Annotated in this window: 47 protein-coding genes, 1 tRNA gene, 3 rRNA genes and 1 other annotated feature (1 of these 52 cut by a window edge); of the genes, 50 read left to right on the top strand and 1 reads right to left on the bottom strand. The window is 45.9% G+C overall.

The features are described from left to right. The first annotated feature begins 69 nt into the window (after positions 1 to 69). From MHI51_RS28050 to MHI51_RS28015, 8 genes are all read left to right on the top strand, one after another. Positions 70 to 939 (top strand): phosphatidylinositol-specific phospholipase C/glycerophosphodiester phosphodiesterase family protein, encoded by an 870-nt coding sequence (locus tag MHI51_RS28050; RefSeq protein ID WP_076276866.1) that lies wholly within the window; start codon positions 70 to 72, stop codon positions 937 to 939. A 226-nt stretch (positions 940 to 1,165) separates the two neighbouring features. Beyond that, complete coding sequence (locus tag MHI51_RS28045) at positions 1,166 to 1,885, top strand: heptaprenylglyceryl phosphate synthase (protein ID WP_139332125.1); 720 nt, start codon at positions 1,166 to 1,168, stop codon at positions 1,883 to 1,885. A gap of 61 nt (positions 1,886 to 1,946) precedes the next feature. Continuing rightward, a complete protein-coding gene (gene pcrA, locus MHI51_RS28040) occupies positions 1,947 to 4,286 on the top strand; it encodes a DNA helicase PcrA (RefSeq protein WP_076276865.1) in 2,340 nt (779 codons plus the stop codon). A 77-nt stretch (positions 4,287 to 4,363) separates the two neighbouring features. Then, entirely contained in the window at positions 4,364 to 6,376 is a 2,013-nt protein-coding gene (ligA, locus tag MHI51_RS28035) for an NAD-dependent DNA ligase LigA (RefSeq protein ID WP_076276864.1), read from the top strand. Between the two features lie 180 nt (positions 6,377 to 6,556). After that, entirely contained in the window at positions 6,557 to 7,264 is a 708-nt protein-coding gene (locus tag MHI51_RS28030) for a response regulator transcription factor (RefSeq protein ID WP_036678667.1), read from the top strand. A gap of 19 nt (positions 7,265 to 7,283) precedes the next feature. Continuing rightward, on the top strand, positions 7,284 to 8,396 hold the full coding sequence (locus MHI51_RS28025; RefSeq protein WP_405173410.1) for a sensor histidine kinase: 1,113 nt from the start codon (positions 7,284 to 7,286) through the stop codon (positions 8,394 to 8,396). A 62-nt stretch (positions 8,397 to 8,458) separates the two neighbouring features. Next, positions 8,459 to 9,043 (top strand): HAMP domain-containing protein, encoded by a 585-nt coding sequence (locus MHI51_RS28020; RefSeq protein ID WP_076276863.1) that lies wholly within the window; start codon positions 8,459 to 8,461, stop codon positions 9,041 to 9,043. Positions 9,044 to 9,096: 53 nt separating this feature from the next. Then, positions 9,097 to 10,899 (top strand): PBP1A family penicillin-binding protein, encoded by a 1,803-nt coding sequence (locus MHI51_RS28015; RefSeq protein ID WP_342410232.1) that lies wholly within the window; start codon positions 9,097 to 9,099, stop codon positions 10,897 to 10,899. 4 nt (positions 10,900 to 10,903) lie between these two features. Here the strand turns inward: MHI51_RS28015 and MHI51_RS28010 are convergent, their stop codons facing one another. Further along, the gene (locus MHI51_RS28010; protein ID WP_076220734.1) at positions 10,904 to 12,160 is read right to left on the bottom strand and encodes an MFS transporter; all 1,257 of its coding nucleotides are present in this window, start codon (positions 12,158 to 12,160) and stop codon (positions 10,904 to 10,906) included. Positions 12,161 to 12,564: 404 nt separating this feature from the next. On the opposite strand from MHI51_RS28010, the gene MHI51_RS28005 reads away from it, so the two are divergent. The 42 genes from MHI51_RS28005 to rplW all read left to right on the top strand — a co-directional run. Continuing rightward, a 16S ribosomal RNA gene (locus tag MHI51_RS28005) occupies positions 12,565 to 14,122 on the top strand. 101 nt (positions 14,123 to 14,223) lie between these two features. After that, positions 14,224 to 14,299: transfer RNA gene (locus MHI51_RS28000), tRNA-Ala, on the top strand. A 172-nt stretch (positions 14,300 to 14,471) separates the two neighbouring features. Beyond that, positions 14,472 to 17,398: ribosomal RNA gene (locus MHI51_RS27995) — 23S ribosomal RNA — on the top strand. Between the two features lie 128 nt (positions 17,399 to 17,526). Next, a 5S ribosomal RNA gene (gene rrf, locus MHI51_RS27990) occupies positions 17,527 to 17,643 on the top strand. The 16S, 23S and 5S rRNA genes sit together here with 1 tRNA gene alongside, the layout of an rRNA operon. A gap of 421 nt (positions 17,644 to 18,064) precedes the next feature. Then, positions 18,065 to 19,237, top strand: coding sequence for an enhanced intracellular survival protein Eis (eis, locus tag MHI51_RS27985; RefSeq protein WP_405173409.1), 1,173 nt, complete (start codon positions 18,065 to 18,067; stop codon positions 19,235 to 19,237). A 293-nt stretch (positions 19,238 to 19,530) separates the two neighbouring features. Continuing rightward, a complete protein-coding gene (locus tag MHI51_RS27980; protein WP_036680465.1) occupies positions 19,531 to 19,992 on the top strand; it encodes a CtsR family transcriptional regulator in 462 nt (153 codons plus the stop codon). A 30-nt stretch (positions 19,993 to 20,022) separates the two neighbouring features. Then, entirely contained in the window at positions 20,023 to 20,547 is a 525-nt protein-coding gene (locus tag MHI51_RS27975) for a UvrB/UvrC motif-containing protein (protein ID WP_036680467.1), read from the top strand. A 28-nt stretch (positions 20,548 to 20,575) separates the two neighbouring features. Next, positions 20,576 to 21,640: a protein arginine kinase gene (locus MHI51_RS27970; RefSeq protein ID WP_076218760.1), complete on the top strand. Its 1,065-nt coding sequence runs from the start codon at positions 20,576 to 20,578 to the stop codon at positions 21,638 to 21,640. Positions 21,641 to 21,675: 35 nt separating this feature from the next. Next, positions 21,676 to 24,144 carry an ATP-dependent protease ATP-binding subunit ClpC gene (gene clpC / locus MHI51_RS27965; RefSeq protein WP_036680471.1) on the top strand — a complete coding sequence of 823 codons (2,469 nt, stop codon included), beginning with the start codon at positions 21,676 to 21,678 and terminating at the stop codon, positions 24,142 to 24,144. Positions 24,145 to 24,330: 186 nt separating this feature from the next. Beyond that, complete coding sequence (radA, locus tag MHI51_RS27960; RefSeq protein WP_036680472.1) at positions 24,331 to 25,698, top strand: DNA repair protein RadA; 1,368 nt, start codon at positions 24,331 to 24,333, stop codon at positions 25,696 to 25,698. A gap of 13 nt (positions 25,699 to 25,711) precedes the next feature. Further along, positions 25,712 to 26,788: a DNA integrity scanning diadenylate cyclase DisA gene (gene disA, locus MHI51_RS27955; RefSeq protein WP_036680475.1), complete on the top strand. Its 1,077-nt coding sequence runs from the start codon at positions 25,712 to 25,714 to the stop codon at positions 26,786 to 26,788. Positions 26,789 to 26,852: 64 nt separating this feature from the next. After that, entirely contained in the window at positions 26,853 to 27,590 is a 738-nt protein-coding gene (pssA, locus tag MHI51_RS27950; RefSeq protein ID WP_036680477.1) for a CDP-diacylglycerol--serine O-phosphatidyltransferase, read from the top strand. A 177-nt stretch (positions 27,591 to 27,767) separates the two neighbouring features. Next, positions 27,768 to 28,856, top strand: a complete 1,089-nt coding sequence (locus tag MHI51_RS27945; protein ID WP_036680481.1) for a PIN/TRAM domain-containing protein — start codon at positions 27,768 to 27,770, stop codon at positions 28,854 to 28,856. A gap of 95 nt (positions 28,857 to 28,951) precedes the next feature. Next, complete coding sequence (gene ispD, locus MHI51_RS27940; protein WP_076218759.1) at positions 28,952 to 29,650, top strand: 2-C-methyl-D-erythritol 4-phosphate cytidylyltransferase; 699 nt, start codon at positions 28,952 to 28,954, stop codon at positions 29,648 to 29,650. Further along, a complete protein-coding gene (gene ispF, locus MHI51_RS27935) occupies positions 29,647 to 30,135 on the top strand; it encodes a 2-C-methyl-D-erythritol 2,4-cyclodiphosphate synthase (protein ID WP_036680486.1) in 489 nt (162 codons plus the stop codon). Before ispD ends, ispF begins: the two co-directional genes overlap by 4 nt. A 51-nt stretch (positions 30,136 to 30,186) precedes the next feature. Next, positions 30,187 to 31,650 carry a glutamate--tRNA ligase gene (gene gltX, locus MHI51_RS27930; protein WP_036680487.1) on the top strand — a complete coding sequence of 488 codons (1,464 nt, stop codon included), beginning with the start codon at positions 30,187 to 30,189 and terminating at the stop codon, positions 31,648 to 31,650. Between the two features lie 553 nt (positions 31,651 to 32,203). Continuing rightward, complete coding sequence (gene cysE / locus MHI51_RS27925) at positions 32,204 to 32,896, top strand: serine O-acetyltransferase (protein ID WP_036680489.1); 693 nt, start codon at positions 32,204 to 32,206, stop codon at positions 32,894 to 32,896. A gap of 49 nt (positions 32,897 to 32,945) precedes the next feature. After that, entirely contained in the window at positions 32,946 to 34,352 is a 1,407-nt protein-coding gene (gene cysS / locus MHI51_RS27920) for a cysteine--tRNA ligase (RefSeq protein WP_339245173.1), read from the top strand. Then, a complete protein-coding gene (locus MHI51_RS27915; RefSeq protein WP_339245169.1) occupies positions 34,349 to 34,783 on the top strand; it encodes a ribonuclease III domain-containing protein in 435 nt (144 codons plus the stop codon). The genes cysS and MHI51_RS27915 overlap by 4 nt, the downstream gene beginning before the upstream one ends. Positions 34,784 to 34,819: 36 nt before the next feature. After that, positions 34,820 to 35,584, top strand: coding sequence for a 23S rRNA (guanosine(2251)-2'-O)-methyltransferase RlmB (gene rlmB / locus MHI51_RS27910; RefSeq protein ID WP_076105935.1), 765 nt, complete (start codon positions 34,820 to 34,822; stop codon positions 35,582 to 35,584). 2 nt (positions 35,585 to 35,586) lie between these two features. Next, complete coding sequence (locus MHI51_RS27905; protein WP_036680494.1) at positions 35,587 to 36,108, top strand: NYN domain-containing protein; 522 nt, start codon at positions 35,587 to 35,589, stop codon at positions 36,106 to 36,108. A gap of 158 nt (positions 36,109 to 36,266) precedes the next feature. Continuing rightward, positions 36,267 to 36,911: an RNA polymerase sporulation sigma factor SigH gene (gene sigH, locus MHI51_RS27900; RefSeq protein WP_036680496.1), complete on the top strand. Its 645-nt coding sequence runs from the start codon at positions 36,267 to 36,269 to the stop codon at positions 36,909 to 36,911. Between the two features lie 391 nt (positions 36,912 to 37,302). Further along, complete coding sequence (gene rpmG / locus MHI51_RS27895; RefSeq protein ID WP_076099620.1) at positions 37,303 to 37,452, top strand: 50S ribosomal protein L33; 150 nt, start codon at positions 37,303 to 37,305, stop codon at positions 37,450 to 37,452. Positions 37,453 to 37,472: 20 nt separating this feature from the next. Beyond that, on the top strand, positions 37,473 to 37,664 hold the full coding sequence (gene secE, locus MHI51_RS27890; protein ID WP_036680497.1) for a preprotein translocase subunit SecE: 192 nt from the start codon (positions 37,473 to 37,475) through the stop codon (positions 37,662 to 37,664). Between the two features lie 21 nt (positions 37,665 to 37,685). Continuing rightward, entirely contained in the window at positions 37,686 to 38,219 is a 534-nt protein-coding gene (nusG, locus tag MHI51_RS27885; protein WP_036680499.1) for a transcription termination/antitermination protein NusG, read from the top strand. A 74-nt stretch (positions 38,220 to 38,293) separates the two neighbouring features. Next, positions 38,294 to 38,719: a 50S ribosomal protein L11 gene (gene rplK / locus MHI51_RS27880; protein WP_036680502.1), complete on the top strand. Its 426-nt coding sequence runs from the start codon at positions 38,294 to 38,296 to the stop codon at positions 38,717 to 38,719. A gap of 82 nt (positions 38,720 to 38,801) precedes the next feature. Then, complete coding sequence (gene rplA / locus MHI51_RS27875) at positions 38,802 to 39,494, top strand: 50S ribosomal protein L1 (RefSeq protein ID WP_036680504.1); 693 nt, start codon at positions 38,802 to 38,804, stop codon at positions 39,492 to 39,494. A 67-nt stretch (positions 39,495 to 39,561) separates the two neighbouring features. After that, positions 39,562 to 39,714 (top strand) — a sequence feature (ribosomal protein L10 leader region). Positions 39,715 to 39,778: 64 nt separating this feature from the next. Next, positions 39,779 to 40,282 carry a 50S ribosomal protein L10 gene (gene rplJ / locus MHI51_RS27870; RefSeq protein ID WP_076099619.1) on the top strand — a complete coding sequence of 168 codons (504 nt, stop codon included), beginning with the start codon at positions 39,779 to 39,781 and terminating at the stop codon, positions 40,280 to 40,282. Between the two features lie 65 nt (positions 40,283 to 40,347). Continuing rightward, entirely contained in the window at positions 40,348 to 40,707 is a 360-nt protein-coding gene (gene rplL / locus MHI51_RS27865) for a 50S ribosomal protein L7/L12 (protein ID WP_036680508.1), read from the top strand. A gap of 111 nt (positions 40,708 to 40,818) precedes the next feature. Then, on the top strand, positions 40,819 to 41,418 hold the full coding sequence (locus MHI51_RS27860; protein WP_076186625.1) for a class I SAM-dependent methyltransferase: 600 nt from the start codon (positions 40,819 to 40,821) through the stop codon (positions 41,416 to 41,418). Positions 41,419 to 41,840: 422 nt separating this feature from the next. Next, entirely contained in the window at positions 41,841 to 45,386 is a 3,546-nt protein-coding gene (gene rpoB / locus MHI51_RS27855; protein ID WP_038573461.1) for a DNA-directed RNA polymerase subunit beta, read from the top strand. A gap of 116 nt (positions 45,387 to 45,502) precedes the next feature. Next, positions 45,503 to 49,114 carry a DNA-directed RNA polymerase subunit beta' gene (rpoC, locus tag MHI51_RS27850; protein WP_076130019.1) on the top strand — a complete coding sequence of 1,204 codons (3,612 nt, stop codon included), beginning with the start codon at positions 45,503 to 45,505 and terminating at the stop codon, positions 49,112 to 49,114. Between the two features lie 180 nt (positions 49,115 to 49,294). After that, positions 49,295 to 49,546 carry a ribosomal L7Ae/L30e/S12e/Gadd45 family protein gene (locus MHI51_RS27845; RefSeq protein ID WP_038573459.1) on the top strand — a complete coding sequence of 84 codons (252 nt, stop codon included), beginning with the start codon at positions 49,295 to 49,297 and terminating at the stop codon, positions 49,544 to 49,546. A gap of 133 nt (positions 49,547 to 49,679) precedes the next feature. Continuing rightward, positions 49,680 to 50,099 carry a 30S ribosomal protein S12 gene (rpsL, locus tag MHI51_RS27840; protein ID WP_036680518.1) on the top strand — a complete coding sequence of 140 codons (420 nt, stop codon included), beginning with the start codon at positions 49,680 to 49,682 and terminating at the stop codon, positions 50,097 to 50,099. A 45-nt stretch (positions 50,100 to 50,144) separates the two neighbouring features. Further along, positions 50,145 to 50,615: a 30S ribosomal protein S7 gene (rpsG, locus tag MHI51_RS27835; protein WP_036680520.1), complete on the top strand. Its 471-nt coding sequence runs from the start codon at positions 50,145 to 50,147 to the stop codon at positions 50,613 to 50,615. A 47-nt stretch (positions 50,616 to 50,662) separates the two neighbouring features. Further along, positions 50,663 to 52,741 (top strand): elongation factor G, encoded by a 2,079-nt coding sequence (gene fusA, locus MHI51_RS27830; protein ID WP_036680521.1) that lies wholly within the window; start codon positions 50,663 to 50,665, stop codon positions 52,739 to 52,741. A 109-nt stretch (positions 52,742 to 52,850) separates the two neighbouring features. Beyond that, positions 52,851 to 54,041, top strand: a complete 1,191-nt coding sequence (tuf, locus tag MHI51_RS27825; RefSeq protein ID WP_036680523.1) for an elongation factor Tu — start codon at positions 52,851 to 52,853, stop codon at positions 54,039 to 54,041. 259 nt (positions 54,042 to 54,300) lie between these two features. Further along, positions 54,301 to 55,650 carry a globin-coupled sensor protein gene (locus tag MHI51_RS27820; RefSeq protein WP_076219199.1) on the top strand — a complete coding sequence of 450 codons (1,350 nt, stop codon included), beginning with the start codon at positions 54,301 to 54,303 and terminating at the stop codon, positions 55,648 to 55,650. A gap of 225 nt (positions 55,651 to 55,875) precedes the next feature. Then, positions 55,876 to 56,184: a 30S ribosomal protein S10 gene (gene rpsJ, locus MHI51_RS27815; RefSeq protein WP_017692074.1), complete on the top strand. Its 309-nt coding sequence runs from the start codon at positions 55,876 to 55,878 to the stop codon at positions 56,182 to 56,184. 42 nt (positions 56,185 to 56,226) lie between these two features. Next, positions 56,227 to 56,850: a 50S ribosomal protein L3 gene (rplC, locus tag MHI51_RS27810; RefSeq protein ID WP_036680532.1), complete on the top strand. Its 624-nt coding sequence runs from the start codon at positions 56,227 to 56,229 to the stop codon at positions 56,848 to 56,850. A 25-nt stretch (positions 56,851 to 56,875) separates the two neighbouring features. Further along, positions 56,876 to 57,499 carry a 50S ribosomal protein L4 gene (gene rplD / locus MHI51_RS27805; RefSeq protein ID WP_036680536.1) on the top strand — a complete coding sequence of 208 codons (624 nt, stop codon included), beginning with the start codon at positions 56,876 to 56,878 and terminating at the stop codon, positions 57,497 to 57,499. Further along, on the top strand, positions 57,499 to 57,671 hold the 5' portion of the coding sequence (gene rplW, locus MHI51_RS27800) for a 50S ribosomal protein L23 (RefSeq protein WP_036680537.1). It continues 121 nt past the right edge of the window; 173 of the gene's 294 nt are visible here — the first part of the coding sequence; its start codon is at positions 57,499 to 57,501; the stop codon falls past the right edge of the window. Before rplD ends, rplW begins: the two co-directional genes overlap by 1 nt.

Raw genomic sequence — 57,671 nt, 5'->3', positions numbered from 1 at the left:
CCCGTTTTGCCACTGGCAGAGCGGGGTATTAATTTTCTAATCTAAACTTTGCAAAGGAAACTCACAACTATGAATAAGAAAAAGATTATTGCAACCGTAGTAATGATTGTCGCACTAATAATAATTCTTGTAATAACGTTGAACAAAGAGGAAGAGCAACAACCCGCGAGCGGTTTTGAAACGCACAGAATCGTTGCACATGCCATGGGGGGAATTAACGGCTACACGTATACCAATGCTTGGGAGGCCTTTGTCGCTAACTATGAACGGGGAACTCGCGTATTTGAAGTTGATTTTTTGTTATCGAAGGATGATAAGTTGGTTGCTCGGCATGAATGGACAGGTAATATGAGCAAGCTTTTAGGTCAGTTGGAGGTTCTCCCTGCTAATAAACAGGGTGTGGCACTAGATTACGAGGAATTTATGGACAGCCCCATCCTGAATATATACTCTCCGCTTGATATTGAGAAGGTGCTTGATCTAATGCAGAATTATCCAGATGCTTATATCGTTACGGATACCAAAGAAATCCAACCGGAACTTATAGAGAAGCAATTTACATTGCTGACCGAAGCGGCGCAGCGTCGGGATCCAGCGTTGTTGGAGCGGATAGTTCCACAGATCTACAATCAGCCGATGCTTGATGAGATCAATAAGGTGTATTCTTTTCCAGAAGTGCTTTACACCCTGTACCAATCTAAGGATACGGATGAACAAGTTATTGAGTTTGTTAAAAAAACAGGTGTGGATATTACGATGCCAGTTAGCCGGGCCACCAAGAGTTTTGTCAAACAGTTAAAAAATATCGGAGCTCGTGTATACGTTCATACAGTGGATGAAGAGGATGAGATTAGAGAGCTATCTCGTATGGGTGTAGACGGATTTTATAGTGATTTTGTGCCTGAAAATGATTTGAATAACCTCAGAAGTATACGTTGAAATCTATCTCCACTCATTACAACTAATATATCCCCGTAAAGTGGTGCTTTCCTCAGATGCGTATTCAGGTACTTTGCGGGGACCTCAAATTTACATGCGAAAAAATGTTCGTATTTTTGTTCGCTTTAAATTGACACACCTCCTGTGCTGGCATAGACTAGATCTATATCTTTTGCGGCGGCAGGAGTGTTTTGTCTTGCCCAAATGACAATTAAGGATGATTCCCATGAAATCAGTACAGCAAATGATCAAACCTTGGCGGCATGTGTTTAAGTTGGACCCAGATCGTATGATTTCAGATGAGGATTTGGAAGCCGTTTGCTTGTCCGGCACGGATGCCATATTGATAGGAGGCTCTACAGGAGTTACTTATGAGAATACAGTAGATCTCTTATCAAGAGTAAGACGTTTTGAGCTGCCCTGTGCACTTGAGGTATCCGAACTTGAAGCTGCTGTACCCGGATTTGATCTTTATATGATTCCTATGGTGCTAAATACACCTGATCCAGCTTGGATTGTAGGCCATCATCGTCGAGCTATAGAGCGTTATGGATTTATGATCCCATGGGATCAGCTGCTAACGGAAGGTTACGTCGTTTTGAACAGTGATTCTTCAGTTGCGCGGATTACAGGGGCCGAGACAACCATTAATGCTGAAGAGGCGGCTGCATATGCCCAGGTTGCGGACAAGCTGATGTCACTGCCAATAGTCTATCTTGAATATAGTGGTAGATTTGGGGATATGGAGACAGTACGTATAGTGCGTGAGATGGTGGAGCAAGCCCAACTATTTTATGGAGGCGGCATTACTTGTGAGGCAGAGGCCGAGCAGGCAGCAGCTCTATGTGATACAGTAGTTGTCGGCAATATTATTTATCGGGATGTAGAGCAGGCAATTCGTACGGTATTAGCTGTCAAAAAGACGGTACAAGAGCAGTTCGAGTAGCGATTAGCTTATGGACTACTTATGATTTGTAATTTTATTTTTAGAAAGGAGCATGTTACACATGCAACTTATTAACATACAAGACGCGGTCAGCCGATTGAATCCTCCACAAAGGCAGGCTGTCGAAACTACTGAAGGACCCCTTTTGATTATGGCTGGTGCGGGCAGTGGGAAGACGAGAGTGCTGACTCACAGAATTGCCTGGCTGATTGCTAATCGAAAGGCGCCGCCTTGGGCGATTTTGGCGATTACATTTACGAATAAAGCTGCGAGGGAAATGCAGGAACGTGTATCTAAGCTCGTTGGACCTGAGGGAAGAGATATTTGGGTATCCACCTTTCACTCCATGTGTGTTCGGATCTTGCGGAAGGATATTGAGCGCATTGGATTTACTTCCAACTTCTCGATTCTGGACTCTACAGACCAGTTATCAGTCATTCGTAATTGCATGAAGGAACTGAATATTGATACGAAAAAATTCGAACCGAAAGCTGTACAAGCAATAATTAGCGCATCTAAGAATGAACTGATTACTCCGGCGCAGTATGAGCAAAAAGTCGGTGATTATTTCGAAGGTTTAGTTGCCAAGGTTTATAAAATGTACCAACGGCGTTTGAGAAGCAATAACTCGCTTGATTTTGATGATTTGATTATGAAGACTATCGAATTATTTAAGGAAGTTCCCGAGGTTCTGGATTTTTACCAAAAGAAGTTCAAATACATCCATGTGGATGAGTATCAGGATACGAACAGAGCACAATACATGTTGTGCCGCATGCTGGCAGACAGCCACCACCGCATTTGCGTGGTAGGGGATAGTGACCAGTCGATCTATCGCTGGCGTGGTGCGGATATTACGAATATTCTTAATTTTGAAGAGGATTATCCGGAAGCGAAGACGATTCTGCTAGAACAGAATTACCGTTCAACCGCTAATATCCTGAATGCAGCCAATGGGGTAATCGCGCTTAATAGTGGCCGTAAACCGAAAAAGCTGTGGACCGATTCCGAGGAAGGCGCCAAGATTAAGGTGTACCGGGCGGATTCCGAGCATGACGAAGGGTATTTTGTAACCGGAGAAATCAGCAAAAATGTGAAGCAAGGTCAAGCTTACCAGAATCACGCGATTCTGTATCGGACGAATGCTCAGTCACGGGTAATAGAGGAAATTTTGATCAAATCAGATATTCCATATCAAATCGTTGGCGGGATCAAGTTCTATGATCGTAAAGAAATCAAGGATCTGCTGGCGTATCTACGTTTACTGTCTAACCCTGATGATGATATCAGCCTGACGCGTATTATTAATGTTCCTAAGCGTGGATTAGGGGATACAACGGTTGGCAAGCTGGCAGCTGCTGCTGGTGAACGTGGTGTTTCTATTTTCCGAGTACTGCAAACGGTCGATGATTTGGGCTTTGCTGGACGGACGCGGAATATGCTAGTAGAGTTCTACGATATGATTGAAGCTCTGCACCGTATGGTGGAGTTCTTGTCTGTAACCGAATTGACGGAAAAAATACTGGAAATGTCGCAGTACCGTTTGGAGCTGCAAAATGAAAACACACTCGAATCACGCTCGAGGCTAGAGAATATCGATGAGTTCTTATCGGTGACGATGGAGTTTGAAAAGAACAACGAAGACAAGTCGCTGGTCTCCTTCCTCACGGATCTTGCACTTATCGCAGATATCGATAGTGTGAACGATGACGAAGAGGATCGTAGTGATGCGGTTGTGTTAATGACGATGCACAGCGCCAAAGGTCTGGAGTTCCCGACGGTATTTATCGTCGGAATGGAAGAAGGCGTGTTCCCACACAGCCGTGCCTTCCAGGACAACGACGAGCTGGAGGAGGAACGCCGGCTTGCGTATGTGGGGATCACCCGCGCGGAGAAACAACTGTTTCTCTCTTGTGCGCGGATGCGTACGCTCTTTGGCCGGACGACGGCGAACCAGCCGTCCCGCTTCTTAGAGGAGATTCCGGAGGAACTGAAGGAAGATACCGTTAAGACTCAAGACCGCTTCCAGCGCGGAGGCGCGGAGGCAGGCGGTGCTTACGGCGGACGCGGCTTCGGCAGCGGTGGCCGTGGGAACTTTGGCGGCCGGGGTGGCGCCGCCGGAGCTACGCCGGCAGGCGGCGGAAGCACGGCGTCAGCGGCGGCAAGCAAGAGCAGCGTGACCGTGACCTCCGGAGGCGCACAGCGTGCTACCGGAGCAGGGGCTGCTGCAGCTGGCGATTACAAGGCGGGTGACAAGGTCTCCCACGGCAAATGGGGCACGGGCACCGTTGTATCTGTTAAAGGCAGCGGGAATGACACGGAGCTGCAGATTGCTTTTCCGGCACCGGTGGGTGTGAAACGCCTGCTTGCGGGGTTTGCGCCGATTACCAAAGTGGAATAATAGCAGACAACGATTAACGAACGGATATTTAGACCACGCTAACTTTAGGAAACTTATTGACGGAGGGATGTACCTGCATGGATGCTATGCATGTGATGGAAGAGCTTGTTGCGGAATTAAATAACTATAATTACCACTACTACACGCTGGATGCACCGCTAGTCAGCGATAAGGAATACGATATTTTATACGACAAGCTTGTAGCACTGGAGGCTGAGAGTGGCTTCGTACTACCGGATTCGCCTACACAACGTGTAGGTGGAGAGCTGCTTAAGGGCTTCACGCCGCATCGGCATCTGGCACCGCTTTGGAGTCTGGATAAAGCACAGAATATTGAACAGCTGCGCAGCTGGAATACCCGGGTGCTCCGGTTAGTGAATGAATACAATCTCAAGAATCCAGACACCCCTCTTCCTGATCCTTGTTATGCAGTAGAACTGAAGTTCGATGGCTTGACGCTGAATTTAACCTATCGTAATGGTGTTCTCGAACAGGCATCAACGCGTGGCAATGGCGTAGTTGGCGAAGGAATACTTGCACAGGTGAAGACCATCAAATCCGTTCCATTGACGATTCCTTTCAAGGATGGGGTCATTGAGGTTCAGGGTGAAGGGATTATGAATCTGTCTGTGCTGGCTGATTATAATACACGGGCTGCAGAGCCGCTGAAGAATGCGCGTAATGCAGCAGCAGGTGCACTGCGTAATCTTAATCCGAAGACTACTGCGGACCGCCGTTTGAACGCTTTTTTCTATAATGTAGGCTTTGCAGAAGGCGCGGAGTTCGCTGACCATCAGGAAATGATGGATTTTCTGCGGAATAACAAATTTAAAGTGAACCCATACCTGACCTACTGCAATGATTTTGATGATGTAACTGAGCAGCTCGCTGGAATCGAGGAGAGTCGTTCGAGTCTTGATTACCTCATTGATGGGGCTGTAATTAAGGTCACGGATTTCAGAATCCGTGAGGTGCTTGGATACACTGACAAGTTCCCGCGTTGGGCAGTAGCTTATAAATTTGAAGCCGAAGAAACGACGACCGTGCTGGAGTCCGTTAGCTGGAATGTAGGTCGTACAGGTAAAGTGACTCCGCTGGCTCGGGTTGAGGCTGTAGAGCTTGCTGGAGTTACCGTTCAGAACTGCACCCTGAATAATGTGGGTGATATTGAGCGCAAAAACTTGAAATTTGCCTTAGGTTCGCGGGTCTTTATTCGCCGTTCCAATGATGTTATCCCAGAAATTCTCGGTAAGGTAACAGAGGAGAATGACGGTGGAGAGATTATTTTCCCTGAGGATTGTCCAGCTTGCGGATATCCGTTAGAAATGCGCGGAGCACATCTTTTCTGTAACAATAAACTGAATTGCAGGCCGCAGATTATCAGTCGGATCACCCACTTTGCTTCGCGTGATGCGATGGATATCGAGACATTCAGTGAGAAGACGGCGGGTCAGCTCTATGATGAGCTTAATGTACATGACTCTGCGGATCTGTATGAACTGAACTTTGAGCAGCTTGTACAGCTGAACCGTTTTGGTGAGAAAAAAGCACAGAATTTGCTGCAAGCTTTAGAAGATAGCAAAGGTAGAGATCTTGCTTCATTTCTCTTTGCGTTAGGGATTCCTAACACAGGTAAAGCAACGACAAAGATGTTGGCTGATCATTTCCGCGATCTGGATGCTGTGATGCAGGCCAAAGCCGAGGAGCTAGCTGAGTTACCAGACATTGGTGGGATTGTCGCAGAGAGCATTGTCAGCTTCTTCGCAGATCCAGTTGTAGTAGCTAATGTTTCCCGCTTGCGGGCGTTGGGTGTGGAAGCAAAGGCTCCTGAGGCACCACGTCCTATTAGTACCGATTCCTTCTTTAGTGGCAAAACGGTCGTATTGACGGGTTCCTTGCAAAAGCTTACCCGCGATGAAGCAGCTGAACGTCTGGAAGCACTCGGAGCAAAGGTGTCGGGAAGTGTGTCCAAGAAGACGGATTTAGTTATCGCTGGTGAAAAAGCTGGCAGTAAGCTGGCCAAAGCGCAGCAGTTAGGCATTCAAGTCATTGAGGATGAAGATGAGCTAATTCGCTTGCTGGATATGTAAGTAACAAACTATACTCGATTCCAAAAGGTTCCCGGTTCCATTTCGTTTAAGTACGAGAGGAGCAGGGGCCTTTTTTGCGTGGATTACAACTAAACGTTTCATTTTTAGAAAAAAATTCGGATGATCTGCTAATATATAGCTATAGATATTTATTACTATATTTGAAAGGAAAACCTTCCTGTGAAGAGAGAAACGATATTGTTAGTAGATGATGAGAAGGAAATTGTAGAACTGTTAACGATTTATCTCTGTAATGAAGGCTATAGACTGCTAAAGGCTTATGATGGAATGGAAGCGCTGGAATGTCTGCAGAAAGAGGAAGTTGATCTAATTATTCTTGATGTCATGATGCCTAAAATGGACGGGCTAGCTGCATGTATGAAGATCCGTGAAGAGCGGAAAATGCCAATTATCATACTATCAGCCAAAAATACAGATATGGACAAGATCTCCGGCCTGAGCCTCGGGGCAGATGACTACGTGGGCAAGCCGTTTAATCCTTTGGAGATTGTGGCACGAGTAAAATCACAGTTGCGCCGTTATCACGGATTTAATAAGGATAGTAATACGTTAGGAAACGACAGCAAACTAAGCTTTGAGGATCTGACTATAGATACGTCTAAGCATGAGGTGTATGTAGACCAGCAGAAGATTAAACTGACTCCGCGGGAATTCTCTATTCTAGAGCTTTTAGCGAGACACCAAGGTCAAGTGCTTAGCTTGGAGCAAATTTACAATAAGGTATGGAATGAACCCTTTTTAGATGGCGGTAACACAGTGATGGTACATATTCGTAATCTCCGAGACAAAATCGAAATCGATTCGAAACGCCCACGTTATATACAAACCGTCTGGGGAGTTGGCTATAAATTAGACGGACCTTCCTGAAGGGATTAGGTGAGGCTTCTTGAATTCTAAATATATAACGACGATTCGCTGGAAGTTTATGTTTGCTTTTTTGCTGAGTGTGCTTTCGGGCGCTTTGCTGCTCATGGCAGGGTACCAACTCGTCAACTTTATGATCTATCTAAATCCGGCTTCAGAGTCGGCTCCCTATTCACGCATACTGCGCTGGATTATTAATCATATTGGCTCTATGCCACTAATGACAGCAGCGGGTATTATCAGCTTTTTATTATTCTTTTTTATCTACACACGTAAAGTTGTGCTGTATCTGGAAGAGATCACAAAAGGGATTCGAGAAATTACAAGCTCCGGGATGTCCCATAGAATTGAAGTCAGAACCACGGATGAGCTGGGTGTGCTGGCTGAGAATATTAATGAAATGGCTGAGCGTTTGCAGCACTCCGTAGAGGAGGAACGTAAAGCTGTGAATGCAAAAAATGACTTGATCACAGGTGTTTCCCATGATTTACGCACCCCGCTCACCTCTGTCTTGGGCTTTCTGGAATACATCGAACAAGATCGATGTCAGGAAGAAGCGGAAATCCGGTATTACGTGGATATAGCCTACAACAAATCCCTGGTGCTGCGTAAACTGATCGATGATCTTTTTGATTACACACGTGTAAATAGTGGAGAGTACCCTTTGGTTATGCAGAGATTGGATTTGAAGGCTTTCATACGGCAGCTGGCGGAGGAGTCAGTTCCTGAACTAACAAAGGCGGATATGATCTATGAAATCGAGGACGTTGCTGATGAGTTATGGATAGAGGCTTCGCCTAAAGAATTAGTACGTGCTTATGAAAATTTGATTACTAACGCGATCCGTTACGGCAGAAGCGGCGGGAAATTGGAGATAGGTTTCAGTAAAAAGGAAAATGATGCTGTGGTCCGTATTAGCAACTTCGGAGAGAGGATTGCGGAAAGTGATATCCCTTTTATTTTTGAACGATTCTATCGGGCAGAAAAGTCGCGTTCACAGCATACAGGCGGCTCAGGGCTTGGACTTGCGATTGCCAAAAGTATCATCGAACGCCACAATGGCGTTATTTATGTAGAAAGTACATCTCTTCGCACGGATTTTATTACCTGTTTCCCATTCTTCATAGAATCTTAAGAAAACTCTGGCGGGTTCTTAAGATTTGGAAGTTATCCTTGTGGCACAAGGAGGGAACTACCATGCCAAAACTTCGGACGGTTCGTATCAGCTATTTATATATTTTTATGGGTTGCGCTCTTTTGAGTGCTGCCTTTCTTTTTGTTGTCCAGCGGGCTGTCGCTTTGCTGTATTCTCATTATTCGGGTCAATCAGGAGCCTTTTTTGTCCGGCTTATCCATTGGGTTATTAATCATATGGGTCAAACCCCTAGTGCCATCCTTCTATTTATTCTAGTCTTCGGTGGGCTGTATGTTCTTCGTTCACAGAAAATAGCTGATGATTTGCGCTCGCTAGTGGTGGGAACCTCGGAGCTGGCAGACAAAGGAGTCGCTCAGAACATCAAGGTTCTTTCTGGAGGAGAAATAGGTGAAATTGCTGCTAACCTCAATCGAATGCAAAGAATAGAAGTTCCAGATAGAGGTGCAAGCTCAAAACGGATAGAAGACACACCAGCAGTAGCTTTATTAATAAGGACTAGGGCGATACTTCGCACTCTCCGTGAGGTTGAAGAGGATGGGGCGGAAGTACATACACTTCTTGCAGCAGCGAATGATGAAGTGCGAAGTATGGAGCGGTTCCTGGAGAACCTGATTATCGAATCATGAGCAGATGGAATGCACGCACCCGGATATTGCGAGTAGGGTACCTATTATTTGATGTGAGTGTTATTAGTACGGTATTGGCGCTTTTGATTTTGTTCTATGTATACCAGTATGGGGGGATTGTACTTAACCGGCATGAGGATAGGCTGCAATTGCCAGAATCAAGCCTCATCACAGCTTCAGATGGAACAGTTATACGAATGACTCCGCTACCGAGCTCGGGTTATAGGCTTACAGCAGAGCTTGAGGAGATGCCGGCTTTATTAATAGATACCTTTTTAACAGTAGAAGACCGCCGTTTTTATAGCCATCAAGGAGTCGATTATAAAGGGATATCACGCGCTTTCTTAAAAAATATCTTGGACATGAGTTTATCAGAAGGTGGCAGTAGTATTACTCAACAGCTTGCTCGCAATCTTTATTTGAACAGAGATAAGAATATGCTGCGTAAGTTAAATGAAACCTCTATTGCTTTTGCCTTGGAGCAGCAACTGACGAAACGTGAGATTTTGCAGCTGTACCTCAATCAGATTTATATGGGGCGGGGACAATATGGAGTAAAAGCGGCAGCGAAGCGTTACTTCGGCGTGTCTGATCTGAAAAAATTGGAGATCTGGCAAATAGCCACTCTGGCGGGAATCCCTAAAGGCCCCTCTATTTATAACCCGGTAGACAATAGTGCATTATCCAAAACGAGAAGAAATCTAGTGCTAAAGATGATGTTCAATCAGCGACTAATCACGTATGAGCAAATGCAGGAAGCTATGAGTAAACAATATCAGCCTCCAGCTGCGGTCGAAAATGGGGTTGCCGGAGTGTACTATGTGGATGCCGCCCTTAAGGAAGCGGCTCAGATCACAGGGAAATCCGTAGAGGAGCTTCGTACAGGCGGCTACACTATAGTTACAGGTTTGAACATCAAAGCACAGCAGGCACTTGAGCAGGCCGTTCTCAAAGAGGCTTCATTTCCACCTGACGGAAAAGATCAGCAGGTAGAAGCAGCTATGACCATAATGGATCATCGTACAGGAGAAGTAGTGGCATTGATTGGTGGGCGAGATCAAAACGAGGGCAATTTGAACAGAGCTATTATTGATGCACGTCAGCCGGGTTCCAGCTTTAAGCCGATCATTGATTATGGACCTGCACTCGAGAGCGGGAAATTCAACCCGAATAGTATGCTGTCCGACCGTAAAGTTGCTTATGGCAGCTACAAGCCTGAGAACTTGAACGGTATATACCAAGGTCAGGTCACAATGAACACAGCTTTGCAAAAATCCATCAATGCACCAGCCGTATGGGTATTGAAGCAGGTTGGAATCTCTTCTGCGCGGCAATTTGCCGCCAAATTAGGAATTGTACTGACGGAGGAGGACAATCATTTATCAATAGCTTTGGGGGGGCTTCATAATGGGGTTTCTCCACTAAAAATGGCCCAGGCCTACAGTGTCTTTGCTAGTGGAGGAGAATTTAATGCGGCTCATATGGTGCGCTCCATAACGGATTCAAAAGGGAAGGTCTTGTATACTCATCCCTCTGAATCACGTCAGGTAATCTCGCCGCGTACCGCAGAAGCGATGACGGCTATGTTACGCAATGTTGTTAATGAAGGAACAGGGAAAAAAGCGCAGATGAACAGACCAGTAGCGGGAAAGACCGGTACGACCCAATTGGACTTGGCTGGCGTGAGCAAGAAAGCTAATCGGGATCTTTGGTTTGTAGGCTATACTTCGGAGTGGACAGCTGCGGTATGGATGGGTTTTGATCGTACGAATCAGGATAATTACATGACTGAAGGCAGCGGGAAGGCTGCCGCTCTATTTTCTACAGTAATGAGTAAAGCCTTAAGTGATCATTGAGAAGTTATTGCGCCGCCCATTCTTCTAATTTCTCATCTCTAGGAAGCAGCAAGGCAAGAAACCCAAGCAGCGGGAGGAAGCCGCAAGCGATGAAAACTTTAGCAATCCCGATACTATCAATGAGGTTGCCGAGGACTAATGAGCCGATCCCGCCGAGTCCAAAAGCAAGTCCCGTGATCAGACCTGAAACTGTGCCAATGTTGCCCGGATATAGCATTTGAGCATAAATGACGGTAACAGAGAAGCTGGACAGAAGGATGAAACCGCCAATCAGCAGCAATACAGCCGCCCATAATGGACCTACAAAGGGTAGAGCAAGTGCAAAGGGAACGGTTCCTACCATTGATAGTAAGATGAGATTACGCCGTCCAAAACGGTCAGCCAGCGGACCTCCAAAAAATGTACCCACTGCGCCAGCAGCCAAATACATAAAAATATAGATTTGGGCTTTATCCAGCGTCATTTGATATTTGTCCATTAGATAGAAGGCGTAGTAACTGCCGATAGAAGCGCCATACCAAGACCTAACAAAGACTAGGAATACAAGAATAATCGTTGCTGTTCGTATACTTTTTCGGCGGGCGGGGTCGATTGCCCGTGCTGTTGATTTTTTATGAAAGGTATAACCGGCATCTAGCATTTCTCTATACCAGCGAGCTACATAGGTCTGAACAGCGATTCCGGCAGCCGCGACGATCGTGAAGCCTAGGGCACCAATCTGGCCAAAGGGGATGAACACCCATTTCGTAAGCATTGGACCCAGGGACTGTCCAGCATTGCCGCCCACTTGAAAAATAGATTGCGACAATCCCTTTCGCTGACCTGCCGCCATATGAGCAACACGCATACCCTCTGGGTGGAAGGTGGCTGAACCCAATCCGATCAGGATAACCGAGAATAAGACCAGAAAATAGCTATTGGCATAAGCCAATAGAAGTACACCTAAAAATGTGCTGCACATACCCAGTGGTAATAATATAGGACGGGGTTTACGGTCTGCAGCATATCCAATGACGGGTTGGATTACGGATGACGTCATATTTAAAGCGAATGAGATCCATCCAATCTGGGCGAAAGAGAGCAGTAGATTATCTTTGAGAATAGGGAAGATTGCTGGAATGACTGCCTGTATAGAATCATTAAATAAATGAACAAAACTGACAGCTAACAAAATTTTATAAATCGTTGCCTGCTGCAGATTACGCTGCTCCTTGTCCTTGCTGTCTACCGTGGACGCAGCGTCTGTAGGTTTGGTTTTCATTTTGACTCCTCTCTGTACTGATAGTTAGAAGGTAAGATTGGCGAATACGATAAATTCTATTTAGCCACAAATAATGGATGAATGGTATCAATTTGTGTTGTATTGAAGTTATTTATACGAATGATTTTTTTATTTCAAAAAAAGCTTGCAAACTCAATGACAGCATGGTATATTATCTCTTGTGCTTACGACGCATCGCACATACGAAACACAAGCGATGAAGAAATAAGTTGACAAGATAGAAACAAACATGATATACTCTAATTCCTGTGCAAGAGACATTGAATGTCGAAATGCTAGGAGCAAGTTCTTTGAAAACTGAACAAATGGAACACGTTAATTTTTAAAAGGATTCAATTAATGAATCGTCAGTTTCAAAATGAGCATATCGCTCTTTTCAATACTAATTGGAGAGTTTGATCCTGGCTCAGGACGAACGCTGGCGGCGTGCCTAATACATGCAAGTCGAGCGGAGTCATTTTGAAAGCTTGCTTTCAAAATGACTTAGCGGCGGACGGGTGAGTAACACGTAGGCAACCTGCCCTTCAGACTGGGATAACTACCGGAAACGGTAGCTAATACCGGATAATTTCTTTTTTCTCCTGAGAGAAGAATGAAAGACGGAGCAATCTGTCACTGAGGGATGGGCCTGCGGCGCATTAGCTAGTTGGTGGGGTAACGGCCCACCAAGGCGACGATGCGTAGCCGACCTGAGAGGGTGAACGGCCACACTGGGACTGAGACACGGCCCAGACTCCTACGGGAGGCAGCAGTAGGGAATCTTCCGCAATGGGCGAAAGCCTGACGGAGCAACGCCGCGTGAGTGATGAAGGTTTTCGGATCGTAAAGCTCTGTTGCCAGGGAAGAACGTCCGGTAGAGTAACTGCTACCGGAGTGACGGTACCTGAGAAGAAAGCCCCGGCTAACTACGTGCCAGCAGCCGCGGTAATACGTAGGGGGCAAGCGTTGTCCGGAATTATTGGGCGTAAAGCGCGCGCAGGCGGCTATTTAAGTCTGGTGTTTAAACCTTGGGCTCAACCTGAGGTCGCACTGGAAACTGGGTGGCTTGAGTACAGAAGAGGAAAGTGGAATTCCACGTGTAGCGGTGAAATGCGTAGATATGTGGAGGAACACCAGTGGCGAAGGCGACTTTCTGGGCTGTAACTGACGCTGAGGCGCGAAAGCGTGGGGAGCAAACAGGATTAGATACCCTGGTAGTCCACGCCGTAAACGATGAGTGCTAGGTGTTAGGGGTTTCGATACCCTTGGTGCCGAAGTTAACACAGTAAGCACTCCGCCTGGGGAGTACGGTCGCAAGACTGAAACTCAAAGGAATTGACGGGGACCCGCACAAGCAGTGGAGTATGTGGTTTAATTCGAAGCAACGCGAAGAACCTTACCAGGTCTTGACATCCCTCTGAATCTGCTAGAGATAGCGGCGGCCTTCGGGACAGAGGAGACAGGTGGTGCATGGTTGTCGTCAGCTCGTGTCGTGAGATGTTGGGTTAAGTCCCGCAACGAGCGCAACCCTTAACTTTAGTTGCCAGCAGGTTAAGCTGGGCACTCTAGAGTGACTGCCGGTGACAAACCGGAGGAAGGTGGGGATGACGTCAAATCATCATGCCCCTTATGACCTGGGCTACACACGTACTACAATGGCCGGTACAACGGGAAGCGAAGCCGCGAGGTGGAGCCAATCCCATCAAAGCCGGTCTCAGTTCGGATTGCAGGCTGCAACTCGCCTGCATGAAGTCGGAATTGCTAGTAATCGCGGATCAGCATGCCGCGGTGAATACGTTCCCGGGTCTTGTACACACCGCCCGTCACACCACGAGAGTTTACAACACCCGAAGTCGGTGGGGTAACCCGCAAGGGAGCCAGCCGCCGAAGGTGGGGTAGATGATTGGGGTGAAGTCGTAACAAGGTAGCCGTATCGGAAGGTGCGGCTGGATCACCTCCTTTCTATGGAGAATCGTTCTCTGCAATGAGGACATTCAAATCGGAAGTTTAACTTCCACAACCAATTAACGTGTATCCATTTGTTCGGTTTTGATGGAATTTGCGGGGCCATAGCTCAGCTGGGAGAGCGCCTGCCTTGCAAGCAGGAGGTCAGCGGTTCGATCCCGCTTGGCTCCACCAACAAACTTCATCTATTTGTTATGTCTATACACTTGATCCTTGAAAACTGGATACCGAAACGAATTTGCGTTTTAGAACATCTTTTAGCAACTTGTGCAAACAAGTAAATGTTATTAGTGAGATGATTCCAAAGAGAATGTCATCGTATGATATTTTCCTGCGGAAGAATCAAGGTTAAGCTAATAAGAGCACACGGAGGATGCCTAGGCGCCAGGAGCCGACGAAGGACGTGGCGAACAACGAAACTGCCTCGGGGAGCTGTAAGCAAGCTTTGATCCGGGGGTGTCCGAATGGGGAAACCCAGCTGTGGTAATTCGCAGTTACTCATTTCTGAATACATAGGAAATGTAGAGGCAGACCAGGGGAACTGAAACATCTAAGTACCCTGAGGAAGAGAAAACAATAGTGATTCCGTCAGTAGCGGCGAGCGAACGCGGAACAGCCTAAACCTAAGAGCTTGCTCTTAGGGGTTGTGGGACGTCTCACATGGAGTTACAAAGGAATATGGTAGGTGAAGAGGTCTGGAAAGGCCCGCGATAGAGGTAAAAGCCCTGTAACCTAAACTGTATTCTCTCCGAGACGGATCCCGAGTAGTGCGGGGCACGTGAAACCCCGTATGAATCCAGCAGGACCATCTGCTAAGGCTAAATACTACCTGGCGACCGATAGTGAAACAGTACCGTGAGGGAAAGGTGAAAAGCACCCCGGAAGGGGAGTGAAATAGAACCTGAAACCGTGTGCTTACAAAAAGTCAGAGCCCTATTAATGGGTGATGGCGTGCCTTTTGTAGAATGAACCGGCGAGTTACGTTTAACATGCAAGGTTAAGCCGAGAAGGTGGAGCCGCAGCGAAAGCGAGTCTGAATAGGGCGAATTAGTATGTGGACGTAGACCCGAAACCGTGTGATCTACCCCTGTCCAGGGTGAAGGTGCGGTAACACGCACTGGAGGCCCGAACCCACGTACGTTGAAAAGTGCGGGGATGAGGTGGGGGTAGCGGAGAAATTCCAATCGAACTCGGAGATAGCTGGTTCTCCCCGAAATAGCTTTAGGGCTAGCCTCGGTATAAGAGTAGTGGAGGTAGAGCACTGATTGGGTGCGGGGTCCGCAAGGATTACCAAGCTCAGTCAAACTCCGAATGCCATATACTTATTGCCGGGAGTCAGACAGTGAGTGCTAAGATCCATTGTCAAAAGGGAAACAGCCCAGACCATCAGCTAAGGTCCCCAAGTGTGTGTTAAGTGGGAAAGGATGTGGAGTTGCACAGACAACCAGGATGTTGGCTTAGAAGCAGCCACCATTGAAAGAGTGCGTAATAGCTCACTGGTCGAGTGACTCTGCGCCGAAAATGTAACGGGGCTAAACACACCACCGAAGCTATGGCTAGATACGTATGTATCTGGGGTAGGGGAGCGTTGTGTAGGGGTTGAAGGTGTACTGAAAAGAGCGCTGGACACTACACAAGTGAGAATGCCGGTATGAGTAACGAAAAGATCAGTGAGAATCTGATCCGCCGAAAGCCCAAGGTTTCCTGAGGAAGGCTCGTCCGCTCAGGGTAAGTCGGGACCTAAGGCGAGGCCGAAAGGCGTAGTCGAAGGACAACAGTTTGAAATTACTGTACCACCGTAATCCGCTATGAGCGATGGGGTGACGCAGGAGGGTAGTGACGCGGACTGATGGATGTCCGTCTAAGCAGTGAGGCTGATGTGTAGGCAAATCCGCACATCATTAAGGCTGGGCTGTGATGGGGAGCGAAAATTATAGTAGCGAAGGTCATGATCTCACACTGCCAAGAAAAGCCTCTAGCCAGGAGAAGGTGCCCGTACCGCAAACCGACACAGGTAGGCGAGAAGAGAATTCTAAGGCGCGCGGAAGAACTCTCGTTAAGGAACTCGGCAAAATGACCCCGTAACTTCGGGAGAAGGGGTGCCCCGGTAGTGTGAATAGCACGAGGGGGCCGCAGTGAAAAGGCCCAAGCGACTGTTTAGCAAAAACACAGGTCTGTGCGAAGCCGCAAGGCGAAGTATACGGGCTGACGCCTGCCCGGTGCTGGAAGGTTAAGGGGAGTGGTTAGGGGTAACCCGAAGCTATGAACCGAAGCCCCAGTAAACGGCGGCCGTAACTATAACGGTCCTAAGGTAGCGAAATTCCTTGTCAGGTAAATTCTGACCCGCACGAATGGCGTAACGACTTGGGCGCTGTCTCAACGAGAGATCCGGTGAAATTTTAATACCTGTGAAGATGCAGGTTACCCGCGACAAGACGGAAAGACCCCATGGAGCTTTACTGCAGCTTGATATTGAATTTGGGTACGATCTGTACAGGATAGGTGGGAGCCGTAGAAATCGGAGCGCAAGCTTCGGTGGAGGCGCCGTTGGGATACCACCCTGATCGTATCTAGGTTCTAACCTAGTGCCCTTATCGGGTACGGGGACCGTGTCAGGCGGGCAGTTTGACTGGGGCGGTCGCCTCCTAAAGAGTAACGGAGGCGTTCCAAGGTTCCCTCAGAATGGTTGGAAATCATTCGCAGAGTGCAAAGGCATAAGGGAGCTTGACTGCGAGACCTACAAGTCGAGCAGGGACGAAAGTCGGACTTAGTGATCCGGTGGTACCGCATGGAAGGGCCATCGCTCAACGGATAAAAGCTACCCTGGGGATAACAGGCTTATCTCCCCCAAGAGTCCACATCGACGGGGAGGTTTGGCACCTCGATGTCGGCTCATCGCATCCTGGGGCTGAAGTAGGTCCCAAGGGTTGGGCTGTTCGCCCATTAAAGCGGTACGCGAGCTGGGTTCAGAACGTCGTGAGACAGTTCGGTCCCTATCTGTCGTGGGCGCAGGAAATTTGAGAGGAGCTGTCCTTAGTACGAGAGGACCGGGATGGACGTACCGCTGGTGCACCAGTTGTTCCGCCAGGAGCATGGCTGGGTAGCTACGTACGGACGGGATAAGCGCTGAAAGCATCTAAGCGTGAAGCCCCCCTCAAGATGAGATTTCCCAATTAGTAAGACCCCTTGAAGACGACGAGGTAGATAGGTTGGAGGTGGAAGTGCAGCAATGCATGGAGCTGACCAATACTAATCGGTCGAGGGCTTATCCTATATGTAGAATGCAGATTCGTTTCGGATTCAGTTTTCAGGCATCAAGCCTGTAACACGCTTAGAAATTCATTCTCACTTCTGGTGAAGAACCGAATTTCACGCGGCAGCGTCTGTTTCACAGATGCATGTTTGGTGGCGATAGCGGAGGGGTTCCACGCGTACCCATCCCGAACACGACCGTTAAGCCCTCCAGCGCCGATGGTACTTGGACCGAAGGGTCCTGGGAGAGTAGGACGTTGCCAAGCACAAATAGACCACTGTTGATAACTCGACAGTGGCTTTTTTGCGTCTATTATAGATTGTGGAAAACTTGTGGATAATTCATTGGAATTTGCAGAAAACTTACGCACATGTGGATAGATGATTAAAAGGCAAAAAATCACCAAATGGTGTGGATTAAGTACATATTTATGTAGATCTGTCAACAGAAAACCTAAGTAATACACGGGTTGCTGTGGATATAGTCATATTTATGTGGATAGAGGGATTAATAAGTGGATAATTATTTTAACTTGAATAGAACAAGATTACAAGACTATTTTTAAAACTGCCTAAGGCTGTGGATAACTAAAAAAAGTTCGAAAAATATCCTTATAATTCGCACACAATAAACTCTCTTGTTATACTAACCATAAAAGTAAATTCATAAATGATGAGGTGAGTTTTGTGGATATCAGACAGTTGCACTCAGAAGAGTTTGATCTAAGCATGGATTTATCTGAATATGCTTTTCAATACAAGCTGCCCAGTGAGAAAAGGGCGAATGCTAAGGAAAGATTTAAAGCAGAACGCGTATGGGGTGCTTTTGAAGAAGGTACTTTGGAAGCTAAACTTACTCTTCTTCCGTTCGAAGTGTACATACAAGGTAGATTAGTACCTATGGGAGGGCTCGCAGGGGTAGCGACATGGCCAGAGAATCGCAGACAGGGGCATGTGGCAAAGCTCCTGGCGCATACGCTGCAAACGATGAATGAGGCGGGGCAGACATTATCTTTTCTGCATCCGTTCTTGATCCCCTTTTATCGCAAATTTGGTTGGGAAGTTTATTGTGAATATAAGAAATACTCCATTCCTGTTGCCAGGTTCCCCAAGAAGGTTGAAGTTGAGGGCAAGGTAAGACGTGGTGTTATAGATATCGAAGTATTGGACAACTTATACAATCGTTTTGCAGTTAGATATAACGGAACACTTAAGCGTGATTTGGACTGGTGGGAAAACTCTGTTCTGGATGATGAAGGTCAGACTGCGGTATTTTATTCACAGCTTGGGGAACCTGAAGGATACGTACTATATAAGATAGAAAATAGAGAGCTGGTCATTGATGAATTTGTGTTTTTGAACGAACAGGCCCGGCAGGGGCTGTGGACATTTCTTGCGAATCACGATTCGATGGTGACCGGTGCATCGCTAAAACTGGTGCCATCCGATGATATGTTACCCTTTTTGCTGCCTGATCCGCGTATAGAGCAGGAGAATTATCCTTATTTTATGGCGCGTATTGTTAATGCTAAAGCATTCGTGGAGAGTTATTCTTTTAAGCGTCACAACAGTCAGAAGAAACAGGTTATCTATATTGAAGATAAATATGCCCCATGGAATGACGGGTTGTGGGAATGGACTGTCTCCGAAAAGGGAGCAGCAGCTTTCTTGCGTATAGAGGGTGAACGGGATGCAGCTGACTTAAGCTGTGATATTGGTACGCTGACGATTCTAATGTTTGGATATAAACGCCCGGCAGAGCTGGCTCGTTATGGACGTGTGACTGGTAATCCGAGGGCTCTGGAATGGCTCGAAGAAATCATACCGCAAGCTGAAACTGCACTTTTTGATCATTTTTAGAAAATAATTAGGCTCTCCCCTTCGAAAGATGCTGGGAGAGTTCTTTATTTCCGAATACATTCGCTGAAAAAAGTGAAAAATAAGAGAATCCACTTGGAATTAGCACAGAATATGTTATAATATTAAAAAGTCAAAGAAAGTCAAAGTCAACGCACCTGATGACATACAGTGCGATCCTCTGAATTTGTGAAGTTTTCTTCAGACTTATATGAATGAAGTTCACTAATGAATGTCATTAAGGATGCGGGCGCAAGCGATATTATGAAGCTTTAAAGAGCACTGGAGGATGAGTGATGCGCAATATCTCTGATATTATTGAACAATATCTGAAGAATATTTTGCATGAAAGTCCCGAAGGTACGGTGGAAATCCAGCGAAATGACCTGGCGGACCAGTTCTCATGCGTACCGTCACAGATCAATTATGTTATTAGTACACGCTTTACACTGGAAAAAGGCTATGTGGTGGAAAGTAAGCGTGGTGGCGGGGGATATATTCGTATTCAACGTTTTGAATTGCCGCCCAACGTGGCACTGCATGCCCATTTAAACCATACTATAGGTGGCGGGATAGATCAAAACGCTGCCGAAGGGTTGATTTATCAACTGGAGGAAGCTGGTTTTCTAAGCAAGCGTGAGGCGTGTCTTATGCGCGCTGCTGTTTCTCGGGATTGCCTAACGGTTAAGATTCCATATCGGGATGAGATTCGGGCCAAGATTATGAAGGCGATGTTAATCTCTTTGTTAGGCAAATAATTGTCAATCATAAGGGAGGGGCTTTCGCTTATGCAATGTCAGGAATGTGGCGTCAAGCCAGCAACACTCCATTTCACCAAGATCGTGAATGGAGAGAAGACAGAATTTCATATCTGCGAGAGCTGTGCGCGGGAGAAGGGTGAACTGATCCCGGGAACTGCTGGAGGATTCTCCATTCACAGCTTGCTGTCCGGTCTGCTTGATCTTGAAGGGGCCGGTAAGGAAAAGACGGCTGCTACGAAGACTACGCAGAGTCTGCAATGTGAGAATTGTGGAATGACGTACTCGCAGTTTAGCAAATTGGGTCGTTTTGGCTGCAGCTCCTGTTATAAATATTTTAACAGTGCACTGGACCCGCTCTTTAAACGGGTGCATGGCAGCACTTCGCATGTAGGCAAGATTCCTAAACGTGCTGGAGCACAAATTGTGTTCAAGCGGCAAATTGATGAATTGAAGCTGGAATTACAGCAAAGTATCGCACAGGAGGAATTCGAAACTGCGGCAGAGCTGCGGGATCAAATTCGCCAACTTGAAAAAGAAATGGCACAAGAGTAAAGTCTTTGATATATAGGGGGGATATGACATGTCAAGTCTCCGATTTACTGAACAAGCGCTTAGTGATTGGATGCGCTCGGGAGGCAGTCACTCCGAGATTGTAATTAGCAGCCGTATGCGTATTGCACGTAATTTAGAGCATCTTCCATTCCCTATGCTTGCTTCCTTAGAGCAATCGGAAGAAGTATTAGAGCTGCTTGCCCCTGTGTTTCATGGGGAAACTGCTGCCGTATTCGGATCTTTTCAACTGATAAAGCTTGCTGAAGTGAATGAACTGGATAAAAAGGTATTGGTCGAGAAACATCTCATCAGTCCTAATCTGGCTAATGATTCACGTGGCGCAGCTGTGATATTAAATGAAGATGAGTCGGTCAGCATCATGATTAACGAAGAAGACCATCTGCGGATCCAATGTCTGTTCCCGGGTCTTCAGGTAAGAGAAGCATGGGAACGTGCGACAGCCATCGATGATATCTTCGAATCGGCTGTGAATTACGCTTTTGATGATAAAAGAGGATACTTGACCAGTTGTCCCACCAATGTGGGTACAGGGCTGCGTGCCTCAGTAATGCTGCATTTGCCAGCACTAGTAATGACCCAACAGATCAATCGCATATTGTCAGCAGTGAACCAAGTGGGATTGACTGTAAGAGGAATTTATGGTGAGGGCAGCGAAGCAGTAGGGAACATCTTTCAAATTTCCAATCAGATTACTCTCGGTCAAACAGAAAGTGAAATCATCGAGAACCTTCACAGTGTAGTCACCCAGATTATAGAGCATGAACGAAATGCCCGTGAAAGGCTGCTTGTAGATTCCGCTTTAAGAATTACAGACCGAGTGAAAAGATCTTATGGGATTTTGTGTTACGCTGCTCTAATGGAGCTTAAAGAATCCGCACAACGGCTGTCTGATGTGAGACTTGGGGTTGACCTTGGTATACTGGAAGGCCCTTCGATTTCCGTGCTTAATGAGCTTAACGTTAAGACACAGCCAGGATTTCTGCAAAAAATGTTCGGTGACGAGATGAACGCCACTGAACGGGATATGTATCGGGCGAAACTGCTCCGAGAAACACTGGGAACACAACATTAATATAGATATTTATTATTCATGGAGGTGCAGGAGATATGATGTTTGGAAGATTTACGGAACGCGCACAAAAAGTGCTAGCGCTAGCGCAGGAAGAAGCTGTTCGTTTAGGACACAACAATATTGGCACAGAACATATTTTGCTAGGACTTATTCGTGAAGGAGACGGCATTGCTGCTAAAGCATTAATCGCTTTGGGTCTGGGTCTTGAGAAAATCCAGGACGAAGTGGAGACACTGATTGGCAGAGGCCAAGAACAACCTACGAACATTGCTTATACTCCTCGCGCCAAAAAAGTAATCGAGTTGTCGATGGACGAAGCCCGCAAGCTGGGACATACGTATGTCGGCACTGAGCATATTCTGCTAGGACTTATTCGTGAAGGAGAAGGTGTCGCGGCTCGTGTGCTTAATAACCTAGGCATCAGCTTGAACAAAGCTCGTCAGCAAGTGCTTCAGCTTCTGGGAAGCAGCGAGGCTGCATCCAGTCATAGCGGAACACCTGCTAATGTCAGCACACCGACTCTAGACGGTCTAGCACGCGATTTGACGGCTTATGCCAAGGATGGCAACCTGGATCCAGTTATCGGTCGCAGCAAGGAAATTGAACGTGTTATTCAGGTGCTGAGCCGCCGGACGAAGAACAACCCGGTGTTGATAGGTGAACCTGGGGTTGGTAAAACAGCTATTGCTGAAGGCTTGGCCCAAAAGATCATTAATAATGAAATTCCAGAAACACTGCGCGACAAACGCGTAATGACGCTCGATATGGGCTCGGTAGTGGCTGGTACTAAATATCGCGGTGAGTTTGAAGACCGCCTCAAGAAAATCATGGATGAGATTCGCCAAGCGGGGAATATCGTACTCTTTATCGATGAGCTTCATACGCTGATCGGTGCTGGTGGCGCAGAAGGTGCTATTGATGCTTCCAACATTCTTAAGCCGGCTTTAGCCCGCGGAGAACTTCAGTGCATCGGTGCGACTACGCTGGATGAATATCGTAAATATATTGAAAAAGATGCAGCTTTGGAGCGCCGTTTCCAACCCATTACGGTGGATCAGCCATCTCCAGAAGAAGCGGTACAAATTTTATTTGGACTTCGCGATCGTTATGAAGCACATCACCGTGTGAAAATTACGGATGAAGCTATCGTGGAAGCTGTAAAGCTGTCTGATCGTTACATTCCGGATCGTTTCCTGCCGGATAAAGCCATTGACCTTATCGATGAAGCAGGGTCTAAAGTAAGGCTTCACTCTTACACTATCCCGCCAAATCTGAAGGAACTAGAAATGCGCTTGGATGATATCCGCAAGGAGAAGGATTCTGCTGTTCAGAGCCAAGAGTTTGAGAAAGCGGCTGCCCTGCGTGATACGGAGCAAAAAATCCGTGAAGAGCTTGATACGACTAAGAACCAGTGGAAAGAAAAACAAGGACGTACCGATTCTGAAGTTACACCTGAAGATATCGCACAGGTTGTTGCAAGCTGGACGGGAATCCCTGTAAGCAAGCTGAAGGAAGAAGAGACCGACCGTCTGCTTAACATGGAAGCTCTGCTGCATGAACGAGTGATTGGTCAGGACGAAGCTGTTAAGGCTGTCAGCCGGGCATTGCGCCGGGCGCGTGCGGGTCTTAAAGATCCAAAACGTCCAATGGGCTCCTTTATCTTCCTCGGTCCTACGGGTGTAGGTAAAACTGAGTTGGCACGTGCGCTTGCTGAAGCCATGTTCGGCGATGAGAATGCGGTCATCCGTATTGATATGTCGGAATACATGGAGAAGCACTCCACGTCCCGTTTAGTTGGTGCCCCTCCTGGATATGTCGGCTATGAAGAAGGCGGCCAATTAACAGAGAAGGTACGTCGTAAACCATACTCGGTAGTACTGCTTGATGAAATTGAAAAAGCACATCCGGAAGTATTCAACATTTTGCTGCAAGTGCTTGAAGATGGTCGCCTTACCGACTCCAAAGGCCGGGTAGTTGACTTCCGCAATACACTTATCATTCTGACCTCTAACGTAGGCGCACAGGCAATCAAGAAGAATTCAACGCTTGGATTCACGGCTGTGCAGGATGCAGGAGCAGAATACGGCAATATGAAGGGCAAGGTTATGGAAGAGCTCAAAAAGAGCTTCCGTCCAGAGTTCTTGAACCGGATCGACGAAATCATCGTCTTCCACTCACTCGATGAGAAACATATCGCTGAGATCGTTACGTTGATGTCTGATGAGCTGCGTAAGCGCCTGCGTGAATATGATGTTGATTTCGTACTCACGGATGCAGCGAAGGCCTTCTTGGCTAAAGAAGGTTATGACCCAGCCTTCGGTGCACGTCCATTGCGTCGGGCAATTCAGAAGCATATTGAAGACCGTCTTTCTGAGGAATTGTTGAGAGGAAATATCCAAAAGGGTGATTCCCTCAATATTGATGAGGTCGGCGGAGAACTTGTGGTGACTAAAGTGGACGCTCCAGTAGCGCCAGCGCTTGAAAAAGAAGTAGAATCCGAATAAAATAAACAAGGCTTTCGCTCCTTATTTATAGAGGAGCGGAAGCTTTTTTTATTGGAAATAGATCAATTTAAAATATACATTTAATGCAAATACCGAATGACCTTTCGTTAAAGGGGTAGAAATGGTAAACTTTCATTAGAAGAAAATGATCCGAATTGTAAACAGTTCGGACCGTAAGGAGAACAAATGGCTAAAGCAAAAACAAAATTTTTTTGCACCGACTGTGGATACGAATCGCCAAAATGGTTCGGGAAATGCCCAGGGTGCCAGGCTTGGAACTCCATGGTGGAGGAAACGGAAAGCGTAGTCAAAACACAGGGAATGAATGCCCCTATTTTTCATAGTAAAGAAAAGGCACAGTCGATCATAAGTATAGAAAGTGACAAGGAACCGCGCATACTGACAGGTATAGGTGAGCTTAACCGTGTTCTCGGTGGGGGGATCGTACCAGGATCGCTGGTACTAGTAGGGGGAGACCCAGGAATCGGTAAATCTACGCTCTTATTACAGACCTCGCACGCCCTTACAACACAGGGATTGCGAGTATTGTATATCTCGGGCGAAGAATCGGTAAGGCAAACTAAGCTGCGCGCGGATCGCCTCGATGCGTTGTCAACGGAGCTTTATGTACTATGTGAGACAAATATGGAAAGCATAGAAGAAGCGATCGAACAAATCCAGCCACAATTTCTTGTCATCGATTCTATTCAGACCGTATTTATGCCAGAAGTAACGAGTGCGCCAGGCAGCGTGACCCAGGTTCGGGAGTGTACGACAAGATTTATGCGTATCGCTAAGATTCGTGGAATTGCAACAGTTCTCGTTGGTCATGTTACCAAGGAAGGGGCTATTGCTGGACCACGGATGCTTGAACATATGGTGGACTGCGTGCTGTATTTTGAGGGTGAGCGGCATCATACGTATAGACTTTTGCGGGCTGTAAAAAACCGCTTTGGCTCTACGAATGAAATCGGCATTTTCGAAATGGGTGAAGCGGGGCTTACCGAAGTAGAGAATCCATCGGAGCTCTTTTTATCGGAACGTCCGCTTGGCGTGGCTGGTTCTACTGTGGTGGCAAGTATGGAGGGAACTAGACCTGTGCTTGTAGAACTTCAGGCACTTGTTGCTGCCACCCACTTCCCTTCCCCACGGCGAATGTGCACAGGCATGGATCACCAGCGGATGGCACTTATTATCGCTGTACTCGAGAAACGGATGGGCATGTTCCTGCAAAATCAGGATGCATACCTGAATGTTGCCGGGGGAGTAAAGCTGGATGAACCGGCGATTGATCTAGCTGTAGCTATTAGTATCGCCTCCAGTTTTCGTGATATTTCAACAAAACCTTACGACGTTTTCTTCGGAGAAGTAGGACTTACCGGTGAGGTAAGAGGCGTTTCGCGCGCGGAAATGCGCGTTAAGGAGGCCGCAAAGCTTGGCTTCCGGCGGGTGATTATGCCTGAAAAGAGCATGAAGGGATGGAAGCACCCGCAAGATATCCAGATTATTGGCGTCAGTACCGTAGCAGATGCACTATCGGTCGCGTTAGATTAGGGGGCACAGGGATATGAAAGAATATAACCAATTAGAGAATATGAATGATCTGCTCAGACTGGCGGCACCGGGTACACCTTTTCGGGAAGGTTTGGAGAATGTGCTGCGCGCTAAGACAGGGGCACTTATTGTCGTAGGGTACAGTCCTGAGGTGATGGACGTAGTGGATGGCGGATTCTCCATTAACTGCGATTTTTCGCCCAATTATTTATATGAGCTAGCTAAAATGGACGGAGCTATTATTCTAAGTGAGGATTTAAAGCGTATATTGTATGCTAATACACAACTTATACCGGATTCCTCTATCTCATCCATCGAGACGGGGATCCGTCACCGCACCGCGGAGCGGGTAGCGAAGCAAACGGGTAAGCTGGTGGTTTCCATTTCACAACGCCGCAATATCATCACGCTTTATCAAGGCTCGATTCGTTATGCACTCAAAGAGATCGGCGCAATTTTGGCAAAGGCTAACCAAGCGATTCAGACACTCGAGAAGTATAAAGCAGTGCTCACGCAAGGACTGACGAATTTGTCAGCTTCAGAATATGAGGGCATTGTTACCGTTGCTGAAGTAGTGGGTGTTATCCAGCGTGTAGAGATGGTTTTGCGCATAAAAATGGAGATCAAACGCTATATCAACGAATTGGGCAACGAAGGACGCCTGATCAGCATGCAGATGGAAGAACTGGTTGGAAATACAGAGGAAGAAGCATGGCTTCTATACAGAGACTATGCTAAGGAAGAGCAGGAAGATAAAATCCGTGAAATTATCGCCGGTCTCAAACGGATAAGCGATGATGATCTGATGGATGACAACCATATTGCCCGTATACTGGGTTATTCTTCTACGGCAATTACCTCTGAAGAAGTGGTGACTCCACGTGGTTATCGCCTGCTTAACAAAATTCCGCGGCTTCCGAATGTGATCATTCACAATCTGGTGGAGCGGTTTGAAATGCTGCCTAATTTGATGTCCGCAAGCATAGCTGAATTGGATGAAGTGGACGGAATTGGGGAGGTGCGGGCCCGTAATATTCAGGATGGGCTCAAACGTTTACAGAAGCAAGTTCTTATTGACAGGCAAATGTAAATAACATACAATCACGTAATATTGGGGACGTTAAAGGCCAAAGTTAGAAAATTGAGGTGAAGAAATGATACAAAAATCAATTCCGAGTCTTTTTACGATAGGTAATTTGATGCTCGGAATGTTTGGTATCATGATGGCGTTTGACGGTAAGATTAGCATGGCCGCTATCATGGTTATTATTGCTATGCTGTTAGACGGCTTAGATGGTCGAGTAGCTCGCGCTCTAAAATGCGAAAGCGAATTTGGCAAGGAGTTGGACTCCTTATCTGATGTCGTTTCTTTCGGAGTCGCACCGGCCGTTATTTTGTACGTCTCAAGCCTGCAGGATTTGAACTCTGCATTAGGCTGGACAGTAACTGCGATTTTTCCGGTGTTTGGTGCTTTGCGCTTAGCCCGTTTTAATGTTCGTCCGGGGGTTCCGGGTTATTTTATCGGTTTGCCAATTCCTGCTGCAGGTGGTGTACTGGCCACATTAGCTCTTTTTAATAAAGATGTTTCGGCTCCGTTTATGATCGTTGCTACACTGCTCTTATCCTATTTGATGGTCAGCACTGTTAAATATCCTAATTTCAAAAAGATTGGATTGCCGAAAAAAGCGGTGGTTGGAGCGCCAGTGGTTATTGTTGTTGCAGTGGCTGTAGCTGTTGTGTTCCCAGAGCAAATCGCTAAGCTGATCTTTGTCTTACTTGGAATTTATGCATTATACGGTTTTAAGCAAAATATTGATCGGTTGACAGCCAGACGCCGTCATCGTCGTCGTAGCCGTTCAGAGGATAAAGTGTATCATTCCAAGAACGGTTAATCGGTCCATAAGGTAAGGTAGCTGAATAAATTATGACCAAAGGTTTTGTCTTCCCTAGGGGATGGCAAAGCCTTTTTGCATTTCCAGCACTAATCCAAGTTTATCGTCTTGAAAATTGGAACATACTGGTGAGGAATAGATCCATTTAGGATGAATAAAAAGGAGGTGCGTTAGGTTATGTGGAAAAAAGTGATTTTGTCTTTTGCCTTAATATGTGGTGCTTGGTCAGGTTTTTCGCTATACCATGCGCTCGAAAGAGGATTCCCCAAGGGGATGGAGAAGCTGGGTGAAAGCTTACCTGTAGAAGGAAGCATTTTATTTACGGTGCTGGGTGCCATTATTTTTTTGTTTGCGGGGTCTTTATGCGCGGAATGGGGAGGTTCAAAACTGCGGGAGGCGGTTCACTACTGTTCGCGTATTCCAATGAATGAATTAGCTGCAAGTGCAGCTGGGCTTACAGGGGGGCTTCTGTTATCTCTCCTGTTATACCCTGCAATGATCTGGCTTGGGAAAGCTGGGCAGCTGCTGCAAGTGCCAGCTACGTTAGCTTTTGGATATCTGGGGCTGCGGATCGGTTTGGAGAAAAAAGAGGAGCTTGCTGCGCTGTGGACATCTGGACGCTGGGGCCAAGCGGCTGAGCCGGAAGGCCGCGGGCTTGAGGAACATAAAATCCTCGACACAAGTGTTATTATCGATGGAAGAATCGCTGACATTTGTAAGACGGGATTTATTGAGGGAACCATTGTCATACCTGAATTCGTGCTTGAAGAGCTCCAGCATATTGCTGATTCTTCGGATTTGTTGAAGCGGAACCGGGGACGGCGTGGGCTTGATATACTCAATAAAATTCAAAAAGAGCTTGATGTGAAGGTATTGATCTATGAGGGAGATTTTGAAGAAATCTCTGAGGTTGACAGTAAGTTAGTGAAGTTAGCGAAGGTACTGCAAGGTAAAGTAGTCACTAATGATTTCAACTTAAATAAGGTTTGCGAATTGCAGGGTGTTTCCGTTCTGAATATTAACGATCTGGCGAATGCTGTGAAGCCTGTAGTGCTGCCTGGTGAGGAAATCGTAGTTCAGGTCATTAAGGATGGCAAAGAACATGGGCAAGGGGTAGCCTACTTAGACGATGGAACGATGATTGTTGTAGAAGGCGGACGTGAATATATCGGGACTACGATGGAGGTTCTGGTCACTAGCGTGCTGCAAACTTCGGCTGGCCGAATGATATTTGCTAAGCCAAAACTTTTGGAAAAAGCGCAATAAGTGAAGATAAAGTGTATGGGGACTGTCCTATGGGTTGGAAATGCCCGCCAAACACGTTATGATGGGATTATACGTGAAAGACAGGAGCCAGATTAATGTCAAACAGTGTGGGCGTCGTCATTGTGGCGGCAGGCAGAGGAACGCGAATGGGAACTGCGGAGAGCAAGCAATATTTGTTACTGCAGGGGAAGCCGATTATCGTTCATACGCTGGAGGTATTCCAGCAGCACGAATTGATCTCTGAAATCGTGCTCGTAACCGGTGAAGAGGATATTAAACGCTGCCGGGAATGGATACAGCTCTATAAGCTGGACAAGGTTAAGGCTATAGTAACTGGTGGATCTGAGCGTCAGCATTCCGTACATAAAGGGTTGTTGAAACTTACGACACAGTGGGTAATGGTACATGATGGTGTTCGTCCGTTTGTACAGCCAAATGAAATTGAGGCTTGCTACGAACGAGCGAAGCAGATGGGTGCTTCGGTTCTTGCTGTACCCGTCAAGGATACGATCAAACAGGTGGATAATGAAGGACAAGTACTGTCTACGCCGGATCGGCGAAGTCTGTGGGCGATTCAAACCCCGCAGACTTTTCGTCTTTCTGATTTGCTGGAGGCTTATGCAGCGGCAGAGCGGGATGGCTTTCTGGGCACCGATGACTCCAGCTTGGCGGAGCGTGCGGGGATTCCGGTTTCTGTGGTAGAGGGAAGCTACAGAAATATTAAGATTACGACACCTGATGATTTGGATTATGCAGAATTCACAGAAAGAAACAGGGGAGAGGGACAATCATGATCGCTGTAGGACAAGGATTTGATGTGCATCAGCTGGTAGAGGGCAGGCCTTGTATTATTGGGGGAGTTACGATTCCTTATGAAAAAGGATTGCTTGGGCATTCCGATGCAGATGTGCTGCTGCATGCAGTTAGTGACGCGATTCTAGGCGCACTTGGACTTGGTGATATTGGCAGACATTTTCCGGATACAGATCCAGCTTTTAAGGACGCAGATAGCTTGAAGTTATTAGAAGAGGTATGGGCACTTGCTCGTGAGCGAGGATATAAGCTGGGAAATATTGATTCAACGATTATCGCCCAAAAGCCTAAGATGGCTCCGTACATTCCACAAATGACCGAGATTATCGCACGTGCGCTTAATGCCGACCCGTCCAAGGTGAATGTTAAAGCTACTACAACTGAGCAGCTTGGTTTTGCCGGACGCGGCGAAGGAATTGCCGCACAATCTATTGTCTGTCTACTCCAAGATGTGATATCATCTTGAGATGGTCTAAGTAGTAAATTAAGTTCAACCATATGAAGCGGAGGGAATACAATGACGGATGAAGTCCGGGTGCGTTACGCACCGAGCCCTACGGGACATTTACATATAGGTAACGCCAGAACGGCGCTGTTTAACTATCTGTTCGCCCGTAATAAAGGCGGTAAATTCATTATCAGAATTGAAGATACAGACGTAAAGCGCAATGTCGCTGGTGGTGAAGAGAGCCAGCTTAAGTATTTGAAATGGCTGGGTATGGATTGGGATGAGAGCGTTGATGTGGGCGGAGAGTACGGACCTTATCGTCAGACAGAACGTCTTGACTTATATCGTGTACATTGGCAGGATTTGCTGGACAGAGGTTTGGCTTACCGCTGCTATTGCACAGAGGAAGAGCTGGAAGCGGAACGTGAAGAACAGACTGCTCGCGGAGAAACGCCTCGTTATTCTGGCAAACACCGTGATCTGACTGAAGAGCAACGTTTAGCTTTTGAAGCTGAGGGACGAGTGGCCAGCATTCGCTTCCGTGTGCCAGAAGATCGTACGTATGCGTTTGATGATCTCGTAAAAGGCAGTATTTCTTTTGACACAAAAGAAATGGGTGACTTTGTTATTGTGAAGAAGGACGGAATTCCGACCTATAACTTCGCGGTAGCTGTTGACGATCATCTGATGGCTATTACCCACGTATTGCGTGGAGAAGACCATATTTCCAACACACCCCGCCAGCTTATGATCTATGAAGCGCTTGGCTGGGAGCCACCTTTATTTGGTCACATGACGCTTATTGTTGGCGACAACCACAAGAAGCTCAGCAAACGGGATGAATCCGTTATTCAGTTTATCGAGCAATATGATGAATTGGGTTACTTGCCTGAGGCTCTGGTTAACTTCATTTCTCTGCTTGGCTGGTCTCCAGAGGGAGAAGAAGAGATCTTCAGTAAAGAAGAACTTATTTCTATTTTTGATGCGGACCGTTTGTCCAAAAGCCCGGCTGTGTTCGATAAAAACAAGCTGGCGCATCTGAATAATCATTATATTAAACATGCTGATCCTAAACGGATCTCTGCACTAGCTATTCCGCATTTGCAAAAAGCGGGTAAAATACCTGCTGAGCTGAACGAAGAGCAACAAGCATGGGCGGAAAGCCTTGTCGCGTTGTATCAAGAGCAGATGACTGCAGCTTCTGACATCGTGGCGCTATCGGAACTGTTCTTCCGCAGTCACCTAGAATTAGAAACGGAAGCAGCACAGGTTCTGGCTGAAAGCCAAGTTCCTGAGGTATTGTCTGCTTTTCTGGCTAAGGTTGAAGCCTGTCAGGATTTCAGTGCAAGCAACATGGCTGTTCTGATTAAGGAAGTACAGAAAGAAACAGGTCATAAGGGCAAAGCACTCTTTATGCCAATTCGTGTGGCTCTGACCGGACAAACGCACGGACGTGATCTTAATATAACCATTGCTTTGCTCGGCAAAAACCGGGTCATCGAACGTTTGAAATCACAAATTAAGGGCGCTTAAGGTCGTATTTCATACGACTAAACCCCCTTGTCAGTATCTTGTCTTTTGCGCTAAGATAGAATTATATGATAATAGCTGTGATCAGGAGAAGTACGTCCATTGAAGACAATTGCCAGAGAGAATAACCGAGAAAGGGACACCCTTTCGGGCTGGGAGTTATTCATTTGTCCGGGGCAGAACATGCGCCTGTGAGCTGCACGGTTGAATGACCTTTTTAAGGCTCATTAGATCGCGCCGGGAACGTCGCCGTTAATGATGCCAAGTGGAACGAAGAAATTCTGCCGTTTGTTACAATAGCGGCTCATTTGATTCGTTCAAGCAGAGTGGAACCGCGGTTAAACGTCTCTGCAGCATTATGCTGCAGGGGCGTTTTTTGTCTAAATATAAGCAAAAATAATTTTCATACAATACTCTTTGTCTTATATTTCTACGAGATAACAAACCAAGCGAACACTCACCGCATATGTATGATAAGGATGATGGGCCTGGAGACAATACCTTTCTTGTGTACCTGTAAACAGGAGATAAGGAAGTTAAGAAGAGAGGAACCGTGATGTTTAAGCATATTAAGTCGGACATTCGGGCGGTATTTGATAACGATCCTGCTGCCCGCAGCTGGTTCGAGGTTGTCTTCACATATGCCGGCTTGCACGCCATTTGGGGTCACCGGATCGCCCACTCTTTTTTCAAACGCCGCTGGTATACAATGGCTCGTATGGTTTCGCAGTTTAGCAGATTTATGACTGGTGTTGAGATCCATCCTGGAGCTGTCATCGGAAATAGGCTGTTTATCGACCATGGTATGGGGATTGTTATTGGAGAAACCTGCGAAATCGGTGATGATGTTATAATCTATCAAGGGGTTACGCTTGGAGGAACAGGAAAAGAAAAAGGTAAGCGACATCCCACGGTCGGCAACAATGTAGTTATTGGTTCCGGTGCGAAGGTTTTAGGATCTTTTCGTATTGGTGACAATTCAAATATAGGTTCGAATGCAGTTGTGTTGCGTGAAGTGCCTAACAACAGTACAGTAGTAGGGAATCCAGGTCGTGTGGTAAAACGTAATGGAGAACGGGTATCCGATCGGCTCGATCATACGAAGATGCCTGACCCGCTTGTCGATTCACTGCGGTTTTTGCAGAAAGAAATCGAAGAAATTAGGGAAAAGCTTGGCGCAGAAGATAAACAAAAAACCGCACAGCGGATAGCAGAAGCTCAGCAGTATATTGGTGACTACGAAATTTAAGCATCCCGGTATTAAGGAATCCGGAAGAACAGAAAGGGCTGGAATAAGGATGGCTTTACAAATATATAACACAATGACACGCAGCAAGGAGCAGTTTGTGCCCCAGGAGCCGGGCAAAGTTAAGATGTATGTGTGTGGTCCAACCGTTTATGGATATATGCATATCGGAAATGCTAGACCTATAATTGTTTTTGATATGGTCCGGAATTACTTGGAGCAGTTAGGTAATGAGGTGCGGTATGTTACGAATTTCACGGATGTCGATGATAAACTGATTCGCAAAGCCGAAGAAATGAACACTACTGTAGCAGAGGTAGCGGAAACTTTCATTGCTGCTTACCGTGACGACCTGGAAGGGCTTGGTGTTAAACCGGCAACCTTGAATCCCCGTGTAACGGAAAGCATGGAGCTGATCATTGGATTTATTAAAGAGCTTGAGGAAAAAGGATACGCATACGAAAGCGGCGGCGATGTATATTACCGCACTTCAAAATTTGAAGACTACGGTAAATTATCTCGTCAGAATCTGGATGAGCTGCAGTTTGGTATCCGTGTTGAGGTGGACTCACGTAAGGAAAAACCGGAGGATTTTGTGCTTTGGAAAGCAGCCAAACCTGGTGAAGTGCACTGGAGTAGCCCTTGGGGAGACGGACGTCCCGGCTGGCATATTGAATGCTCGGCTATGGCGCGCGAGTTCTTGGGAGATACGATTGATATCCATGGTGGTGGACAAGATTTGCAGTTCCCGCATCATGAATGTGAATGCGCTCAGACCGAAGCTCTGACTGGTAAACCACTCTCTAATTACTGGATGCATAATGGATTCATCAACATCGGAGACGAGAAAATGTCGAAATCGCTCGGTAATGGCTGGCTTGTAAAAGACATCCGTGAGCGTTTTAAAGCAGGAGCTATCCGCTATTTCATGCTATCGACCCATTACCGTAACCCGCTGAATTTCTCAGAGGATTCTATGACTTCCGCCGAAAAGAGCGTTGAACGGATCATGCTTGCAGAGAGTAACGTTAAACATCGGCTTGAACTCGCTGCTGATGGTGCTCAAGGTGAGGTCAACTCAGAGATTAATGATAAGCTGTCAGCTATAGTGGCCAATTTCCATGCTAGAATGCAGGATGACTTTAATACGCCTGATGCGATCACGGCTATGTTCGATTGGGTGAGCCTGGCAAACCATACGCTTGCGAATAACGAGGCTGCTCCTGCTGATTTTGCTGCATTACTGCAAGCTTTTGGCGAAATGAATGCTGTGCTGCGTTTGACGCCAGAACTAGAAGAGGAAATTGCAAGTGAAGAAGTTGAACGGTTGATCGCCGAGCGGGTTGAAGCTCGTAAGAATAAGAATTGGAGCCGGTCTGACGAGATCCGTGATGAATTAGGCCGCTTGGGCATATTGCTTGAGGATACTCCACAAGGAATGCGGTGGCGTCGTAAATGAGTGAGGAACGCAAGTTTGATAACGGATGGTTTCCTTATGAGCCTTCCAAACCTGCGCGACTACTTTCGCCTATTGTTCTAGCTTATGTAGGAGATGCTATCTATGAGGTGGCTGTTCGCCAGTATTTAGTATCTCTTCCGAATTTGCGTCCGAACCATTTGCATCGTTCTGCTACAGGGCTGGTATCCGCTAAAGCACAGTGTGCGATTCTGAACTTTTTGGAGCCTAGTCTCAAGGAAGAAGAGAAGGATGTCGCCCGTCAGGGAAGAAATGCGAAATCGGGAAGTGTTCCTAAGAATGCGGATGTGCTTGAATACCGTCATGCTACAGCTTTTGAGTGCTTGATTGGTCACTTGTACTACACAGGACAACAGGAGAGAATAGAAGAAATTGTGCACAAGGGTATACAGTTTATGTTGAAACAGCCGTGATAGGCTTTGGCGAAATAGAAAATAGGAGAAGTGAACATGGAAGAAGAATTGAAGACTGAAGAGGAAATATTGGCAGGGAAGCATTCTGTGCTTGAAGCGCTTCGTGCTGGTCGTACATTAAATAAAATTTGGATTGCAGAGACAGCCCAGAAGCATCTGACAGCACCCATCGTTGCCGAAGCCCGGAAAGCGGGAATTGTCATTCAGCATGTGGACAAGCGTAAGCTGGATCAACTGGCACCAGGCGTGCAGCATCAAGGGGTGGTTGCACAAGCAGCACCATTTGCCTATGTTGAAGTGGATGATCTGTTAGCTATAGCAGAAGCCAAAGGAGAACCGGCATTCCTTATTTTGCTTGATGAAATTGAAGATCCTCATAACCTGGGCTCGATTCTGCGGACGGCGGATTGTACTGGAGTACATGGGGTAATCGTACCTAAACGCCGTTCGGCTCAGATAACTGCGACCGTGTCCAAAACATCCGCGGGTGCTGTGGAGTATGTTCCGGTTGCCCGGGTTACAAACCTGGGTCAGACCATTGACCGTCTAAAAGAGCAGGGAGTCTGGGTAGTAGGAACAGACGTGGATACCGATCAGAATCTATACCAATCCGATATTTTCACGGGTCCGGTAGCTGTTGTAATCGGCAATGAGAATAAAGGAATGGGACGCCTGATTCGTGAAAAATGTGATGTACTTCTTAAGCTGCCGATGGCCGGAAAGATCAATTCATTAAATGCCTCTGTCGCCGCAGGAGTCATTATGTATGAAGTGATACGCCGCCGGCAACAGCAGGGATAGCTATGGCCGACTGGCGCGATGTGCTGCTTGTGGATGGATATAACATGATCGGTGGCTGGCCGGAACTTGTGGCACTGTCCCAGATTGGTATGCAGGAAGCACGCGACCGCTTGATGGATTTGCTGGCAGATTACCAGGCTTTCTCTGGACGAAGAGTTATTGCTGTTTTTGATGCATACCGTGTTCCGGGGTTGGGAAGGTCTTTTGTTCAGGGTAAGGTCCAGGTGTACTTCACCAAGGAAAAAGAAACCGCAGATGAATGCATTGAGCGACTGGTTGGGGAATATAGCAATCGGCGCCGGCAGATCTATGTGGCTACGAGTGATTTTATAGAGCAGCATATTATTTTTGCACAAGGTGCATTGCGAATTTCGGCAAGGGAATTGCATCTGGAAATTGAAGAGAATCAGAAACAAGTAAAAAAAGCTATTGAACCTGGCGGTGTCAGTTCTACTCGTCATTCTTTGGAAGACAAACTGCCTCCCGATGTGCGCAGTAAGTTGGAAAAATGGCGCAGACAGTGAGATCGAGGAAGAATCAGGAAATAGTTTATTCCAATTTATGCTATTCTAGATTGATTTTGGACAAACTCCGGTTGACGGTGGAAGGTAACATAATATATACTGATCCTATATTTCGCGAAGTAACGATGTGTCTTGCGTTGCAGCCGGGGGGATTCTTGGTGAGTGTCGACCTCAAGGAAATAATGCTGTCTGAGTATGATTTCATAAGTGATGAAGATATTGTCGAGGCTTTCCGTGGTGGCGACAGTGGCGCATTAGAACACTTGATTAATAAATACCGTAACTTTGTACGTGCTAAAGCCCGCTCTTATTTCTTGATCGGGGCAGACCGTGAAGATATTGTACAAGAAGGAATGATTGGTCTATACAAGGCTATTCGTGACTTTAAAGGTGACAAGCTCTCTTCATTCAAGGCTTTTGCTGAGCTCTGCATTACACGACAGATTATAACGGCTATTAAGACGGCCACTCGTCAGAAACATATTCCGCTGAACTCTTATGTTTCCTTGGACAAGCCCATTTATGACGAAGATTCTGATAGAACACTTATGGATGTCATTTGTGGAACACAGGTTCTAGATCCAGAAGAGCTAATTATTAATCAAGAAGAATTCATTGGTCTTGAAGATAAGATGGCGGAGATTCTAAGTGACTTGGAGCGCAAGGTTCTGATGTTGTATTTAGACGGAAGATCCTATCAAGAGATTGCTGAAGATCTTAAGCGGCATGTAAAGTCTATTGATAACGCTCTACAACGAGTAAAAAGGAAATTAGAAAGATATCTAGAAGTACGTGACAATTGATGATATAATGAACAAGAGAGGGCTCGGACATCGAGTTCTTTTTTTTAGTCTTTTTGAAATCACTCGGATAGAATTAGGTGCTTGCACCATAAATTACTATTTGAGCCGATTTTAGTCGTTGCCGTTGAAGGTAGGTTTATACACAGACGGAATACCCCATAATGGTAAGGAAGACAGCGAAGTGTGAGGAAGAGATAGACCCAAAGACAGGGTACGGCCATATGACTACTAAACCCGGAATTACCCAGTGCAGAACGGAATTCTTTCGTTGACACAGACCTTGACATTATGCTAAAGTGTTTTAGGTAGGCCTAAATTCGCGGCTTTTTTTTAGGATCAATATTTGCGTCTTCTAATGTGAATTAGAAGGACGTCTCGGGAGGTGCACATCATGCGGGTAATTATCACTTTGGCTTGTACAAGTTGCAAACAAAGAAACTATGCGACTACCAAAAACAAGCGAAATCACCCCGACCGCATGGAGATGAAGAAATTTTGCAAGTATTGTAACTCGCAAACTCCTCATCGCGAAACCAGATAGTCTGTGGAGGTGTAGTCGGCATGAAACGTAGTTTCAAGTCTATGTTTTCCTTTTTCACTGAGAGCTGGAGTGAACTCAAAAAGGTTCGCTGGCCAAGTCGTAAAGAATTGACCAACTATACATTGATCGTTCTCGGTACGATTGTAGTTGTCGCTATTTACTTCTGGGTTCTGGACATCGGTATTTCCGCTGTGATTGAAGCGATTATTTAGAGAGGTCCCAGGTGGCTTGATATGGAAAAAAGATGGTATGTCGTTCATACCTATTCTGGGTATGAGAATAAGGTCAAAGCCAATTTGGAAAAGCGCGTTGAGTCCATGGGCATGGAAGACAAAATATTCCGCGTTCTTGTTCCTATGGAAGAAGAAATCGTAAACAAAGACGGTAAGAAAAAAACCGTTATGCGTAAAGTTTACCCCGGATATGTTTTGGTGGAAATGGTTCAGACTGATGATTCCTGGTATGTTGTCCGCAATACTCCGGGCGTTACTGGATTTGTTGGTTCGACAGGCTCAGGGTCTAAACCAACAGCTTTGCTTCCGGAAGAGGTAGAACAAATTCTGAAGCATATGGGCATGGTTGAACCTAAAGCGAAGATTGATTTCGAAATCAAGGAATCCGTACGTATTATGGTTGGTCCGTTTGCGAATTTTGTGGGCTCCGTGGAAGAGATTTTGGCTGACAAGAGCAAGATCAAAGTGCATGTTAACATGTTTGGACGGGAAACCCCGCTAGAGTTGGATTTCACTCAAGTGGAGAAAATATAACATAAGCTAGGGTTTCTTGTGGGAGAGCGCTATTGGCGTTCGAAGACCACTATTTTTGCAAGGAGGTGTCACTCATGGCTAAAAAAGTTATTAAAATGGTGAAACTGCAGATTCCTGCAGGGAAAGCGAATCCAGCGCCTCCAGTAGGTCCGGCGTTAGGTCAAGCAGGTGTCAACATCATGGCATTCTGTAAGGAATTTAATGCTCGTACTGCCGACCAGGCTGGCTTGATCATTCCGGTTGAAATTACAGTATTTGAAGACCGTTCCTTTACTTTCATCACTAAAACTCCTCCGGCTGCTGTTCTGCTTCGCATCGCTGCTAAAGTAGAAAAAGGATCCGGCGAACCAAACAAGAAAAAAGTAGCAAAAATCGGCCGCGCTGCGGTACGTGAAATTGCTGAAACAAAAATGCCTGACCTTAACGCTGCAACTGTTGAAGCTGCAATGCGTATGGTTGAAGGTACTGCCCGCAGTATGGGTATCACAATCGAAGACTAGTAGTTTTCGAAGAATCGGTCATTCGTGACCCGCAAGTATGTGGGAGGAATTTCCGCTAACACCACAAAGGAGGAACATTTTCATGGCTAAACATGGTAAGAAATACCAAGAAGCTGCTAAGCTGATCAACAGCGAAGCAACTTACGAGCCTTCAGAAGCTGTAGAGCTTGTGAAAAAGGCAGCGACTGCTAAGTTCGACGAAACCGTTGAAGCAGCAGTTCGTCTGGGTGTAGACCCGCGTAAACAAGACCAAGCAGTTCGTGGTGTTGTTGTCCTGCCTCACGGCACTGGTAAAACACAACGCGTGCTTGTATTTGCAAAAGGTGAAAAAGCGAAAGAGGCTGAAGCTGCTGGCGCTGATTTTGTTGGTGATCAAGACATGATCAACAAAATTCAACAAGGCTGGTTTGAATTTGATGTCTGCGTAGCTACACCTGATATGATGAGTGAAGTCGGTAAACTGGGTCGTCTGCTTGGTGGTAAAGGTCTTATGCCTAACCCTAAAGCTGGCACAGTTACATTCGATGTTTCCAAGGCTGTGCAAGAAATCAAAGCCGGTAAAATCGAATACCGTCTCGACAAAGCAGGTCAAATTCACGCGCCAATCGGCAAAGTGTCCTTTGATGCTGCACAATTGAACGATAACCTTAAAGCTCTTATCGACGCTTTGAACCGTGCGAAACCAGCTGCTGCTAAAGGTGTATACCTTAAAGGCATCTCGATTTCTTCCACAATGGGACCTAGCGCTCGTGTGAACACAACCGTCTTCAGATAATTAAGGGTTGACTCTTTGAGTCAATTTTGATAATCTATAACAGTTGTGAAACTTAAGGTATCAATCTTAACCTTGAATATGCTTACCGTAGACAGTAGGTGCCTTAGTGCTTAATTTCCTACCGAGGTGTTGTGATAGAAACAAGAAGTAACGAGCTCGCTCGTATAACTTTCGTTTTATCAAGCCTTCGTGATTCTGCGGAGGCTTTTCTACTGCCTGCGTAGGAGCGGTGAAGCTTTCCTTGGAAAGAACGCCGACACATAAATTTTCAGGAGGTGTATACATTGGCAAATGCAAAAGTAATTCAAGCAAAACAAGACGCGGTTGACGTCGTTACTGCAAAACTGCAAAACAGTCTTTCGACTGTTGTAGCTGACTACCGTGGATTGAACGTTTCCCAAGTGACTGAACTGCGTAAGCAACTTCGTGAAGCTGGCGTTGAGTTTCAAGTCCTGAAGAACACATTGCTGCGTCGCGCAACTGCTGCGGCTGAGTTGAGTGAATTGGATGAAGTTTTGACTGGTCCAACAGCTATCGCATTCAGCACAACTGATGCAGTAGCACCAGCTAAAATTTTGAACGATTTCGCCAAGAAAAACGACGCTTTGAAATTGAAAGGCGGCGTAGTTGAAGGTCGTGTCATTGACGCGGAACAACTGAAAGCACTGGCTGAGCTTCCATCCCGCGATGGTTTGCTGTCCATGCTGCTTAGCGTACTTCAAGCTCCAATGCGCAACTTCGCGCTTGCAGTTAAAGCTGTTGCTGAAAAAGAAGAACAAAGCGCGTAAGCCTTTGACTCTTGCAGCATAATCAATACCACAAATAAATTTAAATATAAAATGGAGGTTCAATCATGAGTAAAGAAGCAATCTTGGAAGCAATTAAAGGCATGAGCGTATTGGAACTGAACGACCTGGTTAAAGCAATTGAAGAAGAATTCGGCGTAACTGCAGCAGCTCCAGTAGCAGCTGGCGGTGCAGTAGCAGCAGTAGCTGAAGAGCAATCCGAATTTGACGTAATTTTGACAGGCGCTGGCGCTTCCAAAATCAACGTTATCAAAATCGTTCGCGAAATCACTGGTCTTGGCTTGAAAGAAGCTAAAGATCTTGTAGACAACGCACCAAAAGCAATCAAAGAAAAAGTAAGCAAAGACGAAGCCGAAGCTACTAAAGCAAAATTGGAAGAAGCAGGCGCAGCTGTAGAAGTGAAGTAATTCCTTCTATTACTGAAAACCCCTTGAACTTGTTCAAGGGGTTTGTTTTATAAATAGAGTTAGTAGGGCGTATATACCAACTGCTAACATAATAGGAAAGGGAGGAAAGAGATGTCGCAACATTATTATTCGCAGCAGCCGGAAGTACGTCATGACAGACGTAGCATTGATACCGTACTAAGAGGCAAAAGCTTTCGTTTTACGAGCGATGCCGGTGTATTCTCTAAAGGGGACATCGATTACGGTAGCCGAGTTCTTATTGAAGCTATGATAATTCCGGACGGTTCAGCGGTGCTTGATGTAGGTTGTGGTTATGGGCCGATTGGATTAAGTGCAGCATACCTAGCTCCCAAAGGACATGTAACCATGATTGATATTAACAGTCGTGCGGTAGAACTGGCGCGTGAGAATGCTCAGCACAATGGAATCCGGAATGTTACGATAATGGAAAGCGATGTACTCGGCGCATTGAATGAGCAGCAGAAGTTCGATGTGATTCTAACTAATCCTCCGATTCGTGCAGGAAAAGCTGTAGTGCATAAGATTTTTGAAGATGCGTATGAACATTTAAATGAGGGTGGCTATCTGTGGATTGTGATTCAGAAGAAGCAGGGCGCTCCATCCGCAGTGGCAAAACTAGAAAGCTTGTTCTCAATGGTGGAAGAAGTGGGGAAAGACAAAGGCTATCGTATTATTAAAGCGCAAAAATAAAATACAATAGGTTATTGACATGTGATAGTGATAATGGTATTATTATAAAATGTCAGTATTAAGATAGGCTCCATGTCTTTAGTTTGCTGAAATGTCAAGCAATATATTGTCGCCCGGCTAGCGCATGCCGCACGGCAAGTTTTTGCGAGTTGGTTGTCTATGCTCTAACGCAGCGAATGCTACGTGGTAATAGATAATAGCGCATAAACTATTGCTTGGTGACGTATAATATGTACGTTTTGGGCAAATCTACTTGATAAGGAGTATTTTGGTCATGGATAAATGCGCTCTTTTTTCGAAGATTTCGATAAGGGCTTTTCTTTTATTTATGACTGAATCCTTGTAGTATGGTTCCATTATACGGTTCCAAACAAGGGTTCGCAATCAATTTTTAAGTGAGTAGACATGAGGGGTGAGTAAAGTTGGCAGGACATCTTGTTCAGTATGGTCGACGCACTCGGCGGAGCTATGCGAGAATTAACGAGGTACTCGAGGTCCCGAACCTGATCGAGATCCAACAAAAATCTTATGATTGGTTTTTGGAGGAAGGATTGCGGGAAATGTTTCAGGACATCTCGCCGATCCAGGATTTCACAGGTAATTTGGTACTAGAGTTCATTGATTACAGCCTGGGTGAACCGAAATATACGGTTGACGACGCTAAAGAGCGGGACGTAACGTATGCGGCTCCTCTGCGTGTAAAGGTGCGGCTCATTAATAAAGAGACCGGTGAGGTTAAAGAGCAGGAAGTGTTCATGGGAGATTTCCCGCTGATGACGGAGACCGGCACTTTTATTATTAATGGTGCGGAACGGGTTATTGTCAGCCAGTTGGTTCGCTCTCCAAGCGTCTATTTCAGCACAAAAGTGGATAAGAACGGCAAAAAAACCTACACCGCCACAGTAATCCCGAACCGCGGAGCCTGGTTGGAACTTGAAACCGATGCTAAGGACATTATGTATGTTCGTATCGATCGGACTCGTAAAATTCCTGTTACCGTACTTTTGCGTGCTCTCGGTTTCGGTAGTGATGCCGAAATTCTGGAATTGCTTGGCAATGATGAATATATTCGCAATACGCTGGATAAAGACAACACGGACTCCACGGAGAAGGCGCTTATTGAAATTTATGAGCGTTTGCGTCCGGGCGAACCGCCGACACTAGACAATGCCAAAAGTTTGCTGGTTGCGCGTTTCTTTGATCCAAAACGCTACGACCTAGCTAATGTAGGCCGTTACAAAATCAATAAAAAGCTACACATTAAGAACCGTCTTTTCAATCAACGTCTTGCTCAGCCTTTGGTTGACGACTCTACTGGAGAAATCCTGGCAGAATCCGGCCAAATGGTCGATCGTAGACTGCTTGATGAATTGATTCCATATTTCGAAAAGAATGTTGCCTTTAAAAACTACCGTGTTACTGGTGGAGTTATGGACAGCGAAGATATTCCTCTTCAAACAATTGACGTATTCTCGCCAATTGAAGAAGGCCGGGTTATTAAGCTGATCGCTAACGGCAATATCGACAAATCTGTTAAGCATATTACTCAAGCTGATATTATATCCTCAATCAGCTACTTTATTAATTTGCTTCACGGAATTGGCAATACCGATGATATTGACCACTTGGGTAACCGTCGTCTGCGTTCTGTAGGTGAACTCTTGCAGAATCAGTTCCGTATCGGTTTGTCCCGGATGGAACGTGTTGTACGTGAAAGAATGTCGATTCAGGATGCTAATGCGATTACGCCTCAGGCTCTGATCAATATTCGTCCGGTCATCGCGTCTATTAAAGAGTTCTTCGGTAGCTCCCAGCTGTCTCAATTTATGGATCAGACGAACCCGCTTGCGGAACTTACCCATAAACGTCGTCTGTCCGCCCTCGGACCTGGTGGTTTGACACGTGAACGCGCGGGCTTTGAAGTTCGTGACGTCCATCACAGTCACTACGGTCGGATGTGTCCAATTGAAACGCCGGAAGGTCCAAACATCGGGTTGATCAACTCCTTGTCTACCTTTGCCCGCATCAATGAATACGGCTTTATTGAAGCTCCGTATCGTTGGGTGGATCCGAAGACTGGTAAGGTGACTGAGCAAATTGACTATCTGACTGCTGATGAGGAAGATAATTATGTAGTTGCTCAGGCTAACGTGTTGATCGAAGAAGATGGCACCTTTAAAGAAGACATGGTAATCGTTCGTTACAACAAAGACTCAGACAATATTACAACGATGCCAAGTAATCGTGTCGATTACATGGACGTTTCGCCTAAACAGGTTGTATCTGTCGCTACGGCGCTCATTCCGTTCCTTGAGAACGATGACTCCAACCGCGCACTGATGGGATCTAACATGCAACGTCAAGCTGTTCCGCTTCTAATTCCAAAAGCTCCGCTGGTGGGAACAGGAATGGAACATAAATCCGCTAAGGATTCTGGCGTATGTATCGTTTCCAAGTATGACGGTATTATCGAACGTTCTTCAGCTAATGAAATTTGGCTGCGTCGCGTTGAGACTGTCGAAGGCAAGGAAGTTAAAGGCGATATCGTTAAATATAAATTACACAAATTTATGCGTTCTAACCAAGGTACCTGTATTAACCAACGTCCTCTAGCTAAAAGAGGGGACATTGTTAAGAAGGGTGATATCCTGGCAGACGGTCCTTCCACAGAAATGGGCGAACTTGCTCTTGGCCGTAACGTAGTCGTTGCGTTCATGACTTGGGAAGGTTACAACTACGAGGATGCGATCCTGTTGAGTGAAAAGCTGGTTAAGGAAGATGTATATACTTCGATTCATATCGAAGAATACGAATCTGAAGCTCGCGACACTAAATTGGGACCTGAAGAAATTACGCGCGATATTCCGAACGTCGGCGAAGAAGCTCTGCGCAATCTTGATGAGCGCGGAATCATCCGCATCGGTGCGGAAATCAGCGCTGGTGACATTCTGGTGGGTAAGGTTACTCCTAAGGGTGTAACTGAACTGACAGCAGAAGAACGTCTCCTGCACGCTATCTTTGGTGAGAAAGCTCGTGAAGTACGGGATACCTCTTTACGCGTTCCTCATGGTAGTGATGGTATTATCGTGGACGTTAAAGTCTTTACACGTGAGAACGGCGATGAGCTGCCTCCTGGTGTGAATCAATTGGTTCGTGTCTACATCGCTCAGAAACGTAAGATCTCTGAGGGTGACAAGATGGCCGGACGTCACGGTAACAAGGGTGTCGTTGCCCGTATCCTGCCAGAAGAAGATATGCCGTTCCTTCCGGACGGTACGCCAGTACAGGTTGTTCTTAACCCTCTCGGCGTTCCTTCTCGTATGAACATCGGACAGGTGCTCGAGGTCCATATTGGTATGGCTGCATTGCGTCTGGGAATTCACATTGCAACGCCGGTATTTGACGGAGCGCGTGAGTACGACGTGTTTGATACGATGGAAGAAGCAGGTATGCAGCGTAATGGTAAAACTGTACTGTATGATGGCCGTACAGGTGAACGCTTCGAACGTGAAGTTACTGTTGGTGTCATGCACATGATCAAACTGGCGCACATGGTTGATGATAAGATTCACGCCCGTTCAACAGGACCTTACTCACTAGTTACGCAGCAACCATTGGGTGGTAAAGCTCAATTTGGTGGACAGCGTTTCGGGGAGATGGAAGTGTGGGCGCTTGAAGCTTACGGTGCTGCATATACATTGCAAGAAATTTTGACCGTGAAATCCGATGACGTGGTTGGTCGCGTGAAGACGTACGAATCTATTGTCAAAGGTGAAAATGTACCGGAACCAGGTGTTCCTGAGTCGTTCAAGGTATTGATCAAAGAACTGCAGTCCCTGGGTATGGATGTTAAGATTCTTAGCGGTGACGAGCAGGAAATTGAAATGAGAGAATTGGACGATGAGGACGAGACGTCAGGCGACAAACTAAGCCTCAATTTAGAAGGTTCAGAAGTCGGAGTAGAATAATCAAGCTGGAGCTTAAAAGTTCCATTTTATAAAGGACCGCACGCCCTCTTTTGATGTAACAGTCAGAAGAGGGCAAAGCGGTACTAAATCAGGATTAGGTTAAGGAGGGTTGCTCCTTGTTGGACGTTAACAATTTTGAATTTATGAAAATCGGACTCGCTTCTCCGGAGAAGATTCGTTCATGGTCCCGCGGAGAAGTTAAGAAACCGGAAACCATTAACTATCGTACATTGAAACCGGAAAAAGAGGGTCTTTTCTGTGAGCGTATCTTTGGACCACAAAAAGACTGGGAATGTCATTGCGGTAAATACAAACGTGTCCGTTATAAGGGCGTAGTCTGCGACCGTTGTGGCGTTGAGGTTACCCGTGCTAAAGTTCGTCGTGAACGTATGGGTCACATTGAATTGGCTGCTCCGGTATCTCATATCTGGTATTTCAAAGGTATCCCAAGCCGCATGGGGCTTGCACTAGATATGTCTCCAAGATCACTTGAAGAAATTATCTATTTCGCATCTTATGTTGTAACGGATCCAGGTGAAACTCCACTGGAAAAGAAACAACTTCTGTCCGAAAAAGAATATCGTAGCTACCGTGAAAAATACGGTTACGGTTTCCAAGCCGGCATGGGTGCTGAAGCTGTTAAAAAGCTTCTTCAAGATATCGACATTGATAAAGAGCTGGAATTCCTCAAAGAAGAACTTCGTACGGCCCAAGGCCAACGCCGTAACCGGGCGATCAAACGTCTGGAAGTCATTGAAGCATTCCGTAACTCCGGCAACAAGCCTGATTGGATGATCATGGATGTTCTTCCGGTTATTCCTCCGGAGCTTCGTCCGATGGTTCAATTGGATGGTGGCCGTTTTGCTACGTCCGACTTGAATGATCTCTATCGCCGTGTTATTAACCGGAACAACCGTCTGAAAAGACTGCTTGATCTCGGTGCTCCTGACATTATCGTGCAGAACGAAAAACGGATGCTCCAGGAAGCTGTCGATGCTCTCATCGATAACGGCCGTCGGGGACGTCCGGTAACCGGTCCTGGTAACCGTCCGCTTAAATCGCTCAGCCATATGCTGAAAGGTAAACAAGGACGTTTCCGCCAGAACTTGCTCGGTAAACGGGTTGACTACTCTGGACGTTCCGTTATCGTTGTAGGACCGTACCTCAAGATGTATCAGTGCGGACTTCCTAAGAAAATGGCGTTAGAATTGTTCAAGCCTTTTGTTATGAAAGAATTGGTCAATAAGGGCCTTGCCCACAACATAAAGAGCGCGAAACGTAAAGTTGAACGTGTAAGTCCTGAAGTTTGGGATGTACTCGAAGAAGTAATTAGAGAACACCCAGTACTTCTAAACCGCGCACCAACACTTCACCGTCTCGGTATTCAAGCATTTGAACCGATTTTGGTGGAAGGTCACGCTATTCGTCTTCACCCACTCGTATGTACGGCGTACAATGCCGACTTTGACGGTGACCAAATGGCTGTGCACGTTCCTCTGTCTGCAGAAGCTCAAGCGGAAGCACGCATTCTCATGCTTGCATCCGGTAATATCTTGAACCCTAAAGACGGTAAGCCAGTTGTAACACCTTCCCAGGATATGGTTCTTGGTACTTTCTACTTGACCATGGATAACAAGGAAGAAAAGGGGAGTGGTATGATTCTGCGTACCGTTAACGAAGCTGTATCAGCTTACCAACGCGGAACTGCAGGACTTCATGCTCGTGTTGCTATTCCGGCTAAAGCACTTGGCAAAACATGCTTTACGGAAGAACAACAAAATGCAATGTTGATTACTACGGTCGGTAAGATCATTTTTAATGAAATCTACCCAAGTAGTTTCCCTTATATCAACGAAGCAACCAAAACTAACTTGCTGCACGGCACACCTGAGAAATACTTTATCTACGAAAAAGGCGCGAACATTCGCGAGCTGATTGAATCCGCTCCAGAAGCCAGTGCTGTAGGTAAAGAATATCTGGGTCTGATTATTGCCCGTTGTTTTGAAACTTATCACACAACTAAAACTTCTATGATTTTGGATAAAATCAAACAACTCGGATTCACTTACTCCACACGTTCTGGTGTTACAGTTGCCGTGTCGGACGTTATTGTTCCTGAGGAAAAAGTAACCATCCTGAAAGAATCTGAAGCTAAGGTTGATGTGGTTGCTAACCAATATCGCCGTGGTTTGATCACCAATGACGAACGGTATGACCGTGTTATTGAGATCTGGTCGAAGACTAAGGATGATCTTACGAACATCCTGCTTAAGTCGATGGACCGTTTCAACTCTATCATGCTCATGGTTGACTCTAAAGCGCGTGGTAACAAATCGCAGATCACTCAGCTGGGTGGTATGCGTGGTCTGATGGCAACACCTTCAGGTCGGATTTTCGAATTGCCAATCAAGGCGAACTTCCGTGAAGGTCTTACCGTCTTGGAGTACTTTATCTCCACTCACGGAGCGCGTAAAGGTCTTGCCGATACCGCACTTCGTACCGCTGACTCAGGGTATCTGACTCGTCGTCTTGTTGACGTTGCCCAGGACGTTATTGTCCGTGAAGAAGATTGTGGAACCGATAAAGGCTTCACAGTTAGTCGTATTCAGGATGGTAAAGAAGTTATCGAAGATCTGTATGACCGTATTGAAGGTCGTTACTGCTTCGAAACTGTCCGTCACCCAGAAACAGGCGAAATCATTGTTCACCGCAATGATTTGATTGACTCCGATAAAGCGGAGGCAATTGTAAACGCAGGTGTAACTAAGCTGCAAATTCGTTCTGTACTGAGCTGCCGTGCCCGTCATGGTGTTTGTAAGAAATGTTACGGACGTAACTTGGCAACTGGTAAACACGTTGAGATTGGTGAAGCAGTTGGTATTATTGCCGCACAATCTATCGGTGAACCAGGAACCCAGCTTACAATGCGTACGTTCCATACCGGCGGTGTTGCCGGTGATGACATCACTCAAGGTTTGCCGCGTATTCAGGAGTTGTTTGAAGCTCGTAACCCTAAAGGTCAAGCTACAATCAGTGAGATCGATGGCGTAATCAAGGAAATCCGTGAAACCAAAGACCGTCGCGAAATCGAGGTTCAAGGTGAAGCAGAATCCAAGACTTATTCCATTACTTATGGTTCACGTCTACGTGTTAGCGAAGGCCAAGAAATCGAAGCCGGCGATGAGCTGACAGACGGTTCGATTGACCCTAAAGAAATGCTGCGTATCAAAGGGATCCGTGGGGTACAAAACTACATTCTGCAAGAAGTACAGCGTGTATACCGTAACCAAGGCGTTGAGATCAATGATAAGCACATTGAAGTTATGATCAAGCAAATGCTTCGGAAGATCCGTATCATTGACGCAGGTGACACAAGTCTGTTGCCAGGTGCATTTGCGGATATTCATGAGTACGAAGGTGCTAACAAGGAAGCTATCTTGTCTGGTAAAGAGCCTGCTGTTGCTAAACCAGTCTTGCTCGGTATTACCAAGGCGTCTCTTGAAACGGATTCCTTCTTGTCAGCTGCATCATTCCAAGAAACTACTCGTGTCCTAACAGACGCTGCTATCAAAGGTAAAGTAGATAAGTTGCTTGGACTTAAAGAAAATGTTATTATCGGTAAGTTGATTCCTGCAGGTACTGGGATGAACCGTTACCGTAACGTTAAGCTAAGTGATCCAAATGCAGAAAGCGAACTTGAATCTTTAGAGACGGTTCCTGCTGAATAAATTAGCAATCATGGTAGTGTGCTCATGTCATACCTACTCATAGGTGTGGCATGAGTGTTCTGCTGTGTATAATTTCTATAAAAATTGTTGCTGAATTTCTTGACACCATCTATTGATAATGCTAAAATGTCTAAGGTGCGTGAGTAGCCATGTTATCCTTGTTCATTGGAGGTAAAGAGAATGACTGATGATAGAGGACTACAGGATGCTCAGGTCAAGATCGGTACCAAACAAACCGTCAAGGCGGTAGAGTTGGGCCTAGCCGCAGAAGTCTATGTGGCAGAGGACGGAGATCAAAGGCTTACTTCCAGGATAGTTTTGCTTTGTAACAAACAAGGTGTTAAGATCACATATGTGGATACGATGCTGAATTTGGGCAAGGCCTGCGGAATAGAAGTTGGCGCTGCGATGGCAGCCGTCTTAAAACAATAGCTACAGAAATGTTTTTGTACTGGGGTGAACACCAGCGGCAAGAACTTTTCATTTGTCTTTTTATGAACCGCCTGGGTCTGTGGGCTTAGAGTTCTTAAATCGACTATCATTTCAGGAAGGGGGTGGCAACAACATGCCAACAATTAACCAATTGGTTCGTAAAGGCCGTCAAGCCAAAATCGAAAAATCTAAATCTCCCGCTCTTCAAAAAGGGTATAACGCCCTCAAGCGTGAGGCTACAAATTTGAGCGCTCCGCAAAAACGCGGTGTGTGCACTCGTGTAGGCACAATGACTCCACGTAAACCAAACTCAGCGCTTCGTAAATATGCCCGTGTTCGTTTGACGAACCGTCTCGAGGTAACAGCTTATATCCCGGGTATCGGACATAACTTACAAGAGCACAGTGTTGTATTACTTCGCGGAGGTAAAGTAAAGGACCTTGCAGGGGTTCGTTACCATATCGTTCGTGGTGCTTTGGATACAGCAGGTGTAGCTAACCGGATGCAAGCTCGTTCTAAATACGGTGCAAAACGTCCTAAAGCTAAGAAGTAAGATAACAATATCTGAATAATAAACATTTAAGAAAGGGGGATATCCATGCCACGCAAAGGTCCAGTTACAAAGAGAGACGTATTGCCAGATCCGTTGTATAATAGCAAGTTGGTTACTCGTTTGATTAACCGCATTATGCTGGGTGGTAAAAGAGGTGTCGCTCAAAGCATTCTGTACAATTCATTCAAATTGATTGAAGAACGTACGGGTAAAGATCCGATGGAAGTTTTCGAAGCTGCCATCAAGAATATCATGCCGGTTTTGGAAGTCAAAGCTCGTCGTGTCGGTGGTGCTAACTATCAAGTACCTATCGAGGTTAAACCAGAGAGACGTACTGCTCTGGGATTACGTTGGCTCGTAAACTACTCTCGCAACCGCGGTGAGAAGACTATGGAAGAGCGTTTGGCGGCTGAGATCATCGACGCTTCCAACAACACAGGCGCTTCTGTTAAGAAACGTGAAGATACACACAAAATGGCTGAAGCAAACAAAGCGTTCGCTCACTACCGTTGGTAGGATAAAGGTCATTCAAATAACTTATATTTTGAAGGGAGATCCATTTCATGGCTAGAGAGTTCTCCTTAAAAAATACACGTAACATCGGGATCATGGCGCATATTGATGCTGGTAAAACAACTACCACAGAGCGGATTCTTTTCTATACAGGCCGTACGCACAAAATCGGTGAAGTTCACGAGGGTGCTGCTACAATGGACTGGATGGAGCAAGAACAAGAGCGCGGAATCACGATTACGTCCGCTGCTACGACTGCTGCGTGGAAAGGTCACCGCATCAATATCATTGATACCCCAGGACACGTTGACTTCACTGTTGAAGTTGAACGTTCCCTGCGTGTATTGGATGGGGCAGTTGGTGTATTTAGTGCAAAAGAGGGCGTTGAGCCTCAGTCTGAAACCGTATGGAGACAGGCTGACCGTTATAACGTTCCCCGGATTGCATATGTAAACAAAATGGACATTATCGGTGCGGATTTCCTTAACGTAATCGAAACTATGCGTGATCGCCTTCAAGCCAATGCAGTTGCTATTCAATTGCCAATTGGTGCAGAAAGTGATTTCACTGGTATTATCGACCTAGTTGAGCAAAAAGCACACATGTTCAGAGATGATCTGGGCCAAAACATCGAAGTAACGGATATTCCGGAAGAATATTTGGCCAAAGTTGAGGAGCTGCGTCTCGAGTTGATCGAGAAAGTTGCTGAACTTGATGAGGATCTGACTATGAAGTATTTGGAAGGCGAAGAAATTACAATTCCGGAAATTAAAGCTGCAATTCGCAAAGGCGTAGTTGAAGTTAAATTGTTCCCTGTAATTGCTGGATCTTCCTACCGAAACAAAGGGATTCAGCTTATGCTGGATGCTGTTGTTGATTACTTGCCATCTCCTCTTGACGTTCCAGCTATTACTGGACATCTTGATGACGGTACAGAAGCTGTTCGTCACTCTTCGGATGAAGAGCCGTTTGCAGCTTTGGCATTTAAAATCATGACAGACCCTTATGTTGGTAAACTTACGTTCTTCCGTGTTTACTCAGGCGTACTTGAGTCCGGATCATACGTAGTTAATGCTACTAAGAACAAGCGTGAACGTATTGGTCGTATCCTTCAAATGCATGCGAACAGCCGTCAAGAAATTTCCATCGTGTATTCTGGCGACATCGCAGCTGCTGTTGGTTTGAAAGATACCAGTACAGGTGATACACTGTGTGATGAGAAGAATCCAGTAATTCTGGAATCAATGAACTTCCCTGATCCAGTTATCGAGATCGCTGTTGAACCAAAAACTAAAGCTGACCAAGATAAAATGGGCGTTGCTCTCGGAAAGTTGACTGAAGAGGATCCAACTCTTCGTGCTCACACTGATGAAGAAACAGGCCAAACAATCCTGGCTGGTATGGGTGAACTTCACTTGGACATCATCATCGACCGTATGCGTCGTGAGTTCAAAGTAGAAACCAATGTGGGTAAACCACAGGTTGCTTACCGCGAAACGTTCAAGGCACCTGCTCGCGTCGAAGGTAAATTTGTACGCCAATCTGGTGGTCGTGGTCAATACGGTCACGTATGGGTTGAGTTTGAACCCCTCGAGCCAGGTACTGGTAGCAAATTCGAAAGTAAAGTTGTTGGTGGCTCGGTTCCTAGAGAGTACATCGCTCCTGCACTTGCGGGTATTGAAGAACAAATGAAAAACGGCGTACTTGCTGGCTTCCCGCTAGTAGACGTTAAAGCTACCATCGTAGATGGTTCTTATCATGATGTCGATTCCAACGAAATGGCATTTAAAATTGCCGGTTCGATGGCACTCAAAGCAGCTAAAGACAAGTGTAAGCCTGTCCTGCTTGAGCCAATCATGAAAGTAGAAGTAACTGTTCCTGAGGAATATATGGGTGATGTAATGGGTATGCTGAACTCCCGCCGTGGCCGTATCGAAGGTATGGATTCCCGTGGTGGAGCGCAAATTATCCGTGCTAAGGTGCCTCTTTCCGAAATGTTCGGATACTCTACAACACTTCGTTCTGGTACACAAGGACGTGGCGTATTCTCAATGGAGCTTTCTCACTATGAAGAAGTTCCTAAATCCATTGCGGAAGAGATCGCTGCAAAGAACAAAGGCGCTGAATAATTACCAGTTTTAACTTGCCGTCCCGGGTATAAACACTCAGTCATCTAAGATTACAGGTATGCGGGCGGCTCAAATATAAGGAACCCCACATTAAGGAGGAACTGTTCAAATGGCAAAGGCAAAGTTTGAACGTAACAAACCGCACGTTAACATCGGTACTATTGGTCACGTCGACCATGGTAAAACGACTCTGACTGCTGCAATCACTACTGTATTGTCCAAAACTTACGGTGGCGCAGCTATCGCATTCGATCAAATCGACAAAGCTCCTGAAGAGCGCGAACGTGGTATCACAATCTCCACTTCCCACGTTGAATATGAAACTCCTAACCGTCACTACGCTCACGTAGACTGCCCTGGTCACGCCGACTATGTTAAAAACATGATCACTGGCGCAGCGCAAATGGACGGAGCTATCCTGGTTGTATCCGCAGCTGATGGCCCAATGCCACAAACTCGCGAGCACATCCTGTTGTCCCGTCAAGTAGGCGTTCCTTACATCGTTGTCTTCTTGAACAAATGCGACATGGTTGAAGACGAAGAGTTGTTGGAATTGGTTGAAATGGAAGTTCGCGACTTGCTTAGCGAGTATGACTTCCCAGGCGACGATACTCCAATCATCCGTGGTTCTGCTCGTGAAGCTCTGCAAAACCCAGATGGCGATTACGCTAAAAAAATCATCGAAATGTTTGAAACAATCGATGAGTACATTCCACTTCCTGAGCGTCAAACTGACAAGCCTTTCTTGATGCCTGTCGAAGATGTATTCTCCATCACTGGCCGCGGTACTGTGGCAACTGGTCGCGTAGAACGCGGAACAGTTAAAGTCGGAGAAGAAATCGAAATCGTTGGTATTCACGAAGATACTAAGAAATCCGTAGTTACGGGCGTAGAAATGTTCCGTAAATTGCTGGATTCCGCTCAAGCTGGGGACAACATCGGAGCATTGCTTCGTGGTGTTGACCGTAACATGATCGAGCGTGGTCAAGTATTGGCTAAGCCGAACTCCGTTAAACCACACACTGAGTTCACTGCTCAAATTTACGTTCTGACAAAAGAAGAAGGTGGCCGTCACAAGCCTTTCTTCACTGGATACCGTCCACAGTTCTACTTCCGTACAACTGACGTAACTGGTATCATCAACTTGCCAGAAGGTACTGAAATGGTTATGCCTGGTGATAACATCTCCGTAACCGTACAACTGATCTCCCCAATCGCTATTGAAGAAGGTACTAAATTCTCCATTCGCGAAGGTGGCCGTACAGTTGGTGCTGGTAGCGTAGCTTCTATCCAAAAATAATAATTCGACTTCTATCTGCGGGTAGATTCCGAATTACAAACACCCCTGATTCTTCTTGCGGAGAATCAGGGGCTTTTTTGTTTTTTCTGAGAATAATGTATTATTCGACACCAATTGATAATAAAGCATAACAATATGATCTTTTTCTACATAATTCGTCAAATTACAACAATCAATTGTTTACAATTATACTAATGATAGAGTAAAATGAAGGAGGAATAATAATGTAAAATAATAGGAATTGCGGGAGAGTGGTAATATGGGGAAATGTCCTTTTTCCTTCATGCATGCGTTAACTGCACGTAATAATAATGTGGATTCTCCTGCCTCTCATTCCTTAGACTTCAAGGATCAGAATCATTCTGTGGCAGGGTCTTTTCATAAGCTGGAGGGACATGGTGAGCTTAACGAGCAGATGAGAATGATTGATCTAACTGAAGCAGATTTGAACTTACTACGCAGGGTGAAACCTGTTGTTGAGCAGAATATAGACTATATCATTGATCAATTTTACAATTCGGTATTAGGCGTAAATAAACTTGAAGCTATTATTTTAGAGCATAGCAGTATAGACAGGTTGAAAACTACTCTTCGTGGGCATATTCTAGAGATTTTTAATGGAAAGGTTGATGATGAGTACATAGCAAAGCGTCTAATGATCGCTAATATTCATAAAAAAGTAGGGCTTGAGCCCAAATGGTACTTATCTGCTTTTCAGAATCTTCAGAACGTATTTATACGCGTTATATATAATGAAACAAACGATGATAATACACGCCTTCGAGTGGTTCAGACCGTGACCAAACTCCTTAACCTTGAGCAGCAGCTGGTTCTAGAAGAATATGAGAAGGAGAACATAAAAGAGAAGGAAGAGCAATATCTATTGGTGAAAAATGAATTAAAACAAAAAATTTCAGAGTTTAGCGTTGAGTTGATAGATTATAGTATCGATACTAATGCTGCTGTGAAGCAGCTAGTGGCAAGCAGCAATGAAGTAAGTAGAACATTCCAACGTACGGCTGCATCCGCCCTGGAGTCACAGGGATTAGCTACAGATGGGCATGAACACTTGGGTGATTTGACTGAGCAAATTAATCTTATATATCAGACCACCAGTGAGATGGAAGACTCGATCATTGAGTTAAGCGATTCCTCTAAGCAAATTCAAAAAATTGTGAACTCAGTAAGGGAAATTGCCGATCAGACTAAAATCCTCTCACTTAATGCAACGATTGAAGCCGCTAGAGCCGGTGAGCATGGTAGAGGTTTTAGTGTGGTTGCTCAAGAAGTTAGCCGGCTTGCAGAGGATACTAAGAGTACTGTAATTCAGATCGTAGAGCTAACAAATAAATCAGGTCTACTCACTCAGCAGGTTGTAGAAGAGATTCGTAAGGTGCAGGAGTTAACTAAGAATGGGAAGCACCAATCGGTCGAGACTAGTCTTTTGTTCTCTGATATTGTAGACGCTATGCGTAGAAGTACACAGGAGATTGTAATAGTGGAAGAAGAAATAAGAACCTTAATCCAAACCATTGAGGGGATCGGAACAGCAACGGCTCAGACTGCTTCCTCCGCAGAGTTTTTTAAGTCTGCCACAGAGAATCTTTAACATATATATAGTAGAAGAACAGCGCATGAAAAAAATATGCGTTGTTTTTCTATTTTCGCTTGCAATACTGCTGCCTATTATATATAATAATAAATGTTGTTCTGAGACGTTGCGATGATGTGAGAGGTTACTGACACACCCGGCCCCTTTGCCATGGGGACGAGGTCAGAAAATTTTCACGGAGTATGTCCGATACCAAATTGGGCGATAGAAGGAGGGACTAAAATGGCAAAGCAAAAAATTCGTATTCGCTTGAAAGCATACGACCACAGAATTCTTGATCAATCCGCTGAGAAGATTGTTGAAACAGCAAAACGTTCGGGTGCAGGTGTGTCCGGGCCGATTCCGTTACCAACTGAGAAGCAAATCATTACTATTCTCCGTGCGGTACACAAGTACAAGGATTCCCGTGAACAGTTTGAACAACGGACTCACAAACGTTTGATCGATATTGTGAACCCAACACCACAAACTGTGGATGCCTTGATGCGCTTGGATCTACCGTCCGGTGTAGATATCGAAATCAAATTGTAATTCTATTTTAAGTAATTTAGGAAAAGAAAAGAGGTGTCAACATTGAAAGGTATCTTAGGAAAAAAACTCGGTATGACTCAAGTGTTTACTCCAGAAGGTAACGTAATTCCTGTTACTGTTATCGAAGCAGGCCCTTGTGTAGTACTGCAAAAGAAAGACCTGAATATCGACGGATATGAAGCAGTGCAATTGGGCTTTTCTGATAAAAAAGAAAAACGCTCCAATAAGCCTGAACAGGGTCACGCCAAAAAGGCAAATGCAACACCTAAGCGCTACGTTCGTGAAATTCGCGGTGTTGATCTCGGGTCTCTCGAGGTTGGACAAGAGCTGAAGGCTGATATCTTTGCTGAGGGCGAATTTGTTGACGTAACTGGTACATCTAAAGGTAAAGGTTTCCAAGGTAACATCAAACGTTGGGGACAAAGCCGCGGACCAATGGCACACGGATCGCGTTACCACAGAAGACCGGGTTCCATGGGTTCTATCCAAGCTAACCGTGTTCCTAAGGGCAAACGCCTTCCAGGACATATGGGTCACACGACTATTACGGTTCAAAAGCTTGAAATTATCAAGGTTGATGTTGAACGTAACGTATTGCTGGTTAAAGGCGCTATCCCAGGTCCTAAAAACAGCTTCGTGAAAGTTAAACAAACCGTTAAGAAATAATTATTGAAGAAAGGAGGAACATGAAATGCCAAAAGTAACACTTTTTAATATTAGTGGCAACGAAGTTGGTGAAGTGGAACTGAGCGATACAGTATTCGGTATTGAACCGAATGAGCACGTTCTACATGAAGCTGCGCTTATGCAAAGAGCTTCCCTACGTCGTGGTACGCACAAAGTAAAAGGACGTTCTGAAGTTCGTGGCGGTGGACGTAAACCTTGGAAACAAAAAGGTACAGGTCGCGCTCGTCAAGGCTCCATTCGTTCTCCACAATGGAAAGGCGGCGGCGTTGTCTTCGGACCAACACCACGTAGCTATTCCTGGAAACTGCCTAAGAAGGTTCGTCGTTTGGCGATCAAATCCGCTTTGTCCTCGAAAGTACTCGAGAATGACATTATCGTATTGGATAGCTTGACAATGAATGCTCCGAAGACGAAAGAATTCGCAGCAATCTTGAACAACCTGAAAGTAGATCGTAAAGCGTTGATCGTAGCTACTAGCTATGATGATAACGTAGCACTTTCCGCTCGTAACATCCCTGGGGTGAAATTCGTAGCGGCTGACGGCATTAATGTTCTTGACGTACTGACGTACGACAAACTGATCATCACTAAAGAAGCAGTTCTGAAGGTAGAGGAGGTGTTCGCGTAATGAAAGATCCTCGTGATATTATCAAACGTCCGGTGATTACGGAACGTACTTCCGACTACATGAGCGAAATGAAATACGCTTTTGAAGTGGATATCCGTGCTAACAAAACCGAAATCAAAAAAGCTGTCGAGGCTATTTTCAAAGTAAAAGTAACTAATGTGAACACAATGCG

Source organism: Paenibacillus sp. FSL H8-0260 (assembly GCF_045040625.1).
Taxonomy (GTDB): domain Bacteria; phylum Bacillota; class Bacilli; order Paenibacillales; family Paenibacillaceae; genus Paenibacillus_AQ; species Paenibacillus_AQ odorifer.
The sequence above is the reverse complement of the archived record's forward strand: the minus strand, read 5'-3'. Positions and strand labels throughout refer to the sequence as shown.

Coding starts and splice junctions, on each gene's coding strand:
- MHI51_RS27945 (WP_036680481.1), top strand. CDS start 27,768: ATGTGGAAAAAAGTGATTTTGTCTTTTGCCTTAATATGTGGTGCTTGG.
- cysS (WP_339245173.1), top strand. CDS start 32,946: ATGGCTTTACAAATATATAACACAATGACACGCAGCAAGGAGCAGTTT.
- fusA (WP_036680521.1), top strand. CDS start 50,663: ATGGCTAGAGAGTTCTCCTTAAAAAATACACGTAACATCGGGATCATG.
- rplA (WP_036680504.1), top strand. CDS start 38,802: ATGGCTAAACATGGTAAGAAATACCAAGAAGCTGCTAAGCTGATCAAC.
- MHI51_RS28045 (WP_139332125.1), top strand. CDS start 1,166: ATGAAATCAGTACAGCAAATGATCAAACCTTGGCGGCATGTGTTTAAG.
- clpC (WP_036680471.1), top strand. CDS start 21,676: ATGATGTTTGGAAGATTTACGGAACGCGCACAAAAAGTGCTAGCGCTA.
- rpmG (WP_076099620.1), top strand. CDS start 37,303: ATGCGGGTAATTATCACTTTGGCTTGTACAAGTTGCAAACAAAGAAAC.
- MHI51_RS27915 (WP_339245169.1), top strand. CDS start 34,349: ATGAGTGAGGAACGCAAGTTTGATAACGGATGGTTTCCTTATGAGCCT.
- rpsL (WP_036680518.1), top strand. CDS start 49,680: ATGCCAACAATTAACCAATTGGTTCGTAAAGGCCGTCAAGCCAAAATC.
- MHI51_RS27970 (WP_076218760.1), top strand. CDS start 20,576: ATGTCAAGTCTCCGATTTACTGAACAAGCGCTTAGTGATTGGATGCGC.
- gltX (WP_036680487.1), top strand. CDS start 30,187: ATGACGGATGAAGTCCGGGTGCGTTACGCACCGAGCCCTACGGGACAT.
- MHI51_RS27845 (WP_038573459.1), top strand. CDS start 49,295: ATGACTGATGATAGAGGACTACAGGATGCTCAGGTCAAGATCGGTACC.
- pssA (WP_036680477.1), top strand. CDS start 26,853: ATGATACAAAAATCAATTCCGAGTCTTTTTACGATAGGTAATTTGATG.
- MHI51_RS28020 (WP_076276863.1), top strand. CDS start 8,459: ATGCCAAAACTTCGGACGGTTCGTATCAGCTATTTATATATTTTTATG.
- rpsG (WP_036680520.1), top strand. CDS start 50,145: ATGCCACGCAAAGGTCCAGTTACAAAGAGAGACGTATTGCCAGATCCG.
- secE (WP_036680497.1), top strand. CDS start 37,473: ATGAAACGTAGTTTCAAGTCTATGTTTTCCTTTTTCACTGAGAGCTGG.
- MHI51_RS27905 (WP_036680494.1), top strand. CDS start 35,587: ATGGCCGACTGGCGCGATGTGCTGCTTGTGGATGGATATAACATGATC.
- MHI51_RS27975 (WP_036680467.1), top strand. CDS start 20,023: ATGCAATGTCAGGAATGTGGCGTCAAGCCAGCAACACTCCATTTCACC.
- MHI51_RS27980 (WP_036680465.1), top strand. CDS start 19,531: ATGCGCAATATCTCTGATATTATTGAACAATATCTGAAGAATATTTTG.
- rplD (WP_036680536.1), top strand. CDS start 56,876: ATGCCAAAAGTAACACTTTTTAATATTAGTGGCAACGAAGTTGGTGAA.
- disA (WP_036680475.1), top strand. CDS start 25,712: ATGAAAGAATATAACCAATTAGAGAATATGAATGATCTGCTCAGACTG.
- MHI51_RS27860 (WP_076186625.1), top strand. CDS start 40,819: ATGTCGCAACATTATTATTCGCAGCAGCCGGAAGTACGTCATGACAGA.
- ligA (WP_076276864.1), top strand. CDS start 4,364: ATGGATGCTATGCATGTGATGGAAGAGCTTGTTGCGGAATTAAATAAC.
- ispF (WP_036680486.1), top strand. CDS start 29,647: ATGATCGCTGTAGGACAAGGATTTGATGTGCATCAGCTGGTAGAGGGC.
- MHI51_RS28010 (WP_076220734.1), bottom strand. CDS start 12,160: ATGAAAACCAAACCTACAGACGCTGCGTCCACGGTAGACAGCAAGGAC.
- rplL (WP_036680508.1), top strand. CDS start 40,348: ATGAGTAAAGAAGCAATCTTGGAAGCAATTAAAGGCATGAGCGTATTG.
- tuf (WP_036680523.1), top strand. CDS start 52,851: ATGGCAAAGGCAAAGTTTGAACGTAACAAACCGCACGTTAACATCGGT.
- cysE (WP_036680489.1), top strand. CDS start 32,204: ATGTTTAAGCATATTAAGTCGGACATTCGGGCGGTATTTGATAACGAT.
- rplK (WP_036680502.1), top strand. CDS start 38,294: ATGGCTAAAAAAGTTATTAAAATGGTGAAACTGCAGATTCCTGCAGGG.
- MHI51_RS28050 (WP_076276866.1), top strand. CDS start 70: ATGAATAAGAAAAAGATTATTGCAACCGTAGTAATGATTGTCGCACTA.
- pcrA (WP_076276865.1), top strand. CDS start 1,947: ATGCAACTTATTAACATACAAGACGCGGTCAGCCGATTGAATCCTCCA.
- ispD (WP_076218759.1), top strand. CDS start 28,952: ATGTCAAACAGTGTGGGCGTCGTCATTGTGGCGGCAGGCAGAGGAACG.
- radA (WP_036680472.1), top strand. CDS start 24,331: ATGGCTAAAGCAAAAACAAAATTTTTTTGCACCGACTGTGGATACGAA.
- rlmB (WP_076105935.1), top strand. CDS start 34,820: ATGGAAGAAGAATTGAAGACTGAAGAGGAAATATTGGCAGGGAAGCAT.
- rpsJ (WP_017692074.1), top strand. CDS start 55,876: ATGGCAAAGCAAAAAATTCGTATTCGCTTGAAAGCATACGACCACAGA.
- MHI51_RS27820 (WP_076219199.1), top strand. CDS start 54,301: ATGGGGAAATGTCCTTTTTCCTTCATGCATGCGTTAACTGCACGTAAT.
- nusG (WP_036680499.1), top strand. CDS start 37,686: ATGGAAAAAAGATGGTATGTCGTTCATACCTATTCTGGGTATGAGAAT.